Source organism: Pseudomonas syringae group sp. J309-1 (genome assembly GCF_032582135.1).
In the GTDB taxonomy this organism is placed as follows: Bacteria; Pseudomonadota; Gammaproteobacteria; order Pseudomonadales; family Pseudomonadaceae; genus Aquipseudomonas; species Aquipseudomonas quasicaspiana.
The window spans coordinates 16,070-63,340 of record NZ_JAWHNU010000039.1 but is presented as its reverse complement, the minus strand read 5'-3'; the positions used below and the strand labels follow the sequence as shown (position 1 = coordinate 63,340).

Annotated in this window: 36 protein-coding genes; 20 read left to right on the top strand and 16 right to left on the bottom strand. The window is 58.2% G+C overall.

Annotation, left to right across the window (positions count from 1 at the left end; translation table 11 throughout):
- Nucleotides 1-89: 89 nt before the first annotated feature.
- Nucleotides 90-998, bottom strand: coding sequence for a lipid kinase YegS (yegS, locus tag RX972_RS19560; RefSeq protein ID WP_231666551.1), 909 nt, complete (start codon nucleotides 996-998; stop codon nucleotides 90-92).
- A gap of 482 nt (nucleotides 999-1,480) precedes the next feature.
- Here yegS and RX972_RS19555 point away from each other — a divergent pair, with 482 nt between their 5' ends.
- From RX972_RS19555 to RX972_RS19505, 11 genes are all read left to right on the top strand, one after another.
- Nucleotides 1,481-2,917 (top strand): undecaprenyl-phosphate glucose phosphotransferase, encoded by a 1,437-nt coding sequence (locus tag RX972_RS19555; RefSeq protein ID WP_027901625.1) that lies wholly within the window; start codon nucleotides 1,481-1,483, stop codon nucleotides 2,915-2,917.
- Nucleotides 2,917-4,371: a mannose-1-phosphate guanylyltransferase/mannose-6-phosphate isomerase gene (locus tag RX972_RS19550; RefSeq protein ID WP_316877667.1), complete on the top strand. Its 1,455-nt coding sequence runs from the start codon at nucleotides 2,917-2,919 to the stop codon at nucleotides 4,369-4,371. The genes RX972_RS19555 and RX972_RS19550 overlap by 1 nt, the downstream gene beginning before the upstream one ends.
- A gap of 144 nt (nucleotides 4,372-4,515) precedes the next feature.
- Nucleotides 4,516-5,316: a polysaccharide biosynthesis/export family protein gene (locus RX972_RS19545; RefSeq protein WP_049827074.1), complete on the top strand. Its 801-nt coding sequence runs from the start codon at nucleotides 4,516-4,518 to the stop codon at nucleotides 5,314-5,316.
- A gap of 15 nt (nucleotides 5,317-5,331) precedes the next feature.
- Nucleotides 5,332-7,326 carry an exopolysaccharide transport family protein gene (locus RX972_RS19540; RefSeq protein WP_316877666.1) on the top strand — a complete coding sequence of 665 codons (1,995 nt, stop codon included), beginning with the start codon at nucleotides 5,332-5,334 and terminating at the stop codon, nucleotides 7,324-7,326.
- A 1-nt stretch (nucleotide 7,327) separates the two neighbouring features.
- Nucleotides 7,328-8,506: a glycosyltransferase gene (locus tag RX972_RS19535; RefSeq protein ID WP_316877665.1), complete on the top strand. Its 1,179-nt coding sequence runs from the start codon at nucleotides 7,328-7,330 to the stop codon at nucleotides 8,504-8,506.
- Nucleotide 8,507: 1 nt separating this feature from the next.
- Nucleotides 8,508-9,842 carry a cellulase family glycosylhydrolase gene (locus RX972_RS19530; protein WP_231673835.1) on the top strand — a complete coding sequence of 445 codons (1,335 nt, stop codon included), beginning with the start codon at nucleotides 8,508-8,510 and terminating at the stop codon, nucleotides 9,840-9,842.
- 3 nt (nucleotides 9,843-9,845) lie between these two features.
- Nucleotides 9,846-11,075, top strand: coding sequence for a glycosyltransferase family 4 protein (locus tag RX972_RS19525; protein WP_316877664.1), 1,230 nt, complete (start codon nucleotides 9,846-9,848; stop codon nucleotides 11,073-11,075).
- On the top strand, nucleotides 11,066-12,166 hold the full coding sequence (locus tag RX972_RS19520; protein WP_027901618.1) for a glycosyltransferase family 4 protein: 1,101 nt from the start codon (nucleotides 11,066-11,068) through the stop codon (nucleotides 12,164-12,166). The genes RX972_RS19525 and RX972_RS19520 overlap by 10 nt, the downstream gene beginning before the upstream one ends.
- A complete protein-coding gene (locus RX972_RS19515) occupies nucleotides 12,166-13,572 on the top strand; it encodes an O-antigen ligase family protein (RefSeq protein WP_231677590.1) in 1,407 nt (468 codons plus the stop codon). The genes RX972_RS19520 and RX972_RS19515 overlap by 1 nt, the downstream gene beginning before the upstream one ends.
- A complete protein-coding gene (locus tag RX972_RS19510) occupies nucleotides 13,569-14,390 on the top strand; it encodes an acyltransferase (RefSeq protein ID WP_316877663.1) in 822 nt (273 codons plus the stop codon). Before RX972_RS19515 ends, RX972_RS19510 begins: the two co-directional genes overlap by 4 nt.
- Nucleotides 14,391-14,399: 9 nt before the next feature.
- Nucleotides 14,400-15,806 (top strand): lipid II flippase MurJ, encoded by a 1,407-nt coding sequence (locus RX972_RS19505; protein WP_316877662.1) that lies wholly within the window; start codon nucleotides 14,400-14,402, stop codon nucleotides 15,804-15,806.
- A 292-nt stretch (nucleotides 15,807-16,098) separates the two neighbouring features.
- Here the strand turns inward: RX972_RS19505 and RX972_RS19500 are convergent, their stop codons facing one another.
- The 7 genes from RX972_RS19500 to urtA form a co-directional block, all read right to left on the bottom strand.
- Nucleotides 16,099-16,446, bottom strand: a complete 348-nt coding sequence (locus RX972_RS19500; protein WP_122397566.1) for an FmdB family zinc ribbon protein — start codon at nucleotides 16,444-16,446, stop codon at nucleotides 16,099-16,101.
- A gap of 137 nt (nucleotides 16,447-16,583) precedes the next feature.
- Nucleotides 16,584-17,813: a formamidase gene (fmdA, locus tag RX972_RS19495; protein WP_027898416.1), complete on the bottom strand. Its 1,230-nt coding sequence runs from the start codon at nucleotides 17,811-17,813 to the stop codon at nucleotides 16,584-16,586.
- A 141-nt stretch (nucleotides 17,814-17,954) separates the two neighbouring features.
- On the bottom strand, nucleotides 17,955-18,644 hold the full coding sequence (gene urtE / locus RX972_RS19490) for an urea ABC transporter ATP-binding subunit UrtE (protein WP_316877661.1): 690 nt from the start codon (nucleotides 18,642-18,644) through the stop codon (nucleotides 17,955-17,957).
- Nucleotides 18,645-18,657: 13 nt separating this feature from the next.
- Nucleotides 18,658-19,419, bottom strand: coding sequence for an urea ABC transporter ATP-binding protein UrtD (gene urtD / locus RX972_RS19485; protein WP_316877660.1), 762 nt, complete (start codon nucleotides 19,417-19,419; stop codon nucleotides 18,658-18,660).
- Nucleotides 19,416-20,588, bottom strand: a complete 1,173-nt coding sequence (gene urtC, locus RX972_RS19480) for an urea ABC transporter permease subunit UrtC (RefSeq protein WP_231666545.1) — start codon at nucleotides 20,586-20,588, stop codon at nucleotides 19,416-19,418. Before urtC ends, urtD begins: the two co-directional genes overlap by 4 nt.
- A gap of 25 nt (nucleotides 20,589-20,613) precedes the next feature.
- Nucleotides 20,614-21,531, bottom strand: a complete 918-nt coding sequence (gene urtB, locus RX972_RS19475) for an urea ABC transporter permease subunit UrtB (protein ID WP_027900944.1) — start codon at nucleotides 21,529-21,531, stop codon at nucleotides 20,614-20,616.
- Nucleotides 21,532-21,681: 150 nt separating this feature from the next.
- Nucleotides 21,682-22,926: an urea ABC transporter substrate-binding protein gene (gene urtA, locus RX972_RS19470; RefSeq protein WP_263271587.1), complete on the bottom strand. Its 1,245-nt coding sequence runs from the start codon at nucleotides 22,924-22,926 to the stop codon at nucleotides 21,682-21,684.
- 497 nt (nucleotides 22,927-23,423) lie between these two features.
- Between urtA and RX972_RS19465 the strand changes: the two genes are divergently transcribed.
- Together RX972_RS19465 and RX972_RS19460 are read left to right on the top strand one after the other, a co-directional pair.
- Nucleotides 23,424-26,825, top strand: coding sequence for an ATP-binding protein (locus tag RX972_RS19465; RefSeq protein WP_231673419.1), 3,402 nt, complete (start codon nucleotides 23,424-23,426; stop codon nucleotides 26,823-26,825).
- Complete coding sequence (locus RX972_RS19460) at nucleotides 26,800-27,477, top strand: response regulator (protein ID WP_027900947.1); 678 nt, start codon at nucleotides 26,800-26,802, stop codon at nucleotides 27,475-27,477. The genes RX972_RS19465 and RX972_RS19460 overlap by 26 nt, the downstream gene beginning before the upstream one ends.
- 19 nt (nucleotides 27,478-27,496) lie before the next feature.
- On the opposite strand, the gene RX972_RS19455 is transcribed toward RX972_RS19460, so the two are convergent.
- The 4 genes from RX972_RS19455 to RX972_RS19440 all read right to left on the bottom strand — a co-directional run bounded on the left by RX972_RS19455 (nucleotide 27,497) and on the right by RX972_RS19440 (nucleotide 34,706).
- On the bottom strand, nucleotides 27,497-28,687 hold the full coding sequence (locus RX972_RS19455; protein ID WP_316877659.1) for a DUF6708 domain-containing protein: 1,191 nt from the start codon (nucleotides 28,685-28,687) through the stop codon (nucleotides 27,497-27,499).
- Nucleotides 28,677-32,081 carry a toxin VasX gene (locus RX972_RS19450; RefSeq protein ID WP_316877658.1) on the bottom strand — a complete coding sequence of 1,135 codons (3,405 nt, stop codon included), beginning with the start codon at nucleotides 32,079-32,081 and terminating at the stop codon, nucleotides 28,677-28,679. The genes RX972_RS19455 and RX972_RS19450 overlap by 11 nt, the downstream gene beginning before the upstream one ends.
- A complete protein-coding gene (locus tag RX972_RS19445) occupies nucleotides 32,078-32,956 on the bottom strand; it encodes a DUF4123 domain-containing protein (protein WP_316877657.1) in 879 nt (292 codons plus the stop codon). The genes RX972_RS19450 and RX972_RS19445 overlap by 4 nt, the downstream gene beginning before the upstream one ends.
- 346 nt (nucleotides 32,957-33,302) lie before the next feature.
- Nucleotides 33,303-34,706 carry a DKNYY domain-containing protein gene (locus RX972_RS19440; protein ID WP_316877656.1) on the bottom strand — a complete coding sequence of 468 codons (1,404 nt, stop codon included), beginning with the start codon at nucleotides 34,704-34,706 and terminating at the stop codon, nucleotides 33,303-33,305.
- A gap of 192 nt (nucleotides 34,707-34,898) precedes the next feature.
- Here RX972_RS19440 and RX972_RS19435 point away from each other — a divergent pair, with 192 nt between their 5' ends.
- Nucleotides 34,899-35,051 (top strand): hypothetical protein, encoded by a 153-nt coding sequence (locus RX972_RS19435; protein WP_122396514.1) that lies wholly within the window; start codon nucleotides 34,899-34,901, stop codon nucleotides 35,049-35,051.
- 163 nt (nucleotides 35,052-35,214) lie between these two features.
- Here the strand turns inward: RX972_RS19435 and RX972_RS19430 are convergent, their stop codons facing one another.
- A complete protein-coding gene (locus RX972_RS19430; RefSeq protein ID WP_122704977.1) occupies nucleotides 35,215-36,297 on the bottom strand; it encodes an MBL fold metallo-hydrolase in 1,083 nt (360 codons plus the stop codon).
- A gap of 185 nt (nucleotides 36,298-36,482) precedes the next feature.
- On the opposite strand from RX972_RS19430, the gene RX972_RS19425 reads away from it, so the two are divergent.
- Nucleotides 36,483-37,106, top strand: a complete 624-nt coding sequence (locus RX972_RS19425; protein WP_099270043.1) for a TetR/AcrR family transcriptional regulator — start codon at nucleotides 36,483-36,485, stop codon at nucleotides 37,104-37,106.
- On the opposite strand, the gene RX972_RS19420 is transcribed toward RX972_RS19425, so the two are convergent.
- The gene (locus RX972_RS19420) at nucleotides 37,103-37,780 is read right to left on the bottom strand and encodes a DJ-1/PfpI family protein (protein ID WP_122704979.1); all 678 of its coding nucleotides are present in this window, start codon (nucleotides 37,778-37,780) and stop codon (nucleotides 37,103-37,105) included. The two genes, RX972_RS19425 and RX972_RS19420, sit on opposite strands and share 4 nt — an antisense overlap.
- A gap of 107 nt (nucleotides 37,781-37,887) precedes the next feature.
- Between RX972_RS19420 and RX972_RS19415 the strand changes: the two genes are divergently transcribed.
- The 4 genes from RX972_RS19415 (at nucleotide 37,888) to RX972_RS19400 (ending at nucleotide 43,054) form a co-directional block, all read left to right on the top strand.
- Entirely contained in the window at nucleotides 37,888-38,871 is a 984-nt protein-coding gene (locus tag RX972_RS19415; RefSeq protein WP_122396512.1) for a GlxA family transcriptional regulator, read from the top strand.
- Nucleotides 38,872-39,382: 511 nt separating this feature from the next.
- On the top strand, nucleotides 39,383-40,732 hold the full coding sequence (locus tag RX972_RS19410; RefSeq protein WP_099270041.1) for a gluconate:H+ symporter: 1,350 nt from the start codon (nucleotides 39,383-39,385) through the stop codon (nucleotides 40,730-40,732).
- Complete coding sequence (locus RX972_RS19405; RefSeq protein WP_231666533.1) at nucleotides 40,733-41,593, top strand: MurR/RpiR family transcriptional regulator; 861 nt, start codon at nucleotides 40,733-40,735, stop codon at nucleotides 41,591-41,593.
- Between the two features lie 3 nt (nucleotides 41,594-41,596).
- Nucleotides 41,597-43,054: a D-aminoacylase gene (locus tag RX972_RS19400; protein WP_316877655.1), complete on the top strand. Its 1,458-nt coding sequence runs from the start codon at nucleotides 41,597-41,599 to the stop codon at nucleotides 43,052-43,054.
- A gap of 182 nt (nucleotides 43,055-43,236) precedes the next feature.
- On the opposite strand, the gene fahA is transcribed toward RX972_RS19400, so the two are convergent.
- Nucleotides 43,237-44,535: a fumarylacetoacetase gene (gene fahA / locus RX972_RS19395; RefSeq protein WP_316877654.1), complete on the bottom strand. Its 1,299-nt coding sequence runs from the start codon at nucleotides 44,533-44,535 to the stop codon at nucleotides 43,237-43,239.
- Nucleotides 44,532-45,839: a homogentisate 1,2-dioxygenase gene (gene hmgA, locus RX972_RS19390; protein WP_316877653.1), complete on the bottom strand. Its 1,308-nt coding sequence runs from the start codon at nucleotides 45,837-45,839 to the stop codon at nucleotides 44,532-44,534. The genes fahA and hmgA overlap by 4 nt, the downstream gene beginning before the upstream one ends.
- A 283-nt stretch (nucleotides 45,840-46,122) precedes the next feature.
- Here hmgA and RX972_RS19385 point away from each other — a divergent pair, with 283 nt between their 5' ends.
- Complete coding sequence (locus RX972_RS19385) at nucleotides 46,123-46,920, top strand: IclR family transcriptional regulator (RefSeq protein WP_316877652.1); 798 nt, start codon at nucleotides 46,123-46,125, stop codon at nucleotides 46,918-46,920.
- Nucleotides 46,921-47,271 lie beyond the last annotated feature (351 nt).

The window sequence follows — 47,271 nt, the reverse complement described above, 5'->3', positions numbered from 1 at the left end:
TCCGGCTCCTTTCAAAAGTGAGGCGCTGTAAAAGCGCAACCAATAGAAGCAGTGAAAGCTGTAATGGATATGTACACAGCGCAACTATATCAACCAGAAACCCGGGCCGTACCGCCAAACAACTCAGACCCCACTGGCAAGTGAACCTTCAAAGCCGCATGACGCGCCGAGAAACGCAGGTTCTCTCCAGACAACGGCTCGCCATCCAGATTAATGTCCAGCCCCTGTGCCGACTTGAGTTCAACCCACGGCAGCCGTGCGCGGATGAACATATTGTCGATACCCAGACCGCCCTCCAGCAGACTCCTGAGCGTACCGACCACTTCCTGCGGCGCAGGCAGAATACTGATGTCCAGCAGACCATCATCGACCAGTGCCGACGGGCACAACACATGCCCGCCACCGGCCTGGCGACCGTTACCGATGCCCAGCGCCAGCAAATCGCCGCTCCAGTGGAAATCCGGTCCGCTCAACTCGCCATAGGCCGAGCTCAGCTCGCTAAAACGCGTCAGTCCAGTAAAGAGATACGCCGCTCCACCCAACACCTTCTTCAAATCTTCAGACGTATTCGCCGTGACCTGACTGCCAAAGCCGCCGGTTGCCATGTTCAGGAACACCTTGCCATTGACCTCACCCAGATCCACCGGGCGGGCAGGCACATCCAGCAGATCGAGCGCAGCGTCAGGCTCCAGCGGAACACCCGCTGCCCGGGCGAAGTCGTTGGCAGTGCCCAGCGGCATGATGGTCAGCTCAGCGTCGGTGTCGGCGTTGGCCAGCGCTTCTGTAACGTCGCGCAAGGTTCCGTCGCCGCCACCCGCGATGATTTGCGAGTGCCCTGCTGCCAGCGCTTCGCTGACCAACCGCTGAGCATCGCCGCCCTCCCACGTCAGACGGACGTCGAGCTCCCAGCCCTCGCGACGTTTTCGGGTCACGGCCTCACGCACTTCTTCGTTAAGTGCCTGCTTGCCATGCAAAATCAAAAATGCCCGTCGTGTCATTGCTACTCGCTCCCCTGAGTTCATGCGCACTATGTTGACCGCAGCGGACAGAAAAAAGCCCTTCCGAAGCAGATAATTTTTTAATGTCTCCTGCGCAGTGGACGATCCCCCCGAAAACGTTAGATCGGATCGGGAATCTCTGGACCTTGCGACGGCGGGCATAACCTCTAAAGGGAAAAAATCGAAAGAGAATCAAATGCGCACAATGATTTTATTTAGCTCTTGAGCTTTACTGCCGATATACCCTCGTATGAGGGAGTGCCCACGTTATTTAGGAACAATACCTACCCAACTAAAGTATTAGGCCTACACCCCTTTTGTAATAACAGTAAAAATCAGCATCACTTGACGTGCAGAAGCCAAATAAATGGCTATATTCACCAAGCACGTCAGGAAAGGACATTTTATTGACTTCAACTTGAAAGCGCTTCGTATGTGGATCGCAGCTAAGTAGTCACGGACCGATGAAGTGAGGAAGCGTTATGCGATTGCAGCCTGTTAACAGCCTCCTGCAAACCAGAACCAGTTTGATTGTGTATTTTCTTTTCGGTATTCGTCTTGCGCACGGGATCACCAGCATCCTGCCAGGCGTGCTGATATTCCTTTTTTCCAGAGAAAGCCTTTCTGACGTACCGCAGAGCTACTTTGCGGTATTGGGCTTCTATGGCCTGTTATGCGTCCTGATATTCCAGACCCTTGGGGTTTACTCTGAAGCGCTGTTCAGCAACGCGCTACGCTTTCGCCTGATTATTGTGGCCTGGTCCGCCGCGTTCTGCCTGCTGCTGTTCTTGCATAAGTCTCTGGCGTTCTTCGACTACCTCACCGACGATCATCTGGTGATGTGGTACATCGCCAGTCTTGCCCTGTTCTGCGTCGAGCGGCTGTTCATGCTGGTGCTGTTCAGGCACCTGATGCAAAAAGGTTTCTTCCTGCAGAACGCGATCATTCTGGGTGCCACTGAGAACGGCAAGCGGCTGGCTGAGTACCTGCTGGACAATCAGGATATTCGCTCCGGAGTCAGCGGCTTTATTGACGACCGAATCGGACGTTTGCCCAAGACTATGGCCGGTCTGCCCCTGCTGGGTAACAGCAACGATCTGGAACGTCTGATTCGCGAAGAAAAGGTCACTCAGGTGCTGGTCGCCCTGCCATGGTCGGCGGAAAACCGCATGGACTACATCATCCGTGAGTTGCGCCGTTTGCCGGTCAATGTGCTGCTGGTGCCGGACATGGTCGCTTTTCGCCACGCGCACAACCGGATCACCGAAGTCGCCAATCTGCCGATGTTCAATGCCTCGGACGTTCCGCTTTCCGGCTGGTCGCCTTTCTTCAAGCGGCTGGAGGACATGCTGCTATCGAGTCTGGCATTGGTGCTGTTGTCACCGGTCATGCTCGCTATCGCGGTTGCAATCAAACTGGACTCACGCGGCCCGGTGTTGTTCTGGCAAAACCGTTATGGCTACAACAACCGCATGATCAAGGTCTGCAAATTCCGCTCGATGTATCACCACCAGAGTGATGCAACCGCAGCGCAACAAACCACCCGGGATGACGCAAGGGTCACACGGGTCGGGCGCTTCATACGCAAAACCAGCCTGGATGAATTGCCTCAGCTGTTCAATGTGATTGCAGGCAGCATGTCCATGGTAGGACCTCGCCCCCATGCAACGGCCACCAAAGCGGCCGGGATTCTCTTCGAGCAAGCGGTGAAGGAGTACACGTCACGCCACAGGGTCAAGCCGGGCATTACCGGTCTGGCGCAGATCAATGGCTATCGTGGTGAAACAGACACCGTGGAAAAGATCGAAAAGCGTGTGGAATTCGATCTGGAGTACATCGAAAACTGGTCCGTCTGGTTCGACATCTACATCCTTCTGCGCACTGTTCCTGCAGTGCTCTTCACTCGTGAGGCTTATTGATGAGCATCCTCATCCCCTGCATTATCGCCGGCGGCGCCGGTACCCGGCTGTGGCCGGTCTCGCGCGAAGCCATGCCCAAGCCTTTCATGCGCCTTCGTGACGGAGAAAGCCTGCTGCAGAAAACATTCAATCGGGCCGTGGGCCTGCCGAATGTCGAGCAATTGCTGACCGTGACCAGCCGGGAAGTCTATTTCCGTACGGTTGACGACTACCGTCAGCTCAACAAGACCAAGGTAAAACTGGATTTCATCCTCGAACCGTTCGGTCGTAATACAGGGCCCGCACTGGCGGCGGCTGCGTTGCACGTGTCCAGGTTATATGGCGACGATGCGCAATTGCTGGTCCTGCCTGCCGATCACCTGATCGCCGATGTCGAAGCGTTTTCCAAAGCGGTCCAGGCCGCCCGGGTGCTGGCGGACGATGGCTGGCTGGTGACGTTCGGCATTCTGCCCAGCAAAGCGGAAACGGGTTTCGGGTATATCGAAAAAGGCCAGTCGCTCAACAACGACGGCTATCAGGTCGCACGCTTTGTCGAGAAGCCAGACGCGACCACTGCACAGGCGTATGTGGATGGTGGTCTGCATCTGTGGAACGCGGGCATGTTCTGCATGCGCGCCGACAGCCTGCTCAACCAATTCGCCAAACATGCGCCGGAAGTCCTCGAAACAGTCAAAGCCTGCCTGGAACTGAGTCCCAGCAAGGAAGGCAATAACGAGTTGCAGATCGAACTGGACAGCGAATCCTTCGCCAAAGCGCCGGACATTTCCGTTGACTACGCCCTGATGGAGCGCTCGCAAAAAGTGGCCGTGGTGCCTTGCGAACTGGGCTGGAACGACATCGGCTCTTGGCAGGCCGTGCGTGAGCTGGTGCCTGCCGATGCTCAGGGTAACCAGTGCAACGGGCCGACCGTGCTGCATGACGTGAGCAATTGCTACATCGACTCCAAACGTATGGTCGGCGGCGTCGGCCTGGATGACCTGATCATCATCGACACTCCGGATGCATTGCTGATCGCGGACGGCAAACGCAGCCAGGATGTGAAATTCGTTGCTCAGGAGCTCAAGCGCCAGGGCCACGATGCCTATCGCCTGCATCGTACCGTCACCCGCCCCTGGGGCACTTACACCGTGCTCGAAGAAGGCAAGCGTTTCAAAATCAAACGCATCGTGGTTCGCCCGCAAGCTTCGCTGTCGCTGCAGATGCACCACCACCGCAGTGAACACTGGATCGTGGTCAGCGGCATGGCCCGCGTCACCAACGGCGAACGTGAATTCATGCTCGACACCAACGAATCCACGTTCATCAAACCGGGTCATACCCACCGGCTGGTCAACCCGGGGGTGATTGATCTGGTGATGATCGAAGTGCAGAGCGGCGAGTATCTGGGCGAAGACGACATCGTACGTTTCACTGATGTGTATGGCCGGGTAGCGGCACCAACCCCGGCCTCATGACCTTCTGGATTTTATTAACCAAATTGACGCACCTGACGATATACCTCTAGAGCGGCACGCGCTGTGCACGCACGCACCATGCAACAGGGATGACAGCGGTAATCCGCCTACATGATTGGTTTACCCGCAACGGGAGTTGTATTCATGCAAGACAGGAGTTTGGGGGTGGTCAGAACTACCTTGCTGGTGCTGGGCCTGTTAGTGGTCAGCGCCTGCAGCACCCCGGCACGTGTGGGTTTGCCAGACGACCCCGCACAGATTGAAGCCGGTAAAGCCGCAGGACGCGCGCTCGCCGGCAAGCCGTTGCCACCGCAACGCGTGCGACCCGGTGATACCTTGCGCATCGTACGCAACACCGGCGAAGCACCGTCCATTTCCGCTTTTACGGCGAACTCCATCTACGAACTCACACTGTTCCAGGTGCTCAACGACGGCACGTTCAGTTATCCGTATATCGGTTCTGTGCAGGCTGCCGGCATGACCTTGCCGCAATTGACCGAACACCTGCAGAGCAAACTGCAGGACGTCTACCGCGAAACCGCGATGACCATCAACATCTCGCAATCGCCCGGCAACACCGTTTTTGTCGGTGGCGCGGTGCGTAATTCGACGGCCCTGCCCGCCACGGTTGCCACCACACTGGTTCAGGCGATTGTCGGTGCCGGAGGGGTTGCCAATGACGGAGACGCGACGATGGTTGCCCTGCTCCGTCAGGAAGACAACGGTCTTTACAAGACTTACTTTTTCGACTTCAGCAAGCTGCTCTGGGCAGACAGTTCGGGGCCGCGCGGCCCGGTGCTGTTACAGCGCGGCGATGTGGTGTTCGTGCCCAAGTCAACAGTGGGTGACAAGGCCGACGGCGTGAATCTGTATTTCAACCAACTGATCCCTTTTGCCAAGTCACTGGGTTTCGGCGTGAATTACAACCTGCGCAGCGAAAACTAAAGTCAGGGAAAAGACATGATCAACATCCGTTCACTGCGCGACTTGCTGCGCCTGTTCTTCATTTTCAAACATGAAGTTCGACTGACCGTCATGGTCACTTTCATCATCATTGTGCTCGGTGCCTTTTTACTGCCCAACCGCTACGAATCCACCGCACTGTTGCTGGTAAAGCCAGGTCGCGACAGCAGCACCGTGCCCATCGAGTTCGCCGACCGTCAGGCCATCGTGATTCCCAGCGCCCAGCGCGATCCGATCCTCGATGAGGAGCGCATGCTGACCGGTCGGCCGATCATGCGTACGGTTGCCGAAAAATACCTGGCGGAAATATCCAAAGCCGAACAGGAGCAAGGTGTTCTGGCCTCGATAAAGAACCTGCTCAAGGACACGGTAGGCTCGGTGATTGGTGTGTTTCGAGGTGCATTGCAGCTTATTGGCCTGGTCGAAAAGCGCTCGCCGGAGGAGCGTCTGGCAGAGGATCTGTCGAAAAACTTCAAAGTCAGCCATGACCCTGGCTCGGCGGTAATGGAACTGACCTTTTCCTGGAATGACCCGAAGGTCGCCAAGGATGTTCTGGAAGCCTGGATCTCCGAGTACGAACAGCAACGTACCCGTGTGCTCGGCCGGGTCAGTCTCTATCAATTCTACGAAACCGAAGTTAAAGCCACTCAGGCGCGGATTCTCAGCTACAAGAAGCAAATCCAGACGTACCTCAATCAACTGGGTGCGGTGAGCATTGCCCAGCGTCTGGCCGATACTTCCCAGGGCCTTAACGACCTGACCACCGAGCGCAACAACACCCTGCGCTCGATCGCCTCCACCAAGGCGGGCCTGGACAAGCTACAGGAGCAGCTCAGGCAACAGTCGAAAACGGTCAGTGCCGGTCGCGAACTGAGCCTCAACCCTAACCGTCAGGATTTGCAAAACCGTATCAACGGCAAGGAAGTCGAACGCCAGGAACTGCTGCGCTCCTTCAAGGAATCGGCCCCCCCGGTTCGTGCGCTGAATCAGGAGATCACTAACCTGAAGGCACTGCTGACCCAGCAGGATGCAACCATCCAGCGTTCAGAAAGCATCACCCCCAACCCGATCTACAATCGGATGCAGAACGTGCTGGCCGACCAGCAGGCTAGCTACGCCCGCCTGCAAACCCAGTTGACGCAGCAAAACCTGCAACTGGCGCAGTGGGAAAAAGGCCGCCAACTGGCGCTGAATCTGGAGCCGGAGATGTCCCGCCTGCAGGGCGAACTGGACGCCGCCGAGAAGAGTTTCGCCCTGTACAGCAGCAGCCTCGAGAAAGCACGCATCGACCGCGAACTGGATCGCAGTCAGATCAGCAACATTGCCATCATCGAGCAGGCCACTTTCAACCCCAGTCGGGTCTTCCCGAAAAGCATGTTGATGTTGATCCTGGCATTCCCATTGAGCATCGGGGTAGGCCTGGTCGCGATGTACTTCTTCTACCTGCTGGATCAACGGATCCACGACGGTGACAAGATCGAGACCCGTTTCGGCGTGCCGGTCTGGACCAGCCTCCAGGAACTGGGCAACGCAGAAGACTCACGCAATACCGCGTTCACGGCCAGCCTGCACAGGCTGTACGGAACCCTGCCTTTGCGGCAGGTCGCGGAAAAGGGTCTGGCGCTGGGGTTTACTTCATCTCACGAAGGCGGAGGTGTCAGCTTCGTCATCGGCCATCTCGCCAACCTGCTGCAGGAGCAAGGCTACAGGGTGCGTACCGAAGGCCCTGGTCCGGCGGTTCCGGGTGAAATACTGCTGATTGATGCTTCGAGCATTTTCAGTAACCAGAATGCCTTTGCCCTGCTGCGCGATTCCGACCTGATTCTGCTGATCGTCAAAGCCGAAGAAACCACCGTGCCGATGCTGGAAAACGTGCTGGCAACGCTGCATACCGCGTTCAAGAAAGTGGATGGCATCATCATCAACCGTCGCCGTTACAAAGTGCCTAAACGCGTGATGGATTACCTCAAACGCTTCCAGAACCGAGGCTGACATGCACATTGCCCTACTCGCGCCACTACCGCCCGAGCAGAACGGCATAGCCGACTACGCCGGGCACCTCAAACATGCGCTGGAGCAACTTGGCGTGCGGGTCAGCACGCCGCTTGCGGGGGTCGGCAACGACCAGATGCGTGCCGTTCAACGGGTGGCTGAAACCGATTGGCAAGGCATCGATCTGGTTCATGCCGAAATCGGCGGCGGCCGACTCGCGGAGTTTCATGCCCTGCGCACCTTGCGCAAACGTTTCCCGCAACTCCCACTGACGGCGACCGTGCATGATCCGGAGCGCCTGGTCTGGCGACGGGCCAAGCTCCCATGGCCACTGTCTCTGGCCAGCTCGCTGCCCTCGCCGCTGCCGGAAATCGCCACGGTCATGGCCGACCCGCTGTGCCTGCGCGAAGAACGCCAACTGGCGCGCAGCATGACCCGGCTGGTGACACTGACTCAGGCAGGAGGTTTGGCATTGCGTCAGCGCATGGGCTTGCGCGAGGAACAGATGGCAGTCATTGCCCATGGCAATCTCCCCATCACGCCTGTTTCTCTGCCGCCGCTGCACACCATGCGCCTGCTGTACTTCGGTTTTATTTATCGCGGCAAGGGTATCGAAGACCTGCTGGATGCCCTGGCCGACCTGTTCAACCGTCAGCCACAGTTACGCTCCCGGGTGCGCCTGACCCTCGCCGGCGGCAGCGAGCCGGAGATGGCCTTCGGTCCGTCCGGCAGCTATCTGGACCAGTTGCGCCTGCGCATTAAACAGCTCGGGCTGACCGACGTGATCGACTGGAATCTGGACCTGCCAGCGGAGGCCATTGCGGATGTCATTCAGGCCCACCACGTCATGGTCTTGCCGTACCGCGAATCCAGCAAACTGAAGCTGCTGGGTAATTTGCGCGGCACCAGCGGCGCGCTTTCCTGGGCCGTGGCGTGCGGGCGCGGGGTGATCACGTCCGATGCCCGCTCGTTTGCCGAAGAGGTGTCCCACGGCAACGGCATGATTTTCCCTCAAGGTAATGTCGCGGCCTTGAGCGCGGCTTTGAATGAAGTCTGCGCGGTACCGGAACGGGCCCAGCAATGGGCCGCGCAGGCCAGAATCCTTGGGCAGCAACGGGTCTGGAGCCAGACCGCCGAGCGCTTCCGTCAGCTGTTTCAAAACGCATGCGAGGCCGACTGAGATGAAATCTGCAGCGGGTTTGTGGTTGGCCAGTGTGCTGGCCTGTTCGGCGCTGGTGTCTGACTGGATACCCGATGCACAGGCGGCAACCGTCCTGCGTGCACCCCGCGCGGTTGTCTGGCAGGACTTTCTGGGCGTCAACGCGCAGTTCCAGTATTTTTCACCCGCGATGTACCAGCAGCAGATGGATCAACTGGATGCGCTGGGCCTCAACTGGGTACGCTTGACCATTCACTGGCCGATCATCGAGCCCGAGCAGAATCAGTTCGACCTGGTTGATCTGGACGGCGCAATGGCGACCATGAACACCCACCACTACAACATCCTCGCGTATCTGGTCGGCTCTGCGCCTTATGTCAGCAGCGCTCCTGAGGGCGTGCCAAGCCGCGACCAATACCCGCCCCGGGATTTCAACGTGTTTGCCGCGCGCATGGCCTCGCTGGCACAGCGTTATCCGCAGGTCGACAACTGGCAGGTCTGGAATGAGCCCAACATTATCTGGCTGCCTAAAGAAGACCCGGTGGCCTACGACACCCTTTTGACGACAACGGCCGATGCGATCCGCAAAGCCGAACCGGACAAGACCATCGTCACTGCGGGCATGGCCTACTACAGCCAGATGCACAGCACCCCGGGTTATATGCTGCAAACCCTGGTGGATCGGGGTCTGGGGACCCGCAACATCGTGGCCGCCTATCACCCGTATTCCGAGTATCCGGAAGGTGACTCACCGCCCGACCGGGATTTTCTGATCAAAGCCAACGCCATGAACAACCTGCTGCACAGCAACGGCGTCAAGCAGGTGTGGGCCACCGAATGGGGCTGGTCGAGTTACAACGGCCCGGTGGAAATGCAGGCGATCATCGGTGTGCAAGGCCAGGCCGACTACACCCTGCGCCGCCTGGCGCTGATGAGCGCGATGGATTACCAACGGATATTCCTGTTCAACCTGAGTGATCTCGACGAACGCGCCAGCGCCCGGGATCAGGCTTACGGTCTGCTTGATCTGCAGGGCAATCCGAAACCGGTCTACACCGCCCTGAAGAATTTTCTGACCATCACCGGCCCGCGTCTGGAGCCTGCCGATCCGCCGGGCGTCAGCACGGTACCCGCCGATCTGTATGCCGTGCCCTGGACCCGCAGCGACGGCACACGGCTGCTGATGTTCTGGAGTGCTACGGGCACCACCCTGACGTTTCCGGCGATCAAATCAGCGGTCATTCACGATCCGTTGAGCGGCACGCGCACCGAAGTGGGCAGTACCGACAATACTCAGACCCAAGGCGTCAGCGTGGCCCTCAAGCCGACCTTGCAAATTCTGGAATGGAAACCCTGAGCGATGCGAATTCTCTGGACACTACCCTACATGCCCTGGCCTACCACCAGCGGCGGCAAAACGCGGGAATACCACCTGCTGCGCAATCTGGCTGCGCGTGGCCACCAGATTACGTTGCTGGTGCAGTCCAAGACGGACGTCGATCAAAGTGCCCGTGACGCGCTGGAGCCTTGGCTGGAACGGTTGATCGTCGTGCCGCGCCGTCCGCTCAAAAGCCTCAAGACGCTGATGGCGATCGCCGTGGCGCCAGCGCCCATGCTGGCCTGTATCAACGGCTATGCACCGCGCCTGAGCGAGGTCTTCGAAGGATTGCTGGAGGAGCACTGGGATGTGATCCAGCTTCAGCATACGTACGGTTTCGAACCCCTCGAAAAGCCCCTGAGACGATCCGGCAAGCCGTTCGTGATGACCGAACACAACGTTGAATCGGCCATGGGCGCTACCAGCTACGACCGGCTGCCGCGTTGGGCAAACCTGTTCGCCAGCTATGATCGCTGGCGTTATCGCCACTGGGAAAGCCGGGTGTTCCGTCAGGCCGATCAATTGATCGCGGTCACAGAAGACGACGCCAAGGAAATCTCCCGACTCAGTGGCAAGGCCACTGCGGTGGTCGTCAACAGCGTCGACTGCGGCTACTACGCCCAGGTCAAGCCGGACCCTTACAGCAATCGCCTGCTGTTCATTGGCAACTACGAATACGGCCCCAACGTGGACGCTATCGAATGGGCCCTGAGCGAAATCATGCCGAAGGTCTGGCAGCACGCGCCCACCTTGCGCTTCGTGGTGTGCGGCTTCGCCTTGCCCGAATCGTGGCGTGATCGCTGGCCTGATCCACGCATCGAGTTTCAGGGCTTCGTCCCGGACCTGCGAGCCTTGCAGAACAACACCGCGATATTTTTCGCACCACTACGTCAGGGCGGCGGCTCCAAGCTCAAGGTGCTGGAAGCCATGGCAGCCGGGTTGCCGGTGGTCACCACCGACCAGGGCAGCTCGGGGCTTGCCGTGGTCAACGGCGAGCACTATCTGGGCAGCGAAGACCCTCTGGAACTGGCCCGGATCATCACCGAAGCGATTGAACAACCCGCGCGTCTTGCGCAGATCGGCGAAGCCGGCCGCAAATACGTGCAAAACCACCATGACTGGTCGGTATCTGCCGCTCAACTGGAGCGCATTTACACCCGACTGACGCCCGCCAAAGTCAAAGCCGAACAGGAGCCGCGCCCATGCGTATAGGACTGGATTACCGGCCAGCGACTGGCTACCCGAACAGCGGCATCGGCCGCCAGAACATCGCCCTCGAGGAAGCCGCGCGAGCCAACCCCAACACCCAGGTGCAATTGTTCAGCGTAGCGCCGTTCGACCACCCGATCCGCCGCCTGGCCTACTGCCCGAAATGGTCAACCCCTCTCAACGGCATCCACCGACTGCCGGAACGCTTGCGCTTCGAAGGGTTGTTTTTGCCCAAGGCCCTGCGCGACGCGGAAGTACAGGTGTACATCTGCAACATGAACATGGGCCTGCCCCTGGGCCGCAAACCCGAGGGTATGCGTTACGTGCTGCAGTTGCAGGACCTCTTCCAGCTGACCCTGAAAAACAGCCATGGCTCACAGCTCAAGGCGCGGATTTACGGCGTCACCGATCGGCTGTCCATCGCTCACTCACTAAAAGTCGCGGACCGCATCTGGACGCCCTCGCAATTCACCGCCGATGAATGCATCCGCCTGTTTCCCGAGACCCGTGACAAGTTGCGCGTATTGCCCGCGCTGGTCAGCGGCTGGAGCGATGCGCCTTCGGACCTGCAAGGCTGGACGCTGCCGGAACGTTACTGGTTGTGCGTCGGCACCCGAGAGCCGCGCAAGAACATGGGCTGGTTCATCGATGCCTGGCAAAGCGCCCGTCGCCAGTTCGAGAACGTGCCGGACCTGATCCTGATCGGCGCACCGGAACACTTGCCTCCCGCACAGCAGGCGTTGCCCGGACTGCACTTCCTGAGCGATATCACTGATGCCGAACTGCACGCCATTTACGCCCGGGCCGACCGCATGTGGCAGCCCTCCTATGCCGAAGGTTTTGGCTTGCCGGTCGTGGAAGCACTGGGGGTCGGCACTCCCGTAGCCGTGGCCAGCGGTTCCTCACTGGATGAAATCACCCCGCCCGGCAGCCCGCGCTTTTCACCTACCGACACCGGTGCGCTGATCAACCTTATGGGCACGTTGGCCAACACTGAAAAGGAAGACCCTGAAGTACTCAAGACCTGGGCTGCCGGATATGGACCCAAAGCTTTCAACCAGCGCTTCGATGAGCTGATCGAGGAGCTGCGCTGATGCCATTGGCAATGCCCGTCGGCTTGCTCTTCGGTCTATTGTTTGGCGCGATGTTCTGGCTGTTGCCTGCGTTCAAGGTGGTGGCGGCGATGATCGGCGTGGTCGCCGTCGCCACGGTGATTCGTCGTCCCCTGCGTGGCTTGCTGCTGTTTGGCGTGCTGGCCACGTTTTTGCCTTACTCCACCGTGAATGTCGGCATTCGCACGACTATTTCCGAAGCACTGCTGATGCTGGTCTGGGCGGCGTATCTGGCGCACCGGATGTTCACCGACCCGCCACGAGTTCCACCGTTGCTGCGTACGGAACGGCTGCTGATTGCGCTGATGCTGTACAGCGCTCTACCGTTTATCGTCGGGCAATTGACCATTACTGCGCTGGGCAACGGCCCCATCAACTGGGTGCGCTGGCTGTTCAATCTGTCGGCTCTGTTTCTGGTGCCGCGCTTGCTGGATCAGCAGAAATACCGTGAGCAAATGATCTGCGCACTGCTGCTCGGCACGCTGTTGCTGCTGTTGCTGTCGATTCCGGTGTTTCTGAAAGCGCGCACGGCCGTCGCCATGATCCCGGTCCTTGGGGTTCTTGGTTATGGCGGCGTCGACGTGCTGAACGAAAGCCTGCTCTCGCTGGCCGACCGAATGGGCACACCCTGGATGCACCCCAATGTCGCGGGCGGCGCCATGGCGCTGATTGTGCCGCTGGGGTTCTGCATTGGCATGACCCGCAGCGGCTGGCCGAGATCACTGGGTTTTGCCGTCGCGATTCTGGGCAGCATAGGTCTGTTGCTGACCGGTTCTCGCGGAGCCTTGGTCAGCCTGGCGCTGGTCATGATGTGGATGGCCCGCAAACGAGTGCCTTTCATTGGCCGTGTCCTCATGGGCGGCGGCGTTGCCGGGGCATTGCTGTTGATGTTCTATCCGCCGTTGCAGGAACGGATTTTCACCCTGTTCACCAACGACGACACCAGCACCGCGATTCGCTTCCTTGAGTACAGCAACTTCCCCGACGCCATGGCCAAATTCCCCATGGGCATTGGTTTCAAGATAGACCCGCCGGTGCCAGGTGCAACGCTGTTCGGGATTTCCAACCTGTGGCTGAACTTCATCTACAAGATGGGCATTCCCGGCATGTTGCTGTTCATTGCAGTGACCGTCAGTTGGTGGCGTGAAACCCGCCCGGCAGACGGTTTCATCACCCTCACCCATGACAACGCCATCTGGCTCGGCACCACCACCGGCCTGCTGGCCGCGTTGACCAGCGGCCTGTTCGATCACTATTTCAGTTTCACCAGCGTGCTCATCGCCGTGTTCTGGCTGATGCTGGGTATCAATCTGCATGAGGCAAAACGCTTGAAAAGCCAGGCGGCCCTCGTTCGACACGCCTTACCGGAGCAGGAAATCAAATCATGAAACACCGTCTGATGCACTCCCACGACCTGCACCTGGCCTTGCCTGAGTACGCGCGCAAAATGGGCGTTGAGCTTGAAGAGCTGCAAAGCGCTTATGAATGGATGCTCAGTCACGACGTGTGCTTTGAAACCACGATCAAGGGCCGCACGCTGTCGTTCATCAGCTACCTGAATATCGAGCCGCGTATTGAACACCCGCTGGCCCGACGCTTCTATCGCTTGCTGGCCACGGAAATGCCCGGCGCGTTGATTCCGCTGTACGGAATCAACTGGCCCACCCTGCGCGACCGCATGCTGCGCACGTGGGAACAGGCTTACAACATTCTGATCTGCAAAATCCCCAGCCACACCTTGCGCCTGACCTGGCTACGTATTGGCGGGGCTAAAATCGGCAAGGGCTCCAGCGTGTGGCGCAACACCGAAATCCTTGGTGTCGACAGTTTGCGCATCGGTGAAGACACCACCATCGGCTGGCATTGTCAGCTGGATGCGCGAGGCGGTTTGATCATCGGCGACCACGTAACCGTCGCGTCCCACGTGCTGATCATCGCAGGCGGTCATGACCTGCAGGCACCGGAATTCTGGGCAGTCGGCGGGCCGGTGCGCATTCATGACTATGCCTGGATCTGCAGCCGCGCCCTGCTCTCTTTCGGCGCTGACATTGGTGAAGGTGCCGTCGTGGGCGGCGCTGCCGTGGTCTCCAAACCCATCCCGCCCTACGCCATCGTCAGCGGCCCGAACGCCGAAATCAAAGGCGAACGTGCCCGTGGCCTCAATTACAAAGTGGGCGGCAAAGGCCTGTTCGCTTTGTTTCACTGAGGCTGATGCATGCTGGGTTCAACGCTGTGGCTCACGCTCGCCACGCTCACCGGGCTGGCTGCCGGATTTGCCCGGGAATGGCTGCTGGTGGCCGCTTGGGGGGCGGGCGCGCAAAGCGACGCGTTTCTGGTCTCGATGTTTCTTCCAGAAGCGTTGCGCATGGCCCTGGCTGCCGGATTGTTGAGCGCGGCTGCGTTGCCGTTGTATCAACAGCGAGACCTGCTCGCCCAACAGCGCTGGCTGAATGCCCTGGCGCCACGATTGCTGCTCTGTGGTCTGGCATTGGCGCTGCTGTTGAGTCTTGGTGCACCGCTGTGGGTGCGTGGCGTGGGGCCTGGGCTGGATGCCAGTGGTTACGCGCTGGCGGGCGGCAGCCTGCAATGGCTGGCATGGTGCGCGCCGGGCTTTCTCTTGCACGCGTTGCTGTGTGTACCGCTACAGGCGCGCTCGCGTTTCGTCATGGCCGGGCTGGGTTCGTTGCTGTTCAACCTGCCACCGGTGATCTACCTCGCCGTCGCCAGCCATGCAGCGACGCCAGTCGGCCTGGCATTGTCTTGCGTGCTGGGCAGCTTACTGATGCCCGGCACGCTGCTGCCGACGTTATATCGCATGGGCTGGAAACCCTGGCATTGGCAGGCTGAACCCGGCATCGGTCGGGAACTGCTGCAGCGCATCGGGCCGCTGCTGAGCAGTAACCTCGCCAGTCAGGGTCTGGCACTGCTGGAAAGAATGGTCGCTTCGTTGCTGGGCGAAGGTGCCGTGACGTGGATCAACCTGGCGCGCAAGCTGATCAACCTGCCGCTGATTGCCTTGATGAGTCTCAATCAGGTGCTGCTGGGTTTGATGAGCGGCAGTGCTGCCGATCAGCGTCTGGTGCTGCTGCGCAAGGGCCTGAGCAGCGCCACGTTGCTGACCCTGCCCGCCATCGCCGGCCTGATCGGCGCTTCCGGGGCGCTGGTGGTATTGCTGCTACCAACCCTGGCCCATGACGGACCGTTGCCGGAACTGCTCGCCTGGTTCGCCGTACCGCTGATGTTCGGTGCCTGGAATGCCTTGCTTGCGCGTTACGCTTACGCGGCTGGCGATACCCGCATGCCGTTGAACTGCGAGCTGATCGGCAACCTGTGCAACGCCCTGCTGCTGGGTGTTTTGCCGTTTTTCTTCGGTCTGATCGGCATCGCCATTGCAGCACTGATCGGCGCAATCATGACCGGCCTGCTGCTGATGCGTCGCCAACAATTGCTGACGTTTGTCCCCTGGCAAAGCCAGTGGGCGCTGGGCGCCGCGGCCATGCTGATCGCGGCGCTGGTGCTGCACCCGATCAGCAACACCTGGCTGCAATTGGGGTTGAGTTGTGCGTATGGCGCATTGTTGTTGATTGGCCTCGCGGTATGGCTGAGGCCTTGGCGCAATTGACCCTTTTGACACGATGCTTTTGTGGGAGCCGGGCTTGCCCGCGATACATGAGACGAGGCTGGAAGACTGCACTGCGTTATCGTTTATCGTCCTGTCCGGATGAGGCTCGGCCAAGGCACCGCTCACAAATATTGGTACTCACCTGTAGGAGTGAGCTTGCTCGCGATGAACGATGACACGGTGTAGCTGACAAACCGAGTCGTCTGCATCGCGGGCAAGCCTCGCTCCCACAGGTTTGCAGGCCAACATAGAATCTCCCAAAGGTTCGGGTGCCCAGCCCGGCAAGCTAACTTCAATGACTGATCATCCACGGCCGCCCTGCCGCTTTGCCTTTCAGAGCATGGGGGTTGGTTTTAGTGGGCACGACGGGCTTGCTCGGTCCGCAGCAACTGCAGCCGCTCGGGTGGCGTTTGCTGTCCTGATATTCGGCAACGGTTTTCGGGGCGTGGGCGCTGCGTTCATTGGTCTCGATGGCGCGACGTTTGTTGCCTGACACGGTGCTCAAGCCGGGCGCAGACAAGATCACCCGCATGCTCGATTCGCCGCAATCCGGGCAGGCGCACGGCGCACCGCTTTCGGCCATGGGCTTGAGGGCTGTGAAATCCCCACAGCTGGGGCAATCGAATTCGTATAGGGGCATAGATTTGCTCCGGTCGTTATCTCAATCTGTGGGACCGGATTCATCCGGGAAGACGTCGGCACATTCACCACCGCCTTCGCGAATGAATTCGCTCCCACAGGTTTTGCATCACAGGTCCCGCCGAATGAAGACCGCCGCTACAAATCGTAAGCAATCGGCAAATCAACCAGCCCATCAATGAATTTGGTCGGGCCGTTGGCGTTCGGGTTGATGTCGAACTGGAAGATCTCGGTCGGCAGCCACAACGTCGCGCAGGCGTTGGGGATATCGACAATGCCGCTGATATGTCCCTGCACCGGTGCCGAACCCAGCAACGCGTAACCCTGAGCCGGTGAGTAGCCGAACTTGGTCATGTAGTTGATTGCGTTCAGGCACGCCTGGCGATACGCAATGTTGACGTCCAGGTAGTGCTGCTGGCCTGATTCGTCCACCGAGATACCTTCAAAGATCAGGTACTTGTTGTACGTGGGCACAATAGGACTCGGTTTGAAGACCGGGTTCTTGATGCCGTACTTCTCCATGCCGCCCTTGATCAGCTCAACCCGCATGTGCACCCAGCCGGCCATTTCGATAGCGCCGCAGAAGGTGATCTCGCCATCGCCCTGGCTGAAGTGCAGATCGCCCACCGACAGGCCCGCGCCGTCCACATACACCGGGAAGAACACCTTCGAACCACGGGACAAATCCTTGATGTCGCAGTTGCCGCCGTGTTCACGAGGCGGCACGGTACGAGCGCCGGTCGCGGCAGCCATGTCCCGAGCCGGGCCTTTGAGTTTGCCCAAGTGCGCGGTTTTCGCATGGGGCGGGTTGGCCAGTGGCGGTACGCGGGTCGGGTTGGTGTCGATCAGTTCCTGTTCGCGCTTGTTCCACTCGGCGAGCATCTTGTGATCCGGCAGACAGCCGATCAGGCCAGGGTGAATCAGACCGGCGAATTCCACACCGGGAATGTGTCGGGAGCTGGTCATCATGCCTTTGAAGTCCCAGATGGCTTTCTGTGCCGAAGGGAAATGATCGGTCAGAAAGCCACCGCCGTTCTGCCGGGAAAAGAACCCGTTGAACCCCCATTGGGAATCGGCCCGCGCGCCGATGTCCAGCAGGTCTACGATCAGTAAGTCACCCGGCTCAGCGCCATGCACGCCAATGGGGCCGGACAGGTAATGCACGGTGGACAGGTCCACGTCGCGCACGTCGCTGGCGTCGTCATCGTTCTTGATCGCACCTGCGGTCCAGTCATAGGTTTCGAGGATAAAGTCATCCCCCGGCTTGACCCAGGCTGCCATCGGAATGTCCGGGTGCCAGCGGTTGTGGATGTTCTCGTTTTCAGTGGCAGGCTGGTTGAGGTCGACTTTGATCAGCGTTTCGGTCATGGCGTTTCTCCTGGGGTTCCTCGGTTGGCTGTACTGACGCCATCGCGAGCAAGCTCACTCCTACAGTTGGAATGCACTCACCTGTAGGAGTGAGCTTGCTCGCGATGGCGCCTGATCAAACGCTACATATCTTGGGGATGACTACACCGACAAATACCGACTGATCGTCGCTTCATCGACATTGGCCCGGGTCTCTTCAATCACGAAGCGGCCCTTCTCGATCACCAGGAACCGGTCTGCGATTTCCAGGGTGAACGACAGCACTTGCTCGGAGACCACGATGGTCAGGTTGCGCAAGGTTCGGATCTCTTTCAGGGTGCGGGCGATGTCCTTGATGATCGACGGCTGGATACCTTCGGTTGGCTCATCGAGCAGCAACACCTTGGGGTTGGTCGCCAGCGCACGGGCGATCGCCAGTTGTTGCTGCTGACCGCCGGACAGGTTGCCGCCACGGCGGCCGCGCATGTCGTAGAGCACCGGGAACAACGCGTACAAATCTTCCGGCACGACGCCGCGAGCCGATGCAGGCAAGCCGGTCTGGATGTTTTCCAGCACGCTCATGGCCGGGAAAATCATTCGTCCCTGCGGCACATAAGCCATGCCGTGCTCAACCCGCGAATGGGTTTCCATGGCCGACACGTCCACACCCTCGACCTGCACCTGCCCGCCCCATTGCGGCAGGATGCCCATCAGGCTTTTGAACAGCGTGGTCTTGCCCATGCCGTTGCGGCCCATGACCGCAACGATTTCCTGCTTCTCGACGCTGAGGTCCAGGCCATGAAGGATCTGGCTCTGGCCATAACCACACGCCAGCTGATTGATATTGAACATGCCGCGCTCCTGATTAGTGGCCCAGATAAACTTCAATGACTTTCGGGTTGTTCTGCACCGACTCCATGCTGCCTTCAGCCAGCACCTTGCCCTGATGCAGCACCGTGACCTTGTGGGCGATGCTTTTGACGAACTCCATGTCGTGCTCGATAACCAGCACCGAGCGGCCCTGACTGATCCGATTGAGCAACTCGGCCGTCTGCGAACGCTCACTGACGCTCATCCCGGCAACCGGCTCGTCGAGCATCAAGAGTTGTGGGTCTTGCATGAGCAACATGCCGATCTCCAGCCACTGTTTCTGGCCGTGGGAGAGCAAGCCCGCCTGCTGTTCAAGCAGATCACCGAGGAAGATGTCCGCCGCAACGTCTCTGACGCGCGCCACCACTTCATCGGAGCGCTTGAAAAACAGCGCGCCGAACACCGAGCGCCCTGCCGGAAAAGACATTTCCAGGTTTTCGAACACGCTCAGGTTGTCGTAGATCGACGGGGTCTGGAATTTACGACCGACCCCGGCCCGGACGATGTCGTACTCATGCATTTTGGTCAGTTCCCGGCCCTCGAACTGGATGCTGCCGCCCATGGCCCGGGTCTTGCCGCAGATCAGATCCAGTACGGTGGTTTTTCCAGCGCCGTTGGGACCGATCACCACCCGCACTTCGTTGCGGTCGATGTACAGATTGAGGTCGTCCACCGCCTTGAAACCGTCGAAAGACACGGTCAGCCCTTCGATCGCCAGCACTGGTTTGTTCATTTGAAAGCCAGTCGGGCTGTTCATGGCTGAGTCTCCAGTGGCGTGACGCTGGCTTTCGGCATGGCCTGAACCGGTGTGATATGCGGCTTTTCAAGCACCGGCGCAGGCTTGCCGCGCACTCGGGCGAGCCATTTGCGGCCGTGGCTTTCCCACAAACCGGCCAGGCCGTTGGGGAAGTACATGACCACCGCGATGAACAGGCCACCCATCAGGTACAGCCACAACTCAGGGAAGGATTCGGAAAAATAGGTTTTGCCGTAGTTGACCAGCAGCGAGCCGTACACCGCGCCGAGCAAGGACATGCGCCCGCCTACGGCGGCAAAGATCACCATTTCGATGGAGGGCACGATGCCCACGAACGATGGCGACATGAAGCCCACCTGCAAGGCGAACATCGCCCCGCCAATGGCCGAGAACGCTGCCGCCACGCAGAACACGAAGATCTTGAAACTGGCCACGTCATAGCCGGAAAAACGCACCCGCTCTTCCTTGTCGCGCATGGCCATCAGCAGTCGGCCGAGCTTGGAGGCGAGGATGAATTTACCGATCAGAATGCAGACCAGCAGCAGCCCTGCATTGATGAAGTACAAAGCCAGTTTCGCCCCGTCTCCACGGATGTCCCAACCCAGCAGGGTCTTCAGATCGGTGATGCCATTGACGCCGCCGGTCAACCCTTGCTGGCCAATGATCAGCACGGTAAGAATCAGCGCGATGGCTTGAGTCACGATGGAAAAATACACATCGCCCACCCGACGTTTGAACATCGCCAGCCCGATCACCAGGGCGAGAATCACCGGCACGCCGATCACTGCAATCACCGTGAACGTGAAGCTGTGAAACGGCACCCACAACCAAGGCAGTTCGGTGATCTGGTTCCAGTCCATGAAGTCAGGAATGCCGGGGGTGGACTGGATTTTGGTGCTTTCCGGGTCCGATGCTTCCAGCTTGAGAAACATCGCCATGCAGTACCCGCCCAGGCCGAAGAACACGCCTTGGCCGAGACTGAGAATCCCGCCGTAGCCCCAGCACAGCACCAGGCCAACAGCGACAAAAGCGTAGGTCAGGTATTTGCCGACCATGTTCAGCCTGAAGGCGTCCAGCGTCAGCGGGAACACCACCAGAATCAGCGCGGCCAGGATCAGCAGGCCAACCACGCCTTGCTTGCCGCCGAGCATTTTGTTCAGAGCATTCATGGGGCCGCCTTAATTTCGTGCACGTTCATTTACGGACCTTGCTGGAAAACAACCCTTGCGGGCGCATCAGTAGAATCAGGATCACGGCTGACAGGGTCAGCACCTTGGCCATGGAACCACTCATGAAGAATTCGGAAATCGACTGGGTCTGAGCGATGGCAAACGCCGACGCGATAGTGCCGAACAGGCTTTGCGCGCCACCAAAAACCACCACCAGGAAGGTGTCGACGATGTACAGCGAACCCGCGGTTGGCCCGGTGGAGCCGATGGTGGTGAACGCAGCACCGGCGACTCCGGCGACTCCGCAGCCAAGGGCAAACGTCATGCGGTCGACCTTGCGGGTATTGATCCCCACTGCACGGCTCATGATCCGGTTCTGCACCGTGGCACGCACATGCAGGCCCCAGCGAGTGCGGTACAGCATCAGAAAAATCGTCGCGGTCAGCAGAATGGTCAGGCCCATGACGAACAGGCCGTTACGAGGAATCTCGATGGCATCGCTGAGGCTGACCGAGCCCATCAGCCATTCAGGCGGCGTGGCGCTGACTTCCCGGGCACCGAAGATCGAGCGAAAGGCTTGCTGCATCACCAGCGACAACCCCCAAGTGGCGAGCAAGGTATCCAGTGGGCGATGGTACAAACGGCTGATCATCACCGATTCGACCACCCAGCCGACGGCACCGGCCACCACGAACGACAACGCGATGGCGAAGAAAAAGTAATAAGGCTGCATGGACGGCATGTACTGCAACGTCAGGCTGGACATGACGTAGGTGGTGTACGCGCCGATGGTAAGAAATTCACCGTGGGCCATGTTGATGACGCCCATCTGGCCAAAAATAATCGCCAGCCCCAGGGCCATCAACAGCAGTACGCAGAACACGGATAACCCGTTGAACCCCTGCATGGCCGCGATGGCACCAAATTCCGATAGCCATTCCATGATGATGGTCTCCGAGGATTAAAAGCTGTAGGAGCGCGCTTGCCCGCGATCGGCTGCGAAGCAGTCGCAAAAATGGTGAACGCACTACAGCTGGAAGGTCGTTCCGACCTTATCGCGGGCAAGCGCGCTCCTACGGGGTTTCGTAAGCTGTTACTGGTAACCCTTCGGAAACGGATTCGGCTCGATCAGGTCCGACTCGTAGATCACCTTGAACTGGCCGTCGCTCTGCACTTCACCAATGCGGGTCTTGCTCCACAGGTGATGGTTTTCGTGAACCTTGACGTAGCCTTCGGGCGCGGTTTTCAGCTCGATGCCAGGTGATGCGGCGACCACTTTGTCGATGTCGAAGCTGCCGGCCTTCTCCACCGCCGCTTTCCACAACCATGGGCCCAGATAAGCGGCCTGGGTCACGTCACCCATCACCGAATCCTTGCCGTATTTGGCTTTGAAGGCGTCAACAAATGCTTTGTTGTTGGGGTTGTCGAGGCTCTGGAAGTACTTCATGGAGGCGTAGAAGCCCTTCATGTTTTCGCCGCCGATACCCAGCAATTCGTCTTCGGTCACCGACAGGGTCAGCAGGTTCTGTTTCTCAGCCGTCACGCCTGCGGCTTTCATCTGTTTGTAGAAGGCAACGTTGGAGCCACCGACCACAGCTGCGAACACCACGTCAGGCTTCTTCAGCTTGACCTTGTTGATCAGCGATCCGAATTGAGTATTGCCCAGCGGGTAGTAGTCCTCGCCAACCACCGTGCCTTTGAGCACGTTTTCAATGTGTTTGCGGGCGATCTTCATGGAGGTGCGCGGCCAGATGTAGTCCGAACCGATCAGGTAGAAGGTCTTGGCGCCTTTGGTCTTGGCGATCCAGTCGAGGCTGGCAAGGATCTGCTGGGTGGCTTCCTGGCCGGTATAAATCACGTTTTTCGACTGTTCCAGGCCTTCATAAAAGGTCGGGTAGTACAGCAGGCCATTTTCTTTTTCGAACACCGGCAACACGGCTTTGCGCGAGGCCGAGGTCCAGCAGCCGAACACCGCCGCGACTTTGTCGCCGACCAGCAGCTTCTTGGCTTTCTCGGCAAAGGTCGGCCAGTCAGATGCGCCGTCTTCCTGCACGACTTTGATCTGCCGACCGAGGATGCCGCCCGAGGCGTTGATCTGATCGATGGCCAGACGCTCGGCCTGAATCGAACCGGTCTCGGAAATCGCCATGGTGCCGGTGGCCGAGTGCAACTGGCCGACGGTCACTTCGGTGGCCGTCACGGCAAGCCCGGTGGTGTTGGCGTCATCGGCCACCGCCACTTGCCCGAACACCCCTGCCGCCATCAGCGAAAGCGCAGCAGCGCCCAGCGTCAATCGACGTGGCAAAAACCTTTTGGCGCCTGTCAGTCGTGAATCCATGTTCCCGCTCCTGTGCTTGTGGGCCCCCACAGTCCGCAAGGCACTGTGGCGAGGTAGCGGCAAGCATGAAGTCGGCGAACAAAACCCGGTATACGCACCATGACGTACCGGGCTACGTCATTTGACGTAGGGTCGGATTGCGTAAAAAAGTGGATGATTGCGCCCGTGTGAGCGGAGCCCGATCCGCTGTAGACAGGGGGATGCCATCTCATGTGGGAGCTGGGCTTGCCCGCGATCAGGCTGGACGCGGTTCACTTCGGATCGCTTCCAGTCTTATCGCGGGCAAGCCCGGCTCCCACAGGTTCATGAGTTACCTGTGGGACCGAATTCATTCGGGAAGGCGGCATTTGAAGCGATAAATGAGCTGCGGATGTACCGGCCTCTTCGCGAATGAATTCGCTCCCACAAGATCAGCGCCGCGTCAGGAACAACGGAGGTTCAACTCACAGGCACGGAAGTTGCTGTCGGCAACTCAATAACCTTTCAGGAAATCAACCGTGCGACCCTCCGGCTCTCAACGCATTGTCAAGGTACGCCGCGATTACAACAGCCTGGTCGCCGACGAGACCATGGAGGATTACGCCCTACGTTTCACCCCAAAATCCTTCCGCAAATGGTCGGAATTTCGCATCGCCAACACCGCTGTCGGGGCGATTTCGTTTTTGGCGCTGGAGGCCATCGGCGGTGCGCTGGTGATGAGTTACGGGTTCACCAACACCTTGTGGGCGATCCTTGCCACGGCGCTGGTGATTTTCCTGACCGGCCTGCCCATCAGCTACTACGCGGCCCGCTACGGCGTGGACATGGACTTGCTGACCCGGGGCGCCGGCTTTGGCTACATTGGCTCGACGATTACGTCGCTGATCTACGCCAGCTTCACCTTCCTGTTCTTTGCCCTGGAAGCGGCGATCATGGCCCTGGCAATCGAGCTGTATTTCCAGATCCCGCTGGCCATGGCCTACGTCATCTGCTCGATCATCATCATCCCGCTGGTGGCGTACGGCATCACCCTGATCAGCCGTTTGCAGATGTGGTCGCAGCCGCTGTGGCTGACATTGCTGCTGGTGCCGTACATCTTCGTCATCTGGAAAAACCCCGAAGCGCTCACTGACCTGACGACCTTTGCCGGGCGCGAGGGCGAAGGTGGCACCTTCAACCTGCTGTTCTTTGGTGCAGCGTTTAGCGTCGCGCTGTCGTTGGTGACGCAAATCGGCGAACAGGTCGATTATTTACGCTTTCTCCCGGAAAAGACCCGCAAAAATCGTAAACGCTGGTGGGCCGCTCTGCTAATGGCCGGGCCTGGCTGGATCATCCCCGGCGCGCTGAAAATCATGGCCGGTGCTTTTCTGGCCTTTCTCGCTCTGCAACACGAAGTGCCCATCGAACGGGCCGCAGAACCGACGCAGATGTATCTCGTGGCGTTCCGCTATGTGTTCAGCTCGCCGGAGTGGGCGCTGGCAGCCATGGTGCTGTTCGTGATCATTTCCCAGATCAAAATCAACCTGACCAATGCCTACGCCGGCTCGCTGGCCTGGTCGAACTTCTTTGCCCGCGTCACCCACAGCCATCCGGGCCGCGTAGTGTGGCTGGTGTTCAACGTCGCCATCGCCCTGATCCTCATGGAGCTGGGAGTGTTCGACGCCATCGAACAAGTGCTGGGCCTCTACGCCAACGTAGCGATTGCCTGGATCGGCACGCTGGTGGCCGATCTGGTGATCAACAAGCCGCTGGGCTTCTCGCCGAAACACATCGAATTCAAGCGTGCGCACCTGTACGACATCAATCCCGTCGGCGTCGGCGCCATGTCGATTGCCTCGCTGCTTTCGATCTGTGCCCATTTCGGGGCGTTCGGCGAACTGGCTCAGGCCGCCCCGCCGCTGATTTCCCTGACCACCGCGTTGATTGCCGCACCGTTGATCGCCTGGTGGACGCAAGGCAAGTACTACATCGCCCGCACCAGCGACCCGCTGCAACTCTTCCCCCTGGGTCAACAGACCAGCCTGCGTTGTGGCCTGTGCAGCAACGAATTCGAAACGCCGGACATGGCTTACTGCCCGGCCTACAGCTCGCCCATTTGCTCGTTGTGCTGCTCGCTGGACGCCCGCTGCGCCGATCAGTGCAAGAGCCGCGCACGGCTGTCGATGCAGTTCGAAGACGTGATCAGCAAACTGCTGCCGAAACTGCCGCTGCAATACCTGCATACCCGCCTGGCGCAATACCTCGGCTTGCTGACCGTGTTGCTGCTGACCATTTCCGGAGCCCTGGCGGTGATCTATGGCCAAGTTTCCCACAGCCTGATCGACCAGTCCCCCGCCGTGCATCACACGCTGTTTCTCGCGTTCCTCAAGGCATTCTTCACCCTCTGCGTGTTCGCCGGCATTCTGGCCTGGTGGGTGGTGCTGACCCGGGAAAGCCGTCGCGTCGCGCTGGAAGAATCGGACCGCCAGACTGCCTTGCTCATGCAGGAAATCGACGCCCACGACAAAACTGACCAGGCGTTGCAAAAAGCCAAGGAAGCGTCGGAAGCAGCCAACGCCGCCAAGAGTCGCTATGTCACGGGCCTGTCCCACGAACTGCGCACCCCACTGAACAGCATTCTCGGGTTCACCCAGATACTGCAACGCGATCCCGCAACCCCGGCCCATCAGCAAGACCCGCTTGCGACCATCCTGCGCAGCAGCTCGCACTTGCTGTCGTTGATCGACGGCTTACTTGATGTCGCCAAAATCGAGGCCGGTAAGCTACGCCTTGAACCGTCGGAAATTCTCTTTCAGGAATTCCTTCACGATCTGGAACAAATGTTTGCCCCGACAGCGCGGGAAAAAGGCCTGACCTTCCGTCTCCATGTGGAAGGCCGCATGCCAGCGGTGGTACGCGGCGACGAAAAACGCGTGCGGCAAATCCTGATTAATCTGTTGGGCAACGCAGTGAATTTCACCGACAGCGGCGAAGTCTGCCTGCTGGTCAGTTACCGCCGGGAAACGGCGATTTTTGACATCATCGACACCGGCATCGGTATTGCTCCCGAGCAGATCGACCGGATCTTCCAGCCCTTCGAACGCGGCGGTCTGGTGCGTCAGGACAACGGCGTCGGCCTGGGACTGACCATCACTCGCATGCTCACCTCGTTGATGGGCGGCGCCTTGTCCGTTACCAGCCAGCCCGACGAAGGCACGCGCTTTCAGGTCCGGTTGTTTCTCTCCGAAGTGCGCGTGCCCAAGGCGGTGATCCATGTGGATCACGACGTCATGGGTTATGAGGGCGAGCGACGGCTGATTCTGGTGGTGGACGATCACATTGAGCATCGCAAGGTCATCAGCGGCATGCTCGCGCCATTGGGTTTTGAAGTGGCCCAGGCGGCGAACGGTCAGGAAGCAATTCGTCAGGTATCGCTGCTGCACCCGGACCTGATTCTCATGGACCTGTCGATGCCGGACATGGACGGCTGGGAGACCAGCCGCCTGATCCGTCGCAATGCCCTGTCTTTGGCACCGATCATTATTATTTCCGCCAACGCCAACCCGTTCACCGACGACAAAGAGCGCAGCCTGCCGGAGGTCTGCGACGACTATCTCGCCAAACCGGTACACATCCAGCAACTGCTGGACCGCATTCAACACCACTTGCAACTGCAATGGCTGCGTCGCTTGCGCACAACGTCGGTGGTCAAAACGCCGTGGACACTGCCGCCCCGCCAGGACCTGTTGGATCTGTACGAGCTGTGCGGCCTGGGTTATGTGCGCGGCATTCAAGCCAAACTCGATGCCATTGAACGTGAAAGCGTCACCAGCGCCAGCTTCATCGCCGACCTGCGAAACCTTGCAAAGGGCTTTCGTCTGGATGAACTCAGCCTGCAACTGAAGGAGGCCCTCAATGAACGCCCCGACCCAACCCGCTGACAACGGCATCATCCTGATCGTCGACGACACCCCGGATAATCTCGCGCTGCTCTCCGACGCGCTGGACGAAGCCGGTTACATGGTGCTGGTGGCCCTGGACGGCAGCAGCGCACTGAACCGTATTCAGCGCCGACGCCCGGACCTGATCCTGCTCGACGCCATGATGCCCGGCCTGGACGGCTTCGAAACCTGCCGCCGGATCAAAGCGCAGCCAGAAAGCGCCAACATCCCGATCTTGTTCATGACCGCCCTCACCGACAGCGAACACGTCGTCAAAGGCTTCGAAGCCGGGGCCATCGACTACGTGACCAAACCCATCGTCTGCGACGAAGTCCTAGCCCGAGTCGCCTCCCATCTGCGTACCGCACGCATACTGCAATCCGCCCGCAGCGCCTCGCAATCCGCCAGCCTGGGCTTCGACGACAAACCCGCCTACGGCAAACTCTCCAGCCGCTTCCAGCTCACCGAACGGGAAATCGAAGTGCTGCGCTGGGTGTCCTGCGGCAAGACCAACAAAGACATCGGCGACATCCTGCAACTCAGCCCTCGGACCGTGAACAAGCACCTGGAACATATCTACATAAAGCTGGGTGTGGAAACGCGGACGGCGGCGACTTCGGTGGCGTTGGCGGCGATGACGGATCGGGTTTGATTGACAGTAAGTTCACCGTTTACCTGCCCCCGATCAACTGGCAGGCCGAACGGAAGTCCAGCTTGTTCTTTTTCCTGTTCATGGCCTGCTCAACAATTTTTGTCGCTCGTTGCAGTTCGGCGCTAGATTTGGCCCATTGGTCTGGAGGAATGGGCGCTGACCACTCGCGGACTTTTTCCGGGATATAGGGAGTGCCGGCTTTATGGCCCCACTCAGCGATCATGTAGGGCATTTTCCAGAAGCTGAGTACACGCCAGATGTACCAGCGGCGTAGGGGCCAGCGGGTACGGGGGGAGAAACCAATCTCAGCACGGCGCTCATCGCTGAAGCTGCAGTGCAGACCCCCTTCTTCCTCTTTCAAGAGCTTTTCGACTTCCCAGGTGTGCAGGCCCTCATAAGGACGAAGCTCATATTCCGTGTAGGCACGGCCATGGGAAAGACGCTGCCACACATCGTATTCGTCCTCGGGCACGCCATGTTCCATATATTGCCGAATGGCTTCCCAGGTCCCTATGGCGTGGGCCTGGCTGGGTTTGCCAAGCAACAAAGGCTGTACCATTTCCGTCTCTTCATTTTCCAGCGCAAGACCAAAGGTAAAGAAAACCGTGGACCCGTATTGGCTAACCATCTCCCCTTGCGACACCCAGGCCGTTACCTTTTCCCAAGGCACTATCAGGACTTCGTGGGTATCGCTGCTGACATAGCAGACTTCTCGACGCTGACGATTGAAGCGTAATGGGTACTGTCTTGCTTGTTCTCGGGTTTGGGAAATTATGGTATGTACAAAAATCCCCACCATTAGACATACCCCCGGCAGATAATAGGTCCAAACAACTTGAAGTCCCAAAATTAAAATTCTGGAGAACGTATTGCTGGGGCTCTCCACGCCAAAAAAATAAACAAACGTCGCAATCCAAACAGGTATTCCAACCAGAATAATGATTGCAATCCAAATAACCCAAGCAAGTAACTTTGCCTGCCACACCATGCCTCTATTATCTCCACCTACTTGAAGGTATACATCGTTCACTTCCGAGAAATCATGAATACTCACCGGCAACTGGCCGGTATAAACCGGTAAGGGAGCCAGATACAGGGTTTCCTCGAAAGCCGTCTTGCGAACTTCACCGACTTTGGGTCGCAAGGTATCTAAATCATGAGCCGATGGCGGTGGGTGGTCGGCTTTGCGTTTAAACAGTTTACCTAGCATTAGGCTTTACCAGATCAATACCCCTAAGCAGCCAAGGCTCTGAGGGCTTAAGTTGCCTCGACTCTTCTGTTTCTGCTTTATAGGTAAAAGTGCCGATTCGCTCCTGCCAACGATCCTCGATCAGCTTGCGGTGCAGATCCACAACGTAAAAGGTACAGCGATGGCTGATCCCGCGGTGCTCTTCAAGTTCGTAGCTGACCGCCAGGGCCAGCCCGAAGTAGTCCGTCATCAAGGGGCGCAGATCCAGACACAAAACCAGCGCCGCATCAGGACGATCAACACGCCTAAACTGGCTGACCAGTACCTCGGTGCATTTCGACCAATAAACAGGATTTTGCAGCCCCCGTGAAAGGCCCGGCTCCTTATGGCGCTGATGAGCTTCGATCCACACGTTGCGACGATCCAGGTCCGCACTGCGGATGCCCGGAAACGTCAGGCGCAACTCGACACTGTGCCGGGTACGCACCAGCTGGCATAAGGGTTGCTGAACGATCCCGGCCAGCTTCCCCCTGCTTTCATCGAGAGTCAGGCCAAGATTCTCCCGCCCCCAGATACTGCCTCTAACCCACTTTTTCAGTGAGTCGAGATTGAAGTAGTTGTACAACGCCTCCCCGGAAAGCTGAAGGCCGGTGGCAGCGATACCGATCAAATTTGCTCTGGCTGCAATGCCGACCAGCGAAGAACTGTGCTGCGCCCAAGACAGCGCACGCAACTTCGCAGGCTCACGCATGATTCTTCGGGTTATAGAGGCGGTGTGTTTAAGCGCCCACCCATTCGTCCCAACCAATACTATGTCGCCACTCATTTGCAACGAGGTCGCAGCAAGTTTTTTGCCGTCACCTTCTGCTAATGCGTTTGACCATTGTTTAGTATGCTTACCGAAATCGGCAGATGCCGCAGCCACCCCGAAACCAAAAGCGCCCAAACCGGTGAATGCAGACCACTTACCCAAGCGACTCAAGGTATCGAGCTTGCCACTTGCACTGTACCTCTGGCTGATATGGGCTTGCAGCACGTTAATCGATATGCCTTGAATCGCTGCAAAACCAGCAGATGACATGGTAATCCCTGCATCTGTTAAATCAATTAGGTCTCTCCACCCGAGGTCTTCTTTCGATGAGATCTTTGAGTAAACCTCAATAAATTTAATTGTTTGAATCAAAAACAGCACCGCTGCAATCTGATCCCCCTTCGACGTCAACAACCCACGTATCGGCTCCTTAAAGGTCCCAGTCCTTCGATAGTCGCTGACAGTACGCTGCATTTCTTCCAGGAGTTGTGGATCCATATTGCCGAGCGCCAGCCCGAACTTGCCTGCTCCACCACCCGGCGTCAGTGCCAGACTCAGGCGCTCCTCAATAGGAGCCAGTTGGTACTGGAGAGCACCAATATGCTCATTGATACGCTTACGAGAGCCCAAAGGATCTGCATCATTAGTTTTGTACCTGAGCATTTCACGACGTTCTTTATATAGTTCCTTCATTTCGTCTCGAAGGGTCAGTGCTGAGCGGCGATCACGATCAAATTGATCGTACTCGGAGGTGGAAGCGATGCGTAGCTGCAGTCCACTGGAAGCATAGGCACTGAGTAAGCGCAGCCGAGCTACGGAACCGATATTACGAATAAAATTGTTTGGATCGATTGATCCGCTGCTCTGAAAATCTCTTCGAATAAGATCAAATTGATGTGCCATTTTCATCTGTCGAGCAGGATCATAGGCATTGCCTAACAAACTCCTCAAACCCGTAAATTGAGTATTCAGATTGTCGAAGTTTGGCAACCGCTGACGCATCAGGCTGTTGAACTGATTGGCCAGCAAATCCATGTCGCGAACCACTGCCGGGGCGTCGCTAAGCTTGATGCTGAAGTTACTCAACTCGGCGAGCTTTTTCTGCACGTCGGTCTGGTCTGCGAGATTCAAGGTGTCGAGGCCGGGGATCTGGACGAGCGGATTTTTCTCCAGATAGTCGTGCAGTTTCTGAACGGACGCCTCATCGTCACAGATCGCCGCCACGCAGTTGAACTCTCGCTCCAACCGATGCTGAATCTGCTCGCTCTGACGGAAATCGTAATACCACGCGGCGCGATGGAAGTGACCTTCGATAATCATCTTGAGGCGGTCGGCACGGACACGCTTGAGTTGGCCGTGCCAATGGCTCAGTAATGTCTGTTGCTTGAGCATGAAGCGTTGCATCGCCTCACGATGCACCAGTTGATCAATACCCCGCTCGCCGATTTCCTTGCCACCCAGCGCATGCCACGTATCCACTTCAAGATCGTTGATTGCCGGGCGATGGGTTTCCCAGCGCGACTGTCCGAGAGTGTCGAGTAGCTCCACTGTCGCCTTGGCCAGCGGATTGCCTTGCGCCTGATTGCGCCAGCTTTGCTCGTCACCGAAGATTGCCGGACCGCGATAGTCGCGCTTCACTCGCAGGTATTCGTAGAGTTTTTCCCGCTCGGCGTCATTGGTATCGTCGATGAGTGCTTCGTAGCGCGGGTCCACACTGCCCAGCTTTTCAAGACGCTTCTGATTCACCTCATACATGGCCTGGATGTAAGCGCCCGTCAGGTATTGATGCTGAGTGTTCTCATGCTCGCTCCACTGGCCGATCCAGTCAGCCAATTTGAGTTGCGCCGTCGCCAGATCGAGCATGATGCCGATATCATCGCGAACCACTAGAAACAGAAAATCATGTTTGTGTGCCGCATTCACCTGGCTTGTCAGTTCTTCAATCCAGGTACTGCGAAACAATGCCTCATGCTCCCAACTGTAAGGAATGCTCTCCTCCGGGTTTGCGCCATCAGGCAAGTCTTGAGCTGGCAGGGTTTCAACGGTTTCGGCCAGCCATTGGCGTGCCTGCTTTTCATTCAGCAGATGTTTTCCCGCATCTGCGCATTGCACCTGTTCAAGGCTGACGCGCTGCATGAAGTGTTCACGCTCAGGCAATTGACCGATGACCTGAGAACACTTGTATGCCGTCCACTGAAACTCTGAATACGCTACATACAGGGTGCTATGCCGAGGGAATACCAACTCGGGTTCCCCGATCGAATGAGTTCGGATATCAGCGCTGACCTCTGCTCCTTTCCATAGAAGTTTGCTCAACGAGCCTTGTTCTATGCGGTATTCATGCAGGTAACCGCTGGCGTCATCGACGATGTACAAGTAGCCATTGCGTAGCAGGCGGATACCGGTTTGTCGACTTTGCAAATGGTGCGGTACCAAGAAGCTTTTCGGTGGTTGAAGGTTTTCTACAAGGCCATACCGAAGAGGCAAAAACTGAAGGGTGCGTTTCATCAATGGGCACATACCGCCCGCGTCAAGTTCATCGACGTGTTGCGCGTTGGCCGTCAGGTTTGCCAAGTGACCACGAGGGGTCTGAAGGTCAGTCATTGGGTACTCCGCTGCGCCGCCAGACTGGCTGCTCGATCGACACGCTGATGGGGTGTCAGGTCAGATTTTCTGTTCAGGAGCTCCACGATATCCGGATGGGATTGAAGCCCTTCATCGCCCAAAAAACCGAACACGTTGGCGTACAGCCATATTTCTCGCCGGGTTCGAAAACCGCGTTCAATGGCTGATGCAACCATCTGGTGGATACGTTCAAGACGTTGCTCTGGAGATAAGTCAGCCAGGTACTGCGGGAAGAAACGGCTCATGTGCGAATAGAGCTCATTGACAGACATGCGGTAGGCGGTCATTTGAAGGGCAGCCCATTGCGCGTCGTTGGGCGCGTATGACTCAGCGAAACATGATGACGGTCTTTCACCTGGTCGTCGGTGTTGCCGCCATCCCGGTACGGGATGCTGAGTAATCAATGCAGTGTGACAGGGTCCGAAAACCTCAACGCCCGGGTTATGCTCCGGGTCAAAAAGCGCATGTGCCACGTCGGGACTGGAAATACGCAAATACATATCGTCATGCCCTGCAGGACGAATACTGGTCAACCAGCGCATGTGCGCCAACAGGTCTTCCCATGAGCCGTCACTGACAAGCAGGTATCCCCAGTTATCAGCAGTGTTGGCCAGAAACTGCTGAAGTATCGGATTCTGATCATCGCGTATGCGAACGAGGCAAGGGGAAAGCTGACTGATGCTCGCCCATCGAGTGCCGTTGTAAAGCACCTGAGCTTCTGGGGCCGGCGACCACTCATACAGGCTGCGAAGGAGGTTTTTGACCTGAATGGCATCCAGGAGGAGACCGACAGGCTTATCCCAAGTGAAGTCATCCGGCAGCGAAATGGCGGACGTCACTGATTGACCGTGCATGGCAAACCCTTGGCCAAAGAAAGCGCAGGACTTTGCCGTTTAATGACCCGAGAGTCAGTCGGGGATATGCGAGAGGTGTTGTGGGATATTTCGGATGTGAACGAAGGCCCTGTACCAATAGGCAGGCGAATCGGGATTCCTGTGACAAGAAGCCGTCATCGCTGGCTCTCGTAACCTCGATAAGCGCCTATCAAGAAAACACAACAATCTGATTTAAAAAACTTTTCTGCAGGAGCTCACCGAGGTTACGAGGCCAGCGATGGTGGTCTTTCTGATACACCGCTATCGCGGCCTCGCGGTGCTCGTGCGCTCCTACACAGACTGTGTTTGCTGCGCGACGGCGAGGTTAGAGCCCCGCCTGGTCCTGACGACAATCAGCAAGCACGCGTCGGCCATCGTTGCGATCTATCACGGTATCGCCAGCGCTACGTTTCTCGCGGCTGACAAACAGATAGCGGTAGCGCTCGTTTTCCAGCGCCACTGCAAAGCCTTCGGGTGTTTCTGTCTCAGCCAGTTGTCGCAGTGCGCCGAGACGACTCGAATCGCCCGCCTTCGGCCAGGCTGGAACGCGAGAATTTGCAGAGCACTTTTTGATATTCGACTGCGGGAACGAGGTGATAAAGCCTTCCTCGTCGACCAGCGCTCCGGCTATCGGACCGCTGATGCGTCCACGAAAGGATGGCCCTGCAACCGGTGAGGTGCCAGGACCGCTTATGGTGTACAAGCGCTGCCCACTGATCCCAAGAACATACGGCGTACTGTCCGGCCTGAAGAACACCAGGTCGGGCACATTCGAGATGCGCTTCACATCGTTCACTCCACGAAAATACAGCACATCATTCCCTGCAAGGGCGAGGCGTGACTCTGGGCCGTTATCGAAAACCTGAGGATGATTCGCCTTGCAGCGAAGTTCAGGATGACCCGCTACCGGACAGGTTGGAGATAAGGTTTTGATGTCAGGTGCATAATAGCCATCGAGTTCATTAAGGCTGTTCACAGCCTTTCCTCTCAGGTAGAGACGACGCCCATCGCTGACCAGACTCAGATGGTTTAAATTTTGGGGAGCAAGCATAGTCAGTGTCGGCAGGACATCGGGTCTCTCTTTCACGCTACTAAGAACGACCTCGAATACACGGCCAGCATTAATCACAAAGGGCCCTATGAACTGCATCTCCCCCACTGCCATGTCCGGCATCGGCTTGTCATCGTGATAAATGTGGTTGCGATCCTTTGCCCAATCATCGTGCTCATCAGCGCCCGACGTATCAAATGCCTGGAAAGTTTCAGGGTCCGCACCTTCAATAGGGGCAGGAGTGAGAAACACCGTACGGCCATCAGTTGAATACCAGGACTCGCCCAAACGTCGCAAGTCGGCGCCATGGGGCGTCATCAGATGATAGCCCCGCTCTTCATGCACGACATTGCGCTGCATCTTTGATGGGAGTATGCATGCGGGGATGGGTATGCCCACACCATCACCGGAGCGCGGGCACGCCGTACTTTCTCTCTTCGAGTCAGTCATGAAGTACCCTTTGCCACCAATCTCAACCAGTTGGCGGCCTTTCACGGTAATTTTCTGTTCGACGCAAATTCCTTTCTTCTCGGGATGCTGCTCATAACTCCGCTCGCCAGGCTTTGCCAGTGGGTACCAGTTTTCGGTGCACTCATTCACCGTATAGGCATGCACGGCAGAGGACGAGGCCAGTACTACTGCACCCCATAAAACCCTGATAGCGTTCCAGTTCTTCATCCCTGCTGCCCCACTCACCTGATTCGTTGCGATATGTATTTCCCCGTAAGCGCCTGCGGGGGTGCTGATATTAACGCTCAACGGTCTGGATCAGATGCGATCAATCCGGAAAATATTGCGAATCTTGCGCGTGCTGTGTTGCCCAATCTCTAACGACCACAAACCAGCCCACAGACAACAAGAGATGCCGTGATGACCGAGCAAAACAAAGATCAGGAATCGAACCGCGAAGACCTCGACCACAAACCGGAAAATGCCGGGAAGATTGGCGAGAAGAACAAGCAGATGAATGAACAGGGTGAGCAGCCGAGACCGGGTACGCCAGCGGATCCGAAGCAGGGCTGAGGGTCGCGCTGCGTTCACGTCAGATTTTCATCCTGGCCTGGAAACGCGGTTTCAGTGGGAGCGAATTCATTCGCGAAGGGGCCGGTACATCCTCAGTTAACCTATCGTCTGAAATGCCGCCTTCCCGAATGAATTCGGTCCCACATATTGCGCTTACAAGGTATTAAGCATTGCGCCGTACGTACTGAAAACCGCGGATATCCTCCGAAGGCACTTCCCGTACACCTTCCATGCCCAGCCACCAGGCAGTGCCGCGACACGGGTACTGGACGTAAAACGGCTGCCCCATTTGCGGCGTGGTGATCAGGACATTCTTCTCCCAGGCCAGCGCGATGATGCGGTCGAAGGGTTCGTGCCAGGCGTGCATGGCCAGATCAAACGTGCCGTTATGGACCGGCAGCAACCAGCGACCGCGAAGGTCGATGTGCGCCTGCAGGGTTTCCTCGGGCTGCATGTGCACGTCAGGCCAGTCGACGTTATAGGCACCGGTTTCCATCAATGTCAGGTCGAATGGGCCGTATTGCTCACCGATGGTTTTGAAACCGTCGAAGTAACCGGTATCGCCACTGAAGAAGATCCGTTGATGTTCATCGTGCATGACCCATGACGCCCACAGGCTGCGATTGCCGTCCAGCAGCGTGCGGCCGGAAAAATGCTGGGAAGGCGTAGCGACAAACTGCATGCCATGCACTTCGGTGGATTGCCACCAGTCCAGTTGCTGAATCTTGTGCGCCGGTACGCCCCACTCCATCAAGGTATCGCCCACGCCCAGCGGCGTCAGAAAGTGTTCGGTTTTCGCCTCAAGCGCCTTGATCGCCATGTGGTCGAGATGATCGTAGTGGTTATGGGACAGGATCACCGCTTTGATCGGCGGCAGTTCTTCAATGCTGATAGGCGGCTGGTGGAAGCGCTGCGGACCCGCCCACTGCACCGGCGAGGCACGCTCGGCGAACACCGGATCAGTGAGCCAGAAGACCCCGCGCATTTTCAGCAAGACCGTGGAGTGCCCAAGGCGATAGACCGTGTAGTCCGGCGCAGCCAGAAGCTGCTGGCGCGTGAGTGATTGCACTGGAATTTCCCCCGAGGGACGGGTGACCGATGGCTTTTTGAAAGCCATGTTCCAGAAAATCCTCAGCGTCTTGAAAAAACCCATACGACTCATGGGCACAGGGTTGCGATAACGCCCTTGGTGCTTTTGCAGGGTCGGTAAAGACTGAGCTGACGAATTTTCTGTGATCTTGGTCATGGTCTGCTGACTCCGGGAGTTTGCTGCGCTGCTCATCATCGCCGCCGCTTTGCAATAGCGGAAAAGGCAAATAATGTGTAACCTGCTTTTACACTACACAGTGTAGTTTTAAGCTTGCATCATCAGCGATGACAAGTAAACTGCCGAGTGTACTTTTATCAAAACACTTGTTTGAAGCGAGACCTATGACTGCCCCTATGCGACTCACCGACCGAAAACGCGAAGCTATCGTGCTGGCCGCCATTGCCGAGTTTCGCGACACCGGGTTTGAAGTGACCAGCATGGACCGCATTGCCGCGCGAGCGGAGGTTTCCAAACGCACCGTCTACAACCATTTCCCCAGCAAGGAAGAACTGTTCGCGGAAATCCTCCAGCGACTCTGGTGCCGTATCGGCGAGATTCCGGATTCAATCTACCGGCCTGGTGTGACACTGCGCCATCAATTGCGCAGCATGTTGCGGGCCAAAATGCAGACGCTTTCTGACACCAACTGCCTGGACCTTGCGCGAGTTGCGCTGGGGGCAACCATTCATTCACCCGAACGTGCGGAAGTCTGGCTGGCGCGCCTGGATGAGCGCGAAGAAACCTTCGCTGCATGGATCCGCGCCGCCCAGGCAGATGGCCGTCTCAAGCCTGCCGACCCGACGTTCGCCGCCACCCAGATGCATGGTCTGCTCAAGGGCTTTGCGTTCTGGCCTCAGGTGACTATCAACAAGCCGGTATTGAGTCCAGAACAACAAGCCGAGGTTATTGAATCGACACTGGACATGTTTCTCGGCTGGTACGAAATCCCGGTAGCAAAAACCTAACCCTGCGCTGCCACCCGAGCCACGATAGCGCGGCGTTGGGCGATGGATTGCCTGAGTCGCTCGCGGGCCAGAGCCAGTACTTCGGCGGGCGCAGTTGACGGATGACCTGCATTGAAAGGCACTGCAGGCGCGTATTCCAGCTGCAGCTGCACGGTCTGCGCCTGCACTTCTCCAAACAGTTCGCCTACCAGCGTCAGGGCGAAATCAATTCCCGCCGTTACTCCGCCACCCGTCATCAGGTTGCCATCGCGGACCACCCGCTCATGCACCGCGATCGCACCAAAACTCTCCAGCAATTCATGCGAGGCCCAGTGGGTCGTCGCCCGCTTGCCCTTTAATAGCCCGGCTGCGCCCAGCACCAGAGCGCCGGTGCAGACCGACGTGAGGTATTTCACAGTCCGGGCCTGTTCGCGGATGAAAGCAAGGGTCTGTTCATCCTCCAGCAAGGGGTCGATACCCTGTCCGCCGGGAATGCACAGCACATCGAGGGGCGGGCAATCGGTGAAAGTCTGCGTCGGCTGGAGTTGCAGACCGGTGCTGGAATAGAGTGCCTCGAGGTCTTTCCAGATCAGGTGCACGGTCACACCGGGCGTCGAGGCGAATACGTCATAAGGACCGGTCAAGTCCAGCTGTTGCACCTTTGGGAATACGAGCAAGCCGATGTGCAGGGTCATATGAAGTCCGCTTGAGGTTGGGGTAGACGCGATAACTCTAGCGGTTTAGCCTTTGGCGGATACGCCATACACCCCACTTTTCACGCCAACCAATGTGAATAACGCTAATGAGCGATCAGCCACGATCCGTGCACATTCTTGCGTTCCCCAACGTTCAGTTGCTGGATGTCTGCGGACCGTTGCAAGTCTTCGCCTCGGCCAACCTTCAGGCCCAACAACAGGGTCTGCCGGTGCCTTATCAAATGAAGGTGATCGCTGCCCAGGACCACTCCATCGAATCGTCAGCAGGGCTGGGCTTGCTGACCTTTCCTCTGCCTGCGGCCAGCGAAAGCAGTGACACGTTGATCGTCGCCGGGGGACGTGGCGTTCAGGTGGCGGCCAGCGACCCGCAACTGGTGCGCTGGCTGCATGAGCACGCTGCTGCAAGCCGACGCGTCGCTTCGGTGTGCAGTGGCGCATTTCTATTGGCGGCAACCGGTCTGCTGGACGGTCGCCGCGTGGTCACCCACTGGGACAGTTGCGAGGCTCTCGCCCGGCAATACCCAGCGTTACGGGTCGATCCCGATCCGATCTTCATCCACGACCATGGCTACTGGACCTCGGCCGGTGTCACGGCGGGCATCGATCTTGCCCTGGCGCTGGTCGAAGAGGACCTGGGACACGCTCTGGCGTTGGCGGTCGCTCGGAATCTGGTGGTGTTCCTCAAGCGACCGGGCGGCCAGTCGCAATTCAGCGCCACCCTGTCGATGCAGCACGCAAGCGTCACGGAGGACGGACGTTTTGCCGACCTGCATGGCTGGATCATCGAAAATCTGACCAGCGACCTCGGCGTTGCCGCTCTGGCCGCAAAGGTGGGCATGAGCGAACGCAGTTTCGTCCGCCACTACCGCACACAAACCGGCATCACCCCGGCCAAAGCCATCGAACAACTGCGGGTTGAAGCAGCCCGACGGTTATTAGCGGACAGCACACAGCCCATCAAACGCGTTGCGGCACGGTGTGGATTTGGCAGCGAGGAGACCTTGCGGCGTAGCTTCTTGCGCGGATTGGGAGTGACGCCGATGGCTTATCGGGAGCGGTTTAGTGGGTAGACCACTATGTGTCTGGCGGATGACTTGTAGGAGCAGAGCTTGCTCGCGATAAGGACGCCGCGGATTTCAGGCTAATCGCGTCCAGCCTTATCGCGAGCAAGCTCTGCTCCCACAGGAATAACAGTCGTGGGACCGGCTTTAGCCGGGAAAGGGCCGGTACAGGCGCAGCATTTCTATCGTCAGGAATGCATCCTTCCCGGCTAAAGCCGGTCCCACGTCAGCTTGAGGGCAAACATAGAATCCCCACAACGATTTGCGCTAGAAAACAAAACCTCACCAAGAAAACTATTTTCATATATTGATTTATGTTTTTGCTTTCGTGTAATTTAATTTCATCACGAAAACAGAGATAACAATAATGAATGCCTGTGATCGCCGTTGCTCTCCCCCTGCTCCAGCGTGCAAACCTTTAGCGACACCTCTGCCGAGTTTTTCCGGAACGCCTCCTCACTGACGGGTTGCCCCGCTGTGTCGAGCCATTCGATTACCTCTCTCTGCAAGGAAACGCTCCATGCCGCCGTCCGCTGGTATTTCGCTTTTGATTTACGCCGCCATCGCGATCATTGCCTTGATCGTCCTGATTGCCCGTTATCGCCTCAACCCGTTCATTGTCATCACCCTGATTTCCGTCGGCCTTGCGCTGGTCGCCGGCATGCCTGCCACGGGTGTCGTTGCGTCGTATGAAGCCGGTGTCGGCAAGACCCTGGGGCACATTGCTCTGGTTGTGGCACTAGGCACCATGCTCGGCAAAATGATGGCTGAATCCGGCGGTGCCGAGCAGGTGGCGCGGACCCTGATTGACCGCTTCGGTGAGCGCAACGCGCACTGGGCCATGGTCTGCATTGCCTTTCTGGTGGGCCTGCCGCTGTTCTTCGAAGTCGGCTTCGTGCTGCTGGTGCCAATCGCCTTCACCGTGGCCCGCCGGGTGGGCGTTTCGATTCTTATGGTCGGTTTGCCGATGGTGGCCGGTCTGTCGGTGGTGCACGCGCTGGTGCCGCCGCACCCTGCGGCGATGCTGGCGGTTCAGGCTTATCAGGCGTCGGTCGGGCAAACCCTGTTCTATGCCATTCTGATCGGTATTCCGACGGCGATCATTGCTGGCCCGCTGTACGCAAAGTTTATTGTGCCGCGCATCCAGTTGCCTGCCGAGAACCCGCTGGGCAAGCAGTTCCTGGACCGTGAACCGCGTCAGAAACTGCCGAGCTTCGGCCTGACCATGACCACCATTCTGTTACCCGTGGTGCTCATGCTGTTGGGCGGCTGGGCCAACCTGATCAGCACGCCGGGCAGCGCATTCAACAGCTTCCTGCTGTTCATCGGTAACTCGGTGATCGCCCTGCTGCTGGCCACCTTGCTAAGCTTCTGGACACTGGGCATCGCCCAAGGCTTCAACCGCGACTCGATTCTGAAGTTCACCAATGAATGTCTGGCACCGACGGCGAGCATCACGCTGCTGGTGGGTGCCGGTGGTGGCTTGAACCGGATTCTGATCGACAGTGGTGTCACCAACGAAATCGTCGGTCTGGCTCAAGAGTTTCATCTCTCGCCGCTGCTCATGGGCTGGCTGTTTGCCGCATTGATGAGGGTTGCTACGGGTTCGGCGACAGTGGCCATGACCACGGCTTCCGGTATCGTTGCCCCCGTTGCGCTTGGCCTTGGCTATCCACATCCGGAGCTGCTGGTGCTGGCGACGGGCGCTGGTTCGGTGATCTTTTCACACGTCAATGACGGTGGTTTCTGGCTTATCAAGGAGTACTTCAACATGACCGTGGCACAAACCTTCAAAACCTGGACGGTGCTGGAGACGTTGATTTCCATTGTCGCGTTCGCCCTCACGCTCGGTCTGGCTCAGGTGCTCTGAGTGGATATTCTTTACCAGATCCGCGCGCGTCAGGACTCACTCAGCGCGGGCGAAAGCCGGATTGCCCGACTGATCCTCAGCGACGTGGCGTTTGCCGCCAGCGCCAGCCTCGACGAACTGGCCAGCCGGGCGGAAGTCAGCAGCGCCACCCTCTCGCGTTTTGCCCGCAGCATCGGCTGCCGGGACTTGCGCGACCTGCGCCTGCAGCTGGCTCAGGCCAGTGCCGTCGGCAGCCGCTTTCTCAACCCGGAGCAAGCGCCCGAGCAGTCGGCGTTTTTTACACAGATCGTCGGCGATATCGAATCCACGTTGCGTCAGCACCTGGCCGGGTTTGACGAATCGCGCTTCGCTGCCGCCATCGAACTGCTCAGCAAGGCGCGGATGATTCATGCCTTTGGCATGGGCGGCTGTTCCAGCCTTTGCAGCGAAGAATTGCAGACCCGTCTGGTGCGCCTGGGTTATCCCATCGCCGCCAGCCGTGATCCGGTGATGATGCGCCTGATCGCCGCAACGCTTGGGCCGGACCACAGCCTGATAGCGTGTTCCCTCAGCGGTCGTACTCCGGAACTGCTGGACGCTGTGAAACTGGCCAGCAGCTATGGCACGAAAATCCTGGCGATCACCCTTCCCGACTCACCACTGGGGCAAATCGCCGACGTGGTGTTGCCGTTGCAGATTGCCGAAACCAATTTTATCTACAAACCCACCGCCGCCCGCTACGGCATGCTGCTGACCATCGATGTGCTCGCCACCGAACTGGCCCTGCTCGCCCCTGAAGAAAATCAGGAGCGACTGCGGCGGATCAAGCTGGCCCTTGATGACTATCGCGGCGGTGAAGACGGCTTGCCGCTTGGAGACTGAACCATGCTTTATGACCTGATCATTCGCAACGCGCTGGTGATCGACGGCAGCGATGTTCCCGGTTTCCGCTCCGATGTAGCGATTCACGAGGGCCGCATCCTTCGCGTCGGCGACCTTGACGGCGTGCATGCAAAAGAAGAAATCAACGCTGCGGGCCGGGTCCTGGCACCGGGTTTTATCGATGTACACACCCATGACGACACGGTAGTGATTCGCTATCCCGACATGCTGCCCAAGATCAGTCAGGGGGTCACGACCGTGATCGTCGGCAACTGCGGCATCAGCGCCTCGCCGGTTTCCCTGGCCGGTGATCCGCCCGATCCAATGAACCTGCTGGGCAGCGCTGCCGCTTTCGTTTACCCGCGTTTCAGCGACTATCGCAATGCCGTGGACGAAGCGCGTCCAGCGGTCAATGTTGCCGCACTGATTGGCCATACCGCGTTGCGCAGTAACCACATGGGTGATCTGCAACGCACCGCCAGCGCGGAAGAAATCAGCGCCATGCGCGAACAGTTGCGCGACAGTCTTGAAGCGGGTGCGCTGGGGCTGTCTACCGGGCTGGCTTACGCTTCCGCGTTCTCGGCAGAAACCACAGAGGTTAAGCAACTGGCCGAGGAATTGACTGCGTTTGGCGCGGTGTACACCACTCACTTGCGCAGTGAGTTCGAGCCGGTGCTGGAAGCCATGGATGAGGCGTTCGACATCGGCCGCCACGCCAAATCGCCGGTGGTCATTTCCCACATGAAATGCGCAGGCGCCGGTAACTGGGGCCGCAGCCCGCAGTTGCTCGCCTCGCTGGAAAAGGCAGCGAAAACTCATCCGGTGGGCTGCGACTGTTACCCCTACGCCGCCAGTTCATCGACCCTCGATCTCAAGCAGGTGACTGATGCGTTCCGGATCACCATCACCTGGTCAACACCGCACCCGGATCAAAGCGGCCGTGACCTGAAAGACATCGCCGCTGACTGGCAACTGTCGCTGCTGGACACCGCACGCAAGCTGCAACCGGCAGGTGCGGTGTATTACGGCATGGATGAGCAGGACGTCGAACGGATCATGAGCCATCCGTTGTCGATGATCGGTTCTGACGGACTGCCGGAGGACCCGTTTCCGCACCCACGACTGTGGGGTGCTTTTCCCCGTGTGCTCGGGCATTTCAGCCGCGATCTGGGCCTGTTCCCGCTGCATACTGCGGTGCACAAGATGACCGGGTTATCCGCAGCGCGCTTTGCCTTGCATGAGCGCGGCCTGATTCGCGAAGGCTATTGGGCGGACCTGGTGTTGTTCAACCCCGCCACCGTACGCGATGTCGCCGACTTCAAAGACCCTCAACGCGCCGCCGAAGGGATCGACGGTGTGTGGGTCAATGGGCAGTTGAGTTATGCAGACGGCAAGGCGCAGGGTGAGCGACAAGGGAGGTTTTTGCCGAGGAGTGGGTCGCTTATAGAGGGGTTTCTATAGGAATGGGGTCTAGCTGTAAGAATTGTGCTTGCCTGCTATTGGGTTTACAAATCATCGCGGGCAAGCCTCGCTCCCACAGGGGACTGCGATCTATGTGGAAGCTGAGCTTGCTCGCGATGATTTGGCAACCCAATCTAAGGCAAGCACAAACCCTGACAGTTAAAACCCACTCCAAACCAGAATTAACCCACCACCACACCCCGACACTCGCCAAACCCGATCGATACCTGCCCTTCCCGCTGACAACGGGCGCGCAGGATCACCTCATCTCCATCTTCGAGAAAGCGCCGCACTTCACCGCCAGGCAGTTCGACGGTGTGCTTGCCGCCCTCGGTCATTTCCAGCAGGCTGCCGAATTGCCCCGGTTGCGGACCAGACAAGGTGCCAGTGCCAAGCAGGTCGCCCGGTTGCAGTTTGCAGCCGTTGACGCTGTGGTGGGTAAGCATCTGCGCCACGGTCCAGTACATGTTCAGGGTGTTGCTGCGAGCGAGAACCTGAGCCGGTAAACCCTGTGCCTTCATCTGCCGGGTCAACAACAGCACCTCCAGCTCGATATCCAGCGCACCGCCCTGCTGATCCGCCTCATCAAACAGGTACGGCAACGGTTGCGGATCACCTTCGGGCCGCACAGGTTGCGGGCTCCGGAACGGCACCAGCGCTTCGGCCGTGACCACCCAGGGCGAAAGGGTCGTGGCAAAACTTTTCGACAAGAACGGCCCCAGTGGCTGGTATTCCCAGGCTTGCAGATCGCGGGCTGACCAATCGTTGAGCAGGCACAACCCGGCGATATGCTGCTGCGCATCGGCAATGCTGATGGGCGCACCGTCCGGGTTGCCGGGGCCAACCCAGACGCCCATTTCCAATTCGTAATCCAGCCGTTTACACGGGCCGAACTCCGGTACCTCCTGACCTGGCGGAAGCGTCTGACCACCGGGGCGTCTGACCGGGCTGCCGGACACACACAGCGTCGAGGCGCGGCCGTGATAAGCAATCGGTACGTATTTGTAATTGGGCAGCAGCGGATTGTCCGGGCGGAACAGTTTGCCAACATTGGTCGCGTGATGAATGCCAACGTAGAAATCGGTGTAATCGCCAACACGAGCAGGCATGTGCAACTGACATTCGCTCATGGGATGCAGGAGCAATTCGCTGGACGCTTCTAGACTCGCCCGCTGCGGGCTGTGTTCGTCCAGCAGATGCAACAATTCACTGCGCAACTCTCGTCGGGCATGAGCCCCCAACGCAAAAAAGTCATTCAACTGATCACGACTGGCCGCCTCGGCTGCTCCCCGCGCCGCACCATTGAAAAAGCCCGCTGCAAGGGCAGCCTGCAGATCGAAAATCGAGTCCCCGATCGCCACGCCACCGCGCCTGGCTGAATTGCCACGACTAAAAACGCCCAGCGGCAGGTTCTGCAGCGGAAAGTCAGCATGGCCGTTGGCGGAAGTCACCCAACTGCGGCTGTGTGCAGGCGTACTCATTTTGGCATTTCCTTATTAAAAGTCCTGGCCATGCCGGTCCAGCAGGCGTCGTAATCGCTTTGCAGTTGCGGGCATTGCAAGGCATGCAGGCTCGGGCGCAAGACTTTGCCGGTCTCGAACATGAAGGCCATGGTGTTATCGATCTTGTGTGGCTGCAATTGTGCGACGGTGGCTTTTTCAGCCGTCGCGTTATCCGGGCCGTGAGCGCTCATGCAGTTATGCAAGGACGCGCCACCGGGCATGAAACCCTCAGCCTTGGCGTCGTAGGCACCTTCGATCAGGCCCATGAATTCATTCATCAGGTTGCGGTGAAACCAAGGCGGCCGGAAGGTGTTTTCGGCCACCATCCAGCGCGGCGGGAAGATCACGAAATCAATGTTGGCTTGGCCGTGCACAGCGCCTGGGGAAGTCAGGACGGTAAAAATCGACGGATCAGGATGGTCGTAACTGACGGTGCCGATGGTGTTGAAACGACGCAGATCGTATTTGTACGGCACGTTATTGCCATGCCAGCCCACCACGTCGAAGGGCGAGTGATCCAGCTGCGAGCTCCACAATTCGCCAAGGAATTTCTGCACCAACGTGACCGGCTCATCGCGCTCTTCAAACCATGCGATGGGTGAGAGAAAATCCCGAGGGTTGGCCAGCCCGTTGCTCCCAATCGGCCCCAGTTCAGGCAGACGCAGCGCGCAGCCGTGGTTTTCACACACATAACCTCGGGCCGTGGCGTCCAGTAACTGCACGCTGAAACGCATGCCACGGGGCAACACGGCGATTTCTTGCGGGCCGATATCCAGCAATCCCAACTCGGTGACGAGGCGCAAACGGCCCAGTTGCGGCACGATCAGCCATTCACCGTCGGCATTGAAAAAAGCTCGCTGCATGGAGGCGGTGGCGCAGTAGTTGTAAAGCGTCACGCCTTCAGTCTGATCTGCGGCGTGGGTGCTGGCCATGACTTGCAAGCCATCGATGAAGTCTGTTGGCTCGGACGGTAATTCAAAGGCATTCCACCGCAGGCGATTGGGCGTGATGGGCCCCATATGCTGGCCGATGATCTGTCGGTCCAGCCGCTGATAGCGTGGATGGGCAGCGGAGGGTTTGATGCGATAGAGCCAGGTTCTCCGGGCTTCTGCGCGGGGCACAGTGAATGCGGTGCCTGACAGCAATTCCGCGTACAGACCCAAGGCGTGCTTCTGCGGTGAGTTCTGCCCCACCGGCAATGCGTCAGGCAGTGCTTCACTGTTGAACTGGTTACCGAATCCGGATTGGTAGATCAGCGGCTCGGGAGACTGATGAGTGAACATCGGAACCTCTTTTTGTTTTTATAAGTTATTGCGTTGTGTCCATGACGCCGAATGACCTGTAGGAGCTGCCGAAGGCTGCGATGACGGTGTGTCAGGATAAATGTTTCGCAGCCTTCGGCAGCTCCTACGGGGAATGCACTTCAATTCCGCAAATTGCATTTTTTGGTCAGGGGCAGCACGAGCAAAATTACATTTAACAGAAAACGATTACGCATAACGTAATTTGAGTTCAGAAGCCGGTCAAGCTATAAAGCAGCCTTCTCAGACTGGCGTAACACCCGAAATGACCACGGAAACCGAAACCCCCGCAGGCGGGCGTCAGCAAAAGGTTCAGGCCGCAGAAGTCGGCATGGGCATTCTCAAAGCGCTGGCTGAGCTGGCGCCGTCCACCTCGCTGTCAAAACTCGCCGAACATGTGTCGATGCCTGCCAGCAAGGTGCACCGTTATTTGCAGGCACTGATTGCCAGTGGTTTCGCCGAACAGGATACGGTCACCAACCATTACGCACTGGGTCGTGAGGCGCTGTCTGTGGGGCTGGCTGCGGTCGGTCATCTGGATGTGCTGAAAATCACCGCGCCGCACTTGGCCACGTTGCGCGACGAACTGAATGAAACCTGCTTTCTGGCCGTGTGGGGCAACAAGGGGCCGACAGTGGTTTACGTCGAGCCTTCAAGCGGTGCGGTGACGCTGGTCACTCAGGTCGGCTCGGTGCTGCCGTTACTTGGTTCGTCTACCGGGCTGGTGTTCGACAGCTTCCTCACGAACAGCGAAACCGCCGGGCTGCGAGATCAGGAGTCAGCTCATTTGAACGCTGCACAACTGCGAGAGATCGAACAACACCTCAGTGATATCCGCAGCAGCGGTGTGCACCAGATTCGCGGGTTGTTGATGGCGGGGGTGAATGCGGTGTCCTCACCGATATTCAGCGTTGGCAACAAGCTCGCCGGAGTGATCACCATGGTGGGATCGGCATCAGTGTTCACCGATGAGCGCCAGGCCGAAGCAGCGCAGAGGCTTAGGGCTACGGCGCGGGTGATCAGCGCTCGAATGGGTGGGGATGTGGCGCTGTTCAGTGATTGATACAGGCTTTTATCTGGATAGGGTTTTAACTGGGAGAGCGGTAGTTGCCTTGGATTGGGTTCGCAAATCATCGCGGGCAAGCCTCGCTCCCACAGGGCCGCATTTCAACTAATGCGTTCTACCCGTGGGAGCTGAGCTTGCTCGCGATGGCTTGATGACCCAATGCCTGACAAGCAAAGCTTCCACAGGGCCGCATTTCAACTCAAGAAAGGTGTAAATGCGTTCCCCCTGTGGGAGCTGAGCTTGCTCGCGATGACTTGGTAACCCAATGCCAGACAAGCAAAGCTTCCACAGGGCCGCATTTCAACTCAAGAAAGGTGTAAATGCGTTCCCCCTGTGGGAGCTGAGCTT

Bases quoted from the DNA above. Each gene is read 5' to 3' on its own strand.
- yegS (WP_231666551.1), bottom strand. From the start codon at position 998: ATGACACGACGGGCATTTTTGATTTTGCATGGCAAGCAGGCACTTAAC.
- RX972_RS19555 (WP_027901625.1), top strand. From the start codon at position 1,481: ATGCGATTGCAGCCTGTTAACAGCCTCCTGCAAACCAGAACCAGTTTG.
- RX972_RS19550 (WP_316877667.1), top strand. From the start codon at position 2,917: ATGAGCATCCTCATCCCCTGCATTATCGCCGGCGGCGCCGGTACCCGG.
- RX972_RS19545 (WP_049827074.1), top strand. From the start codon at position 4,516: ATGCAAGACAGGAGTTTGGGGGTGGTCAGAACTACCTTGCTGGTGCTG.
- RX972_RS19540 (WP_316877666.1), top strand. From the start codon at position 5,332: ATGATCAACATCCGTTCACTGCGCGACTTGCTGCGCCTGTTCTTCATT.
- RX972_RS19535 (WP_316877665.1), top strand. From the start codon at position 7,328: ATGCACATTGCCCTACTCGCGCCACTACCGCCCGAGCAGAACGGCATA.
- RX972_RS19530 (WP_231673835.1), top strand. From the start codon at position 8,508: ATGAAATCTGCAGCGGGTTTGTGGTTGGCCAGTGTGCTGGCCTGTTCG.
- RX972_RS19525 (WP_316877664.1), top strand. From the start codon at position 9,846: ATGCGAATTCTCTGGACACTACCCTACATGCCCTGGCCTACCACCAGC.
- RX972_RS19520 (WP_027901618.1), top strand. From the start codon at position 11,066: ATGCGTATAGGACTGGATTACCGGCCAGCGACTGGCTACCCGAACAGC.
- RX972_RS19515 (WP_231677590.1), top strand. From the start codon at position 12,166: ATGCCATTGGCAATGCCCGTCGGCTTGCTCTTCGGTCTATTGTTTGGC.
- RX972_RS19510 (WP_316877663.1), top strand. From the start codon at position 13,569: ATGAAACACCGTCTGATGCACTCCCACGACCTGCACCTGGCCTTGCCT.
- RX972_RS19505 (WP_316877662.1), top strand. From the start codon at position 14,400: ATGCTGGGTTCAACGCTGTGGCTCACGCTCGCCACGCTCACCGGGCTG.
- RX972_RS19500 (WP_122397566.1), bottom strand. From the start codon at position 16,446: ATGCCCCTATACGAATTCGATTGCCCCAGCTGTGGGGATTTCACAGCC.
- fmdA (WP_027898416.1), bottom strand. From the start codon at position 17,813: ATGACCGAAACGCTGATCAAAGTCGACCTCAACCAGCCTGCCACTGAA.
- urtE (WP_316877661.1), bottom strand. From the start codon at position 18,644: ATGTTCAATATCAATCAGCTGGCGTGTGGTTATGGCCAGAGCCAGATC.
- urtD (WP_316877660.1), bottom strand. From the start codon at position 19,419: ATGAACAGCCCGACTGGCTTTCAAATGAACAAACCAGTGCTGGCGATC.
- urtC (WP_231666545.1), bottom strand. From the start codon at position 20,588: ATGAATGCTCTGAACAAAATGCTCGGCGGCAAGCAAGGCGTGGTTGGC.
- urtB (WP_027900944.1), bottom strand. From the start codon at position 21,531: ATGGAATGGCTATCGGAATTTGGTGCCATCGCGGCCATGCAGGGGTTC.
- urtA (WP_263271587.1), bottom strand. From the start codon at position 22,926: ATGGATTCACGACTGACAGGCGCCAAAAGGTTTTTGCCACGTCGATTG.
- RX972_RS19460 (WP_027900947.1), top strand. From the start codon at position 26,800: ATGAACGCCCCGACCCAACCCGCTGACAACGGCATCATCCTGATCGTC.
- RX972_RS19455 (WP_316877659.1), bottom strand. From the start codon at position 28,687: ATGCTAGGTAAACTGTTTAAACGCAAAGCCGACCACCCACCGCCATCG.
- RX972_RS19450 (WP_316877658.1), bottom strand. From the start codon at position 32,081: ATGACTGACCTTCAGACCCCTCGTGGTCACTTGGCAAACCTGACGGCC.
- RX972_RS19445 (WP_316877657.1), bottom strand. From the start codon at position 32,956: ATGCACGGTCAATCAGTGACGTCCGCCATTTCGCTGCCGGATGACTTC.
- RX972_RS19440 (WP_316877656.1), bottom strand. From the start codon at position 34,706: ATGAAGAACTGGAACGCTATCAGGGTTTTATGGGGTGCAGTAGTACTG.
- RX972_RS19435 (WP_122396514.1), top strand. From the start codon at position 34,899: ATGACCGAGCAAAACAAAGATCAGGAATCGAACCGCGAAGACCTCGAC.
- RX972_RS19430 (WP_122704977.1), bottom strand. From the start codon at position 36,297: ATGACCAAGATCACAGAAAATTCGTCAGCTCAGTCTTTACCGACCCTG.
- RX972_RS19425 (WP_099270043.1), top strand. From the start codon at position 36,483: ATGACTGCCCCTATGCGACTCACCGACCGAAAACGCGAAGCTATCGTG.
- RX972_RS19420 (WP_122704979.1), bottom strand. From the start codon at position 37,780: ATGACCCTGCACATCGGCTTGCTCGTATTCCCAAAGGTGCAACAGCTG.
- RX972_RS19415 (WP_122396512.1), top strand. From the start codon at position 37,888: ATGAGCGATCAGCCACGATCCGTGCACATTCTTGCGTTCCCCAACGTT.
- RX972_RS19410 (WP_099270041.1), top strand. From the start codon at position 39,383: ATGCCGCCGTCCGCTGGTATTTCGCTTTTGATTTACGCCGCCATCGCG.
- RX972_RS19400 (WP_316877655.1), top strand. From the start codon at position 41,597: ATGCTTTATGACCTGATCATTCGCAACGCGCTGGTGATCGACGGCAGC.
- fahA (WP_316877654.1), bottom strand. From the start codon at position 44,535: ATGAGTACGCCTGCACACAGCCGCAGTTGGGTGACTTCCGCCAACGGC.
- hmgA (WP_316877653.1), bottom strand. From the start codon at position 45,839: ATGTTCACTCATCAGTCTCCCGAGCCGCTGATCTACCAATCCGGATTC.
- RX972_RS19385 (WP_316877652.1), top strand. From the start codon at position 46,123: ATGACCACGGAAACCGAAACCCCCGCAGGCGGGCGTCAGCAAAAGGTT.